Annotated in this window: 47 protein-coding genes (1 of these 47 running past the window's edge); 19 read left to right on the forward strand and 28 right to left on the reverse strand. The window is 67.0% G+C overall.

All coding sequences use genetic code 11. The features are described 5' to 3' along the window. The 5 genes from ACK4FB_RS02885 to ACK4FB_RS02905 form a co-directional block, all read right to left on the reverse strand. A partial coding sequence (locus ACK4FB_RS02885; protein WP_409747656.1) for a hypothetical protein occupies positions 1–719 on the reverse strand: 719 nt, incomplete at its 3' end. A gap of 70 nt (positions 720–789) precedes the next feature. Then, on the reverse strand, positions 790–1,563 hold the full coding sequence (locus ACK4FB_RS02890; RefSeq protein ID WP_409747658.1) for a hypothetical protein: 774 nt from the start codon (positions 1,561–1,563) through the stop codon (positions 790–792). Positions 1,564–1,774: 211 nt separating this feature from the next. After that, positions 1,775–2,350, reverse strand: a complete 576-nt coding sequence (locus ACK4FB_RS02895; RefSeq protein ID WP_409747660.1) for a hypothetical protein — start codon at positions 2,348–2,350, stop codon at positions 1,775–1,777. 262 nt (positions 2,351–2,612) lie between these two features. After that, positions 2,613–3,131, reverse strand: a complete 519-nt coding sequence (locus tag ACK4FB_RS02900) for a helix-turn-helix transcriptional regulator (RefSeq protein WP_409747662.1) — start codon at positions 3,129–3,131, stop codon at positions 2,613–2,615. 501 nt (positions 3,132–3,632) lie between these two features. Further along, entirely contained in the window at positions 3,633–4,691 is a 1,059-nt protein-coding gene (locus tag ACK4FB_RS02905) for a helix-turn-helix domain-containing protein (RefSeq protein ID WP_409747664.1), read from the reverse strand. 261 nt (positions 4,692–4,952) lie between these two features. Between ACK4FB_RS02905 and ACK4FB_RS02910 the strand changes: the two genes are divergently transcribed. The 3 genes from ACK4FB_RS02910 to ACK4FB_RS02920 all read left to right on the forward strand — a co-directional run bounded on the left by ACK4FB_RS02910 (position 4,953) and on the right by ACK4FB_RS02920 (position 7,740). Beyond that, complete coding sequence (locus ACK4FB_RS02910; protein ID WP_409747666.1) at positions 4,953–5,888, forward strand: Gfo/Idh/MocA family oxidoreductase; 936 nt, start codon at positions 4,953–4,955, stop codon at positions 5,886–5,888. Between the two features lie 4 nt (positions 5,889–5,892). Then, positions 5,893–6,726, forward strand: a complete 834-nt coding sequence (locus ACK4FB_RS02915) for a sulfotransferase (RefSeq protein ID WP_409747668.1) — start codon at positions 5,893–5,895, stop codon at positions 6,724–6,726. Between the two features lie 69 nt (positions 6,727–6,795). Continuing rightward, positions 6,796–7,740 carry a hypothetical protein gene (locus ACK4FB_RS02920; RefSeq protein WP_409747670.1) on the forward strand — a complete coding sequence of 315 codons (945 nt, stop codon included), beginning with the start codon at positions 6,796–6,798 and terminating at the stop codon, positions 7,738–7,740. A 39-nt stretch (positions 7,741–7,779) separates the two neighbouring features. Here the strand turns inward: ACK4FB_RS02920 and ACK4FB_RS02925 are convergent, their stop codons facing one another. From ACK4FB_RS02925 to ACK4FB_RS02940, 4 genes are all read right to left on the reverse strand, one after another. After that, entirely contained in the window at positions 7,780–10,431 is a 2,652-nt protein-coding gene (locus ACK4FB_RS02925) for a hypothetical protein (RefSeq protein WP_409747672.1), read from the reverse strand. A gap of 72 nt (positions 10,432–10,503) precedes the next feature. Next, on the reverse strand, positions 10,504–11,556 hold the full coding sequence (gene neuB, locus ACK4FB_RS02930) for an N-acetylneuraminate synthase (protein ID WP_409747674.1): 1,053 nt from the start codon (positions 11,554–11,556) through the stop codon (positions 10,504–10,506). Continuing rightward, positions 11,516–12,664, reverse strand: coding sequence for a UDP-N-acetylglucosamine 2-epimerase (neuC, locus tag ACK4FB_RS02935; protein ID WP_409747676.1), 1,149 nt, complete (start codon positions 12,662–12,664; stop codon positions 11,516–11,518). The genes neuB and neuC overlap by 41 nt, the downstream gene beginning before the upstream one ends. Continuing rightward, positions 12,661–13,317: an acetyltransferase gene (locus ACK4FB_RS02940; protein WP_409747678.1), complete on the reverse strand. Its 657-nt coding sequence runs from the start codon at positions 13,315–13,317 to the stop codon at positions 12,661–12,663. Before ACK4FB_RS02940 ends, neuC begins: the two co-directional genes overlap by 4 nt. Before the next feature lie 168 nt (positions 13,318–13,485). On the opposite strand from ACK4FB_RS02940, the gene ACK4FB_RS02945 reads away from it, so the two are divergent. Then, positions 13,486–15,645, forward strand: coding sequence for a hypothetical protein (locus tag ACK4FB_RS02945; protein WP_409747680.1), 2,160 nt, complete (start codon positions 13,486–13,488; stop codon positions 15,643–15,645). On the opposite strand, the gene ACK4FB_RS02950 is transcribed toward ACK4FB_RS02945, so the two are convergent. Both ACK4FB_RS02950 and ACK4FB_RS02955 read right to left on the reverse strand, forming a co-directional pair. Beyond that, positions 15,642–16,526: an SDR family NAD(P)-dependent oxidoreductase gene (locus ACK4FB_RS02950; RefSeq protein WP_409747682.1), complete on the reverse strand. Its 885-nt coding sequence runs from the start codon at positions 16,524–16,526 to the stop codon at positions 15,642–15,644. The genes ACK4FB_RS02945 and ACK4FB_RS02950 overlap by 4 nt on opposite strands. After that, positions 16,523–17,518, reverse strand: a complete 996-nt coding sequence (locus ACK4FB_RS02955; RefSeq protein ID WP_409747684.1) for a DUF1295 domain-containing protein — start codon at positions 17,516–17,518, stop codon at positions 16,523–16,525. Before ACK4FB_RS02955 ends, ACK4FB_RS02950 begins: the two co-directional genes overlap by 4 nt. A 110-nt stretch (positions 17,519–17,628) precedes the next feature. Here ACK4FB_RS02955 and ACK4FB_RS02960 point away from each other — a divergent pair, with 110 nt between their 5' ends. After that, the gene (locus ACK4FB_RS02960; protein ID WP_409747686.1) at positions 17,629–19,863 is read left to right on the forward strand and encodes a TonB-dependent receptor; all 2,235 of its coding nucleotides are present in this window, start codon (positions 17,629–17,631) and stop codon (positions 19,861–19,863) included. 60 nt (positions 19,864–19,923) lie between these two features. On the opposite strand, the gene ACK4FB_RS02965 is transcribed toward ACK4FB_RS02960, so the two are convergent. Next, positions 19,924–20,901: a winged helix-turn-helix transcriptional regulator gene (locus tag ACK4FB_RS02965; protein WP_409747687.1), complete on the reverse strand. Its 978-nt coding sequence runs from the start codon at positions 20,899–20,901 to the stop codon at positions 19,924–19,926. A gap of 108 nt (positions 20,902–21,009) precedes the next feature. On the opposite strand from ACK4FB_RS02965, the gene ACK4FB_RS02970 reads away from it, so the two are divergent. The 8 genes from ACK4FB_RS02970 to ACK4FB_RS03005 are packed head-to-tail and all read left to right on the forward strand — an operon-like array spanning position 21,010 to position 31,157. Further along, the gene (locus ACK4FB_RS02970; RefSeq protein ID WP_409747689.1) at positions 21,010–22,479 is read left to right on the forward strand and encodes a carotenoid oxygenase family protein; all 1,470 of its coding nucleotides are present in this window, start codon (positions 21,010–21,012) and stop codon (positions 22,477–22,479) included. A 3-nt stretch (positions 22,480–22,482) separates the two neighbouring features. Then, positions 22,483–23,628 (forward strand): thiolase family protein, encoded by a 1,146-nt coding sequence (locus ACK4FB_RS02975; RefSeq protein ID WP_409747691.1) that lies wholly within the window; start codon positions 22,483–22,485, stop codon positions 23,626–23,628. Beyond that, a complete protein-coding gene (locus ACK4FB_RS02980; protein WP_409747693.1) occupies positions 23,628–25,304 on the forward strand; it encodes an aldehyde dehydrogenase family protein in 1,677 nt (558 codons plus the stop codon). The genes ACK4FB_RS02975 and ACK4FB_RS02980 overlap by 1 nt, the downstream gene beginning before the upstream one ends. Further along, positions 25,301–26,527 (forward strand): thiolase family protein, encoded by a 1,227-nt coding sequence (locus ACK4FB_RS02985; RefSeq protein WP_409747695.1) that lies wholly within the window; start codon positions 25,301–25,303, stop codon positions 26,525–26,527. Before ACK4FB_RS02980 ends, ACK4FB_RS02985 begins: the two co-directional genes overlap by 4 nt. Continuing rightward, positions 26,524–27,993 (forward strand): class I adenylate-forming enzyme family protein, encoded by a 1,470-nt coding sequence (locus ACK4FB_RS02990; RefSeq protein ID WP_409747697.1) that lies wholly within the window; start codon positions 26,524–26,526, stop codon positions 27,991–27,993. Before ACK4FB_RS02985 ends, ACK4FB_RS02990 begins: the two co-directional genes overlap by 4 nt. Before the next feature lie 34 nt (positions 27,994–28,027). After that, positions 28,028–29,743: an AMP-binding protein gene (locus ACK4FB_RS02995; RefSeq protein WP_409747699.1), complete on the forward strand. Its 1,716-nt coding sequence runs from the start codon at positions 28,028–28,030 to the stop codon at positions 29,741–29,743. Beyond that, complete coding sequence (locus ACK4FB_RS03000) at positions 29,740–30,684, forward strand: NAD(P)H-dependent flavin oxidoreductase (RefSeq protein WP_409747701.1); 945 nt, start codon at positions 29,740–29,742, stop codon at positions 30,682–30,684. Before ACK4FB_RS02995 ends, ACK4FB_RS03000 begins: the two co-directional genes overlap by 4 nt. Beyond that, on the forward strand, positions 30,681–31,157 hold the full coding sequence (locus tag ACK4FB_RS03005) for a PaaI family thioesterase (RefSeq protein ID WP_409747702.1): 477 nt from the start codon (positions 30,681–30,683) through the stop codon (positions 31,155–31,157). Before ACK4FB_RS03000 ends, ACK4FB_RS03005 begins: the two co-directional genes overlap by 4 nt. 121 nt (positions 31,158–31,278) lie before the next feature. Here ACK4FB_RS03005 and ACK4FB_RS03010 read toward each other — a convergent pair whose 3' ends face one another. Both ACK4FB_RS03010 and ACK4FB_RS03015 read right to left on the reverse strand, forming a co-directional pair. After that, positions 31,279–32,496 carry an acetyl-CoA acetyltransferase gene (locus tag ACK4FB_RS03010; RefSeq protein ID WP_409747704.1) on the reverse strand — a complete coding sequence of 406 codons (1,218 nt, stop codon included), beginning with the start codon at positions 32,494–32,496 and terminating at the stop codon, positions 31,279–31,281. Between the two features lie 4 nt (positions 32,497–32,500). Continuing rightward, a complete protein-coding gene (locus ACK4FB_RS03015; RefSeq protein WP_409747706.1) occupies positions 32,501–34,375 on the reverse strand; it encodes an AMP-binding protein in 1,875 nt (624 codons plus the stop codon). Positions 34,376–34,549: 174 nt separating this feature from the next. Between ACK4FB_RS03015 and ACK4FB_RS03020 the strand changes: the two genes are divergently transcribed. Beyond that, a complete protein-coding gene (locus tag ACK4FB_RS03020; RefSeq protein ID WP_409747708.1) occupies positions 34,550–36,031 on the forward strand; it encodes a carotenoid oxygenase family protein in 1,482 nt (493 codons plus the stop codon). Between the two features lie 50 nt (positions 36,032–36,081). On the opposite strand, the gene ACK4FB_RS03025 is transcribed toward ACK4FB_RS03020, so the two are convergent. The 6 genes from ACK4FB_RS03025 to ACK4FB_RS03050 all read right to left on the reverse strand — a co-directional run bounded on the left by ACK4FB_RS03025 (position 36,082) and on the right by ACK4FB_RS03050 (position 40,121). Continuing rightward, on the reverse strand, positions 36,082–36,474 hold the full coding sequence (locus tag ACK4FB_RS03025; RefSeq protein ID WP_409747710.1) for a hypothetical protein: 393 nt from the start codon (positions 36,472–36,474) through the stop codon (positions 36,082–36,084). Then, positions 36,471–36,596 carry a hypothetical protein gene (locus ACK4FB_RS03030; protein ID WP_409747711.1) on the reverse strand — a complete coding sequence of 42 codons (126 nt, stop codon included), beginning with the start codon at positions 36,594–36,596 and terminating at the stop codon, positions 36,471–36,473. Before ACK4FB_RS03030 ends, ACK4FB_RS03025 begins: the two co-directional genes overlap by 4 nt. Before the next feature lie 79 nt (positions 36,597–36,675). Then, positions 36,676–37,272, reverse strand: a complete 597-nt coding sequence (locus ACK4FB_RS03035; RefSeq protein ID WP_409747713.1) for an NAD(P)H-dependent oxidoreductase — start codon at positions 37,270–37,272, stop codon at positions 36,676–36,678. 69 nt (positions 37,273–37,341) lie between these two features. Beyond that, on the reverse strand, positions 37,342–37,932 hold the full coding sequence (locus ACK4FB_RS03040; RefSeq protein ID WP_409747715.1) for a response regulator transcription factor: 591 nt from the start codon (positions 37,930–37,932) through the stop codon (positions 37,342–37,344). Continuing rightward, positions 37,932–39,386, reverse strand: coding sequence for a PAS domain S-box protein (locus ACK4FB_RS03045; protein WP_409747717.1), 1,455 nt, complete (start codon positions 39,384–39,386; stop codon positions 37,932–37,934). The genes ACK4FB_RS03040 and ACK4FB_RS03045 overlap by 1 nt, the downstream gene beginning before the upstream one ends. 99 nt (positions 39,387–39,485) lie before the next feature. Then, complete coding sequence (locus ACK4FB_RS03050; RefSeq protein ID WP_409747718.1) at positions 39,486–40,121, reverse strand: helix-turn-helix domain-containing protein; 636 nt, start codon at positions 40,119–40,121, stop codon at positions 39,486–39,488. A 235-nt stretch (positions 40,122–40,356) separates the two neighbouring features. Here ACK4FB_RS03050 and ACK4FB_RS03055 point away from each other — a divergent pair, with 235 nt between their 5' ends. From ACK4FB_RS03055 to ACK4FB_RS03065, 3 genes are all read left to right on the forward strand, one after another. After that, positions 40,357–40,731: a c-type cytochrome gene (locus ACK4FB_RS03055; protein ID WP_409747720.1), complete on the forward strand. Its 375-nt coding sequence runs from the start codon at positions 40,357–40,359 to the stop codon at positions 40,729–40,731. Between the two features lie 79 nt (positions 40,732–40,810). Then, positions 40,811–41,674 carry a universal stress protein gene (locus tag ACK4FB_RS03060; RefSeq protein WP_409747722.1) on the forward strand — a complete coding sequence of 288 codons (864 nt, stop codon included), beginning with the start codon at positions 40,811–40,813 and terminating at the stop codon, positions 41,672–41,674. Continuing rightward, positions 41,674–42,306, forward strand: a complete 633-nt coding sequence (locus ACK4FB_RS03065; protein ID WP_409747724.1) for a hypothetical protein — start codon at positions 41,674–41,676, stop codon at positions 42,304–42,306. Before ACK4FB_RS03060 ends, ACK4FB_RS03065 begins: the two co-directional genes overlap by 1 nt. A gap of 77 nt (positions 42,307–42,383) precedes the next feature. On the opposite strand, the gene ACK4FB_RS03070 is transcribed toward ACK4FB_RS03065, so the two are convergent. The 5 genes from ACK4FB_RS03070 to ACK4FB_RS03090 all read right to left on the reverse strand — a co-directional run bounded on the left by ACK4FB_RS03070 (position 42,384) and on the right by ACK4FB_RS03090 (position 47,543). Beyond that, positions 42,384–43,040 (reverse strand): OmpW/AlkL family protein, encoded by a 657-nt coding sequence (locus ACK4FB_RS03070; RefSeq protein ID WP_409747726.1) that lies wholly within the window; start codon positions 43,038–43,040, stop codon positions 42,384–42,386. 118 nt (positions 43,041–43,158) lie between these two features. Next, a complete protein-coding gene (gene hemN / locus ACK4FB_RS03075) occupies positions 43,159–44,553 on the reverse strand; it encodes an oxygen-independent coproporphyrinogen III oxidase (RefSeq protein WP_409747728.1) in 1,395 nt (464 codons plus the stop codon). A 65-nt stretch (positions 44,554–44,618) separates the two neighbouring features. Then, on the reverse strand, positions 44,619–44,765 hold the full coding sequence (cydX, locus tag ACK4FB_RS03080; protein ID WP_409747730.1) for a cytochrome bd-I oxidase subunit CydX: 147 nt from the start codon (positions 44,763–44,765) through the stop codon (positions 44,619–44,621). Positions 44,766–44,784: 19 nt separating this feature from the next. Next, the gene (gene cydB, locus ACK4FB_RS03085) at positions 44,785–45,933 is read right to left on the reverse strand and encodes a cytochrome d ubiquinol oxidase subunit II (RefSeq protein WP_409747732.1); all 1,149 of its coding nucleotides are present in this window, start codon (positions 45,931–45,933) and stop codon (positions 44,785–44,787) included. A gap of 26 nt (positions 45,934–45,959) precedes the next feature. Then, the gene (locus ACK4FB_RS03090) at positions 45,960–47,543 is read right to left on the reverse strand and encodes a cytochrome ubiquinol oxidase subunit I (protein WP_409748129.1); all 1,584 of its coding nucleotides are present in this window, start codon (positions 47,541–47,543) and stop codon (positions 45,960–45,962) included. Positions 47,544–47,694: 151 nt separating this feature from the next. Between ACK4FB_RS03090 and cydD the strand changes: the two genes are divergently transcribed. Both cydD and ACK4FB_RS03100 read left to right on the forward strand, forming a co-directional pair. Then, positions 47,695–49,299: a thiol reductant ABC exporter subunit CydD gene (cydD, locus tag ACK4FB_RS03095; RefSeq protein ID WP_409747734.1), complete on the forward strand. Its 1,605-nt coding sequence runs from the start codon at positions 47,695–47,697 to the stop codon at positions 49,297–49,299. Beyond that, positions 49,296–50,978 carry an amino acid ABC transporter ATP-binding/permease protein gene (locus ACK4FB_RS03100; RefSeq protein WP_409747736.1) on the forward strand — a complete coding sequence of 561 codons (1,683 nt, stop codon included), beginning with the start codon at positions 49,296–49,298 and terminating at the stop codon, positions 50,976–50,978. Before cydD ends, ACK4FB_RS03100 begins: the two co-directional genes overlap by 4 nt. A 34-nt stretch (positions 50,979–51,012) precedes the next feature. Here the strand turns inward: ACK4FB_RS03100 and ACK4FB_RS03105 are convergent, their stop codons facing one another. From ACK4FB_RS03105 to ACK4FB_RS03115, 3 genes are all read right to left on the reverse strand, one after another. Then, a complete protein-coding gene (locus ACK4FB_RS03105) occupies positions 51,013–53,742 on the reverse strand; it encodes a M16 family metallopeptidase (protein WP_409747738.1) in 2,730 nt (909 codons plus the stop codon). A gap of 94 nt (positions 53,743–53,836) precedes the next feature. After that, entirely contained in the window at positions 53,837–57,301 is a 3,465-nt protein-coding gene (locus ACK4FB_RS03110) for a TonB-dependent receptor (protein ID WP_409747740.1), read from the reverse strand. A 98-nt stretch (positions 57,302–57,399) separates the two neighbouring features. Further along, on the reverse strand, positions 57,400–57,671 hold the 3' end of the coding sequence (locus ACK4FB_RS03115) for a FecR family protein (RefSeq protein ID WP_409747741.1). The gene runs 679 nt beyond the window's last position; 272 of the gene's 951 nt are visible here — the last part of the coding sequence; its start codon lies beyond the right edge, outside the window; the stop codon is at positions 57,400–57,402.

A 57,671-nucleotide genomic window follows, 5' to 3' on the forward strand; every position in this document is an offset into this window, starting at 1 on the left:
AGGGCCCTGGCGGGGGTGGGGACGACGATGTCGAGCGACATGGCCGACTTCCAGGCGCCGTGCTGACGCGAGGCCTGGTCGGCGTTCTCGGCGACGGTCAGGGTCTGGGCCGAGCCGGCCGCGGGAGCGCCCGTGCCGGAGGCGGTGTAGCTGGCCGCGATGGAGTACGGCAGGTTCGCCTGGAAGACGTCCGTGTCGTAGCCCGAGCCGCTGTTGTTCACCATGCCCCGCACGTCGGTCTTCTGGATGCGCACGGTGTTGGCGGTGTTGCAGCCGGCCAGGTTGGTGTCGATGCTCAGCACAGCCGGGGCGACCATGGTGAAGGCCGCGGCCGGGCCGGTGTTGTCAGAGGCGTAGATGCCGATCTGGCCGAAATCCAGCGTCTCGGTGTTGTTGTTGCCCGAGTAGTAGGCGCAGTCGGTGGACACCGAACCGGTCAGGGTGAAGGTGGCGCCGTCCGAGGTCTCGGCCGTGCCGTTGTTGTCTGCGGCGTTGCCCAGGGCATGCCACGAAGCGCCGCCTGCGCGAAGCCCGGCCGCACGCTCGATGTTCCGGCCATGATCAACTTGGCCGGTGGTGCCGGGATTGAAGTTGTACGTATAGGTGCCGTTGGCGCCGCCGACTCGCTGGGTCTGGCCGACATTGATGTCTTGGGCGGAAGCGGCCCCGGCGGTGAGCGCGACGGCGGCGACGCCGGCGAGAAGCGAAACGATCTTCATGAACTTGCCTCGTGGGTTGTCGGAAAGGAAGCGGCGGGGGCGGTGATCCGCCCCCGCCTCCTCGTTCAGCTTACAGGCCGGCGGAGATGGTCACGCCGAAGGTGCCGGCGTAGGTGCCGGCGAGCAGGGCCCTGGCGGGGGTGGGGACGACGATGTCGAGCGACATGGCCGACTTCCAGGCGCCGTGCTGGCGCGAGGCCTGGTCGGCGTTCTCGGCGACGGTCAGGGTCTGGGCCGAGCCGGCCGCGGGAGCGCCCGTGCCGGAGGCGGTGTAGCTGGCCGCGATGGAGTACGGCAGGTTCGCCTGGAAGACGTCCGTGTCGTAGCCCGAGCCGCTGTTGTTCACCATGCCGCGCACGTCGGTCTTCTGGATGCGCACGGTGTTGGCGGTGTTGCAGCCGGCCAGGTTGGTGTCGATGCTCAGCACGGCCGGGGCGACCATGGTGAAGGCCGCGGCCGGGCCGGTGTTGTCCGAGGCGTAGATGCCGATCTGGCCGAAGTCGAGCGTCTCGGTGTTGTTGTTGCCCGAGTAGTAGGCGCAGTCGGTGGACACCGAACCGGTCAGGGTGAAGGTGGCGCCGTCCGAGGTCTCGGCCGTGCCGAGGTTGTTAACGGCGTTGCCCACAGCGTGCCACGAGGACACCGACGAGCCGCTGTTCTGGGCGTTGATCAGATTGGCGTTGGCCGGAGCGTTCGCGATCGGAGCCAGGAAGCCGGTGTTGTTGCCGTACAGGGTCGTGGAGCCGGTCAGCGAAGACTGGCCCTGATGAATGTCCTGGGCGGAAACGGCCCCGGCGGTGAGCGCGACGGCGGCGACGCCGGCGAGAAGCGAAACGAGTTTCATGATGGTCTCCATAGGTTTGGTTACAGTGGTACGCGGAAAACGATTGGATATTCCCCCGATCGTTCGGAACCTTTAGAATTTATTAATTGTATTGGTCAAGTAAAATTTGACACTTGATCTCTATTTACAAGAATTACTGCTTAACTGAGACAATTTATAGTTAAGCTATACTTGACCAACGAGCCCAATATTATGATTCACCAAGCCTCCGTCACAGACGCGACGCGACGGTTATGGTAAGGGTCTCCGAGTACTGGCCCGCAAGAAGACCCGCCCCCAGGGGAGCCCCGGTCCGGATCTCGATCTGCGCGTGGCCGGCGGCGATGGCGTCGCCGCTTCCGAGGGTCTTGCGCGACATGAGCGACCGGCTTTCGTACCGTCCATGCAGGGTCGATCTGCGTGGCCCGATCACCGGCACACTGACGTCCAGGGTGTAATCGAGGGTTCCTGCGTAGGGGCCTTCCCCTGCGGGCAGCGCCGTATGAGCAAGACCTCCCCGGGCCGACTGAAAACTGAGATCGAAGGGAACGTTGCAGTCCAGGGCCACCCGGGCGCGCGCGGTCTGGTTCCCCACCAGTTCGCCGAAGTCGATGTCACCTCCGCCGGATACGTCGCAGCGCGCGCTGATGCTCCCGGCAAGGATGACATCCACGCGCGAAAAGGATGATGCATCGGGCGTGATGGGCTCAGCCGCGACAGCGGCAGTGGCGCACATCATGATTCCCAAGCTTGCGGCGAACGCAGCCGGAAGCCTTGGCCGAACGCCAATTTTATTCAGTGATTTCATGTTGCCCGCCACCCTCACGCCCGGGTTCTCTGGCAACGGCTGAAGTCCCGTGCCCCCGGAATTCGAAAGCTTAATACTTTCTTAACGCGAACTTAGTTCTCCGCAGAAAGCTGGGCGTCCCCATTTTTGGGTAGTGGCGATATATTCAATCCACAGGCGAACGAGCATGGTTAATTTGACGCAGAAGAAGCGAGATTTTTTCCCTTCAACTATGATTTTTCTATAGAATTTATTTTTCAGGCGCAGGGGACGCCCTGGTGGATCAGCCGATCCGGAAGGAGGCGACCGCAGCGAAGAGCTGTTCCCGGCTGCTCACGCCCATCTTGTTGTAAATCCGACGGATGTGCGTTCTCACGGTCTCGATCGACAAGCCAAGCTCCACTGCCGCCGCGGCAGGTGTTTGCCCGTCGACAAGTCTCCTGACGATCGCAGCTTCGGATCGGGTCAAATCGAAATATGGAGCGAAATCAGCCCATACATATCGCTCGGTCGGATCCGCCGGTTGAAAAGTGAGTGCAACCGCATTGCCCCCCGCCTCGACGGAAAACGAACGCATCCACTCGACGTGGATGATCGCGATACTCCCGCAGCCCCGCCTGTAGGACCAACCGGCGGCTCCCAGGCTTTCATTCGCGAGAAACGCCTGCAACGCGCCGGTACGCGTCTTGTCCGAGAATCCGAACCGCCCTCCCCCGAGCTGGATGTCGGGGTCAGATTTGACGAGCGCATCACCCGCCAGATTCAAATCAAGAAGCTTGAGGTCCGGCGTGACGATGAACAAGGCATGCGCACGCGCCAGCCCCCACCTAAGAAGAGGACTCTCTAAATCTTCCCGCCAATTTCGCAAACCTGACCGGATATGGTCAGGCGAGGAAAGTTTTTTGCTTTCCTCCGTAAGCGATATGTACACCACCTGGATTGAACTTTTAATTATGGTTAATTCAATCTAACGGTGCGCCTTCGTGCGGAAATCCCCATTTTTGGGTATAGCCGGAGCTATTATCGCGCCTTCCGGGAACTGACGGCGGAAACAACCATAGAATGGTGTGCCCATCGACATGCCCAAGAGGCGACGACGCCTTGCGCTCTCATTCCGGAGCCATGGCGGGAGAATGCCCGCCATGCTGCGGCTGACCGCTGACCGTCTCGTCATGATGCCCCCGTACGCAACTGCAGACTGGCGGTTTAGGCCAGCCGATCGCCGCCCCATTGAACAGTGCGACAACAAGCATCTGGAATAGCATCGAAATCTGCACGCGACCGGGCCGGTCGTCTCAAATACCTAGCCCTGTGTCGCGCGCCCGGAGTGCAGGGTTCGCATCCAATAAGCAAAGCCCTGGCCGCTGATTTCGGCGGCGCCGTCATCCTGCGCGGGGGCCAGGAAATCCAGCTTACGGTCGCGGGCGGCCCGGGGCGCAATGCCGAACGCCTGCCGAAAAGCGCGGGCGAAGCTGGCGTCGTTTTCGAAGCCCCAGCGTCTTGCAACCTCCCCGACCCTCACCCGCCCGGTGGGGTTCGAAAGCTCAAGCGCGGCGCCGGTCAAGCGGCGGCGGCGAATATAACGGGCAACGCCGCCTGCATTCGCAAAGAGACGGTACAGGCTGGCTCGGGAAATGCCCAGGACCTGCGCGATCTGGTCCGCATCCAGCGCTGGATCCTGAATATGCTGGTCGATGTAGGCGCAGACTTGCCGCAGCGGCGAGCGACGGTCACCCGCCGAACGCTGTCCGGCCCTGCGATGCGCTTCGCCAGCCAGGACCGTGCTGGTCAGGGCTGCGGTGGCCTGCGCCGCCAGCAGCGCTTCGCGCGCATCCAGAGTCGGCACGCGCCGGGACAGCGAAATGATATACTCCGCCAATATCCCCGCCAGCGGCGTGGCGGACGGCACGACCATGCCGTGCAGAGGCGACAGATCATCAAGCGCCGAGTGGAGGGCCTCACGAGGGATCAGCAAGCTGTAATTGCAGAAGCTTGTGGAACGCGTACTGATCGTGTCCGTGAGGTCGAACACGCAGATGTCGCCCGCCACGACCGAGACCGGCCTGCTTCCCGCCATCCCCGAAAAGCTGCCTTCCGTGTAGAGTTGGACGAGGATGTGATCCAGGCCGCTGCGTGCGACCAGCGCCGGAGAACGGTCGAAATACAGGGACGGACCGGAGAACACGCCGAGCATGATCGTCCCGAGATGCCAGGCGACCACGTCAATCGGCCGTCCGGGCGCAGAGGGGTTGACCAGCTCAACCCCGAAAACATCCTGTACCGCTCCGCCAAAAGCCTGGAGCGCAGCAGGCATGTCCACCTCCCGCCCGTCGATCAAGAAATTCGGCACCTCCCCCGGCATTGCGTATTCCTTTTATTTTACCGAGCGATAACGGCTTCAGGGCTGGTGAGCAACGCTCATGGGGCTCACGTGGTCCGATCAGCCGGCAAGAGCGGCAGTCAGATGGGCCCTGCGGCATGATCCCGAATGAACTGCCCCCCCTTCTCAACGGCGACCGCCGGGATTTGGCAATGTGGGGGCGGTGGTTTCAGGCTGTCAGAAACCCTATGCTGGCCGCCAGGCATAACGCTCCAGGGCCGGCGGTTGCCGAGGGAAGTATCAATGCTGATTGTTGGAGCAGGTCCGATGGCGGTCGAGCATGGCCGCGCCGCCCGGGCCCTTGGATGGTCGCCGACGCTGCTCGCGCGATCCGGTGACAAGGCGCGCAAGACAGCCGAAGAAAGCGGGCTTCAGGTTGAGTTCGGGGACGTCCAGACCTGGCTCGAAATGCAGTCCCCGCAGGACCACGCGGTGGTCGCCGTAAGTGTCGACGCCCTCGCCCCGGTCACCATGGCGCTCATTGCCGGAGGGGTTGGCAAGATCCTGGTCGAAAAGCCGGGCGGCGTCGGCGCGGCGGAATTGGCGCGCCTGGATGCGGCGGCGGAAGCCAGCGGAGCCGAGGTCTACATTGCCTATAATCGCCGCTTCTTCGCGTCGGTCCGCGCCGCCAGGACGCGCCTGCTCGAGGCGGGCGGGGCCACTTCGCTGCGTTTCGATTTCACCGAACTGGCCTGGAAGGTCGCCACGCTGAAGACGCCCGCAGCGGTCAAGGCCGCGTGGCTCTACGCCAATTCCACCCATGTGATCGACACAGCCTTCTTCCTGACGTCCGAACCGGAAAGACTCAGGACCGAAATCGCGGGAGGGCTGAGCTGGCACCCTGTCGCCAGCCGGTTTTCGGGCTCAGGCCGCACCGATCAGGGGTGCCTGTTCAGCTATGTGGCCGACTGGGAGTCTCCGGGGCGCTGGTCGGTTGATGTGCGGTCCCACAAGGAGCGGCTGCTGCTGGAGCCGATGGAATCCCTTCAGGTCCAGGCCGCCGGCGGATTTTCATGGGAGAGCGTGCCGCTGGACAATCTCGACGGAGGTCTGAAGCCCGGCATACTGGCGCAGATGCGGGCGTTTCTTGATGGGCATGGGGGCGAGCATCTGATGCCGCTGGCCCTGCAGGCCCGGCGTGCGGCGGCGGTTTACGACCGGATTTTGACGACGAGCTAGCGTCGTGAGCAAGATTACAACCGGGCAGACGCTCAGCTTCAGTGAATTTGTCATGCTTTCTGACGAGCGGCCATTCATTCTTGTCACGGGAGCAATGCGCTCGGGAACGACGCTTACGGGAGAACTTCTTTATTCGAGAGCCTACAGGGAGCAGCGCCATCCAGGGCTCTGCTTTGACAACGATGAAGGCACGACAACGCGCCGTCTGGTCCATCGCGCAACGCCGCCGGGCAAGGACCTGCCTGACGCCACCCGGGTCGCGCAGGAGATTATCAGCCTGGCCCCCGGATCCGGTGAACCCCAGGTCCTCGGGGCCAAGGTTACGCATGTTTTTGGGGGACTCGACCTGTTACGCCGCCGGTTTCCCAATCTTACGCTGGTCGTCTGCGTTCGAGAGCCAGCCGAGATCTATGCATCACATCTCGCCCGTACGGGCAGGACCCAAGCCGAGTGCTTGTCCATCTGCAAAGCCATAAACGCGACAGAGAGGCTTCTGGAAAAAGAAGCCGGCGCCATTGTCGTCCGTTACGATCACCTCGTCACGAACCCGAAAGCCTTCATCCTGACAATTCTCGAGGCCGTCGACCTGAAACCTCCCGAATATGACTGGTCATCGCTCGAGGCCGGTCGCGTCGCGTCCAACTCATCTTTTGGCCCCGGCCAGGGACGACGATTCGTGGAGGGAACCGGAATCGCAACCTTTGCGCCCGACCGCAGTTTATCGTCGGTGGAACGCGCGATCATCGAGGCGTCCTGTGAGCGCGCGTATCTGCGGCATGGTTTTACCTTGCAAACGACCGACCAAGAGCGTGCCTGCGTACGAGGGTTGTTGCCCTGATTATTCGAGACGAGGCGATCGATCCTCTCCTGATGAAACCCGGCGACGATCGCCTCGGGAAGAACAGCGATGAGTATCGTAACCATTGGCGTTTATGGCCTTGGCTCTATCGGATTCAGGCACCTTCAGGGACTTGGCAGGCTTGCGGATGACGTCCGCGTCGTAGGTGTGGATCCTTCGCCCGAAGCCCGTCTGCGCGCCCGGCAGGAATGGGTCGGCGAAGGTCGCTTTTTTGATTCCCCAGACGCTCCCCGCGAGGATATGGACCTTGTGATTCTCGCGACACTCGCCAAAGACCGGGTCAAGCTTCTGGGCGAGGTGCTTGAGCGGCACTCACCGCATCAGGTGATCATCGAGAAGGTGGCGTTCCAGTCGTCTGATGCATTTGGTGAGGCCGAGCGGCTTCTGGAAAAATTCGGCGCCGATGCCTCGGTGAACTGCCCTCGACGACAATGGCCCTTGCATCAAAAATTGCGGCGGCTTTTGCCTCAGGAAGGGCAATTCGAGATTTCGCTCGACGGAGGGGGCTGGGGGTTGGCTTGCAACTCCGTGCACTTCATCGACCTGCTCCAGTTCTATTCGGACCAATCCCAAGTCTCTCTTGTCGAAAGTGACATTCACCGCTTGCTCGCGTCAAAACGCTCAGGGTTTGACGAAGCGGAAGGCTCCCTGATCTTTTGCAGCGGTCGTGGTTCACTGAAGATCACCTGTCTCCCGAACGGGGCCGCCCGGCCAATCATGTACATATCCGGAGACGGCTGGCGGTGGCGGGTCGACGAGGCGAGCGGCGTCGTGCGGGATGAAGCCAGCAGCCACACCATTCTCGACGTCGGACGCCCGCCCTATCAAAGCGAGCTTACGGCCGAAGCAATCTCGCCACTGCTTGAAGGGCGGGATTGTCCCCTTGCCAGCCTCTCGGAAAGCCGTGCGGCCCACGAGCCGCTTCTGGATGGTCTGGCGCCAGCGTTCACCCTCGCCGGGAGCGACACCAGCAAGGGCCTGCCCATAACCTAGACGCGGAGCCTTCGGCCTGCGACGCCAGCCCCGGGAGGCTCACCCTGGCGTCCTGATCCAGAATCCTGGCCCGAACATACGCTGCGCAACCCTTGTCATCACAGAGATTGCGACGCCCCTCCTGGTCGATGACCTGTCACCCTGCAGACGCGGCGCACGGGCGGCCTTTCCCATGAATTCAACCAGCCTCACGGCGCCTTTTCCATCACTCAAGGAAGGGTTCAGAGCCAGATAGCGACTTGCCTCGGCCGTCGCTTTCTTCCGGCGCCTCGGGTCGCCCAGCAGCGCCAGGACTTTCGAAACGGCGTCTTCAATATCGAGCGCGTTCTCCGCGTACGGCGCAGGCCTGGCCATGACGTTGCCGGCGTTTTCAAGGAAGCCGCAGCGAACAACCGGAATGCCTGCAATCGCAGCCTCCAGCCCCATATTGCTGCTTCGAGTCACCACTACAGAAGCCCGGGAAAGAGAGTCGGCGGGGCCGACCTCCGGGGCCGTGACAAAGACATTGGGGCGCCCGCTTGCAAACTGATGGTAAATCTCCCCGGCGCCGGTCTTCAAATCCGCCGGATGGACGCGCAGTTCGAGCGCTGTCCGGGGGAGAGCCTCGGCGATCCCGGCGGCAACTTGCAGAAGCCCTTCGCTTTGATCCTGGCTCCCCGGCTGGATGGCGAACAGGACATGCTTCGCCTTGCGCAGGGGAACCGGGCAAATTGATTGCCCCAGATAGCCGACGGGGATGACGTCCTCCCTGGCCATCCCCCACATCCGGGCGCACAGGGCGGTTTGCTCCGTGTCGATGACCACGACCTTTTTCGCGAGCGTCCTTATCTGGCGGGCGGAGTTACCCAGAAAGACAGTATTGACGTCCACGGTCTCGACGCCGAATGCGTTGAAGGCCGATACCATCCCCCCAATGGCGCCGGAGCGGGCGCCACGCGCAATCACGAAGGCGGGATCCATATCCCGGGCCAGGCGTGTGGCGAGATCAGCCAGCACGCGGATGTCGCAACAGGCGTTGAGAAACCCCTTATGCCTGCCCACCACATCCTGGTAGAATATCTCGATCGAGGCCGCCGCCAGACCATCGATTTCCGGAGCCCGGAGACCTTGCAGCGCTTCCGCGACCTGCACCCCGACGAGGCTCCGGTCGAGACGGGCCCGCTCGGTCAGATCGTCCGTGAAAATCGGGGTCAGGCGATGGCTATGGCGAAGCCTGGAGAGCCTGTCGGTGAAAGCCCTGTCCCGCGCGCCTGACCTTTTCAGCAGCACAGCAACGACGGGATAGGATTCCAGGGCGGCTGCGAGCACCTCAAAAAGCGCCTCGGTGTCCTTGTCGTCTGCAATCCTCCACACCACAACGACCGGCCTGCCCTCTGCGCGAGACACGTTTCCGCGCGCCTGGGCGACGAGGCTGGCTGTATTTTTCCGCCCGAGGTTCCGTTCTGTATGAACGTCTCTCCGGATGGCAGGTCCACCCGGGTAGTATGGCAATTTCTCTTTGTCCGGCGAGGCCAGGACAGGAGGGGTCCGGAACTCCGACCACACCGCCGCGTCGGTATCCGCGGCCATCAGGACGGCGAAACCAGGCAATCTGGTCAGAACGAGCACCCGTCCGACCTCGGGGCCCAGTCGGCCCAACCGGTACTTCGCCCAGAGAATGTGCCGGAACACATCCGCCGCATGGATCGTCAATGCCTCTGAAAGACTGGGCGTCCCCCAGGTCGCTGCAATAGATCTCCCGACTTCCGAACAGACCTGCATTAGCACGTCATGAAATTCGGCGCCCTCCTGCGAATACCAGAACGCCGTATCAGGCCGCTCCACGACCGCGTCTGCACCGGGCCGGAATTTTGTCGCCGCCACGAGCCACCTGGCGCCGTGCACAAGATCCGGCGGAAGTTCGGCGATCAACTCTTCGGGCGTGCCTGTGTCCACTACAACCACATCAGCGGCTCCGGCCGGTCGATCCCTTTTCACCGCTGGATGCTCGAGCGACCTGTGAGACCAGTCCAGCAAAAGGCGTCCCACGATAGCGATGTGGGCGGCCGGATTGTCGTCGATCAGCAACCGAAGGTGGCGAACGGCCTCGTCCCGCTGGTGCAGGGCGATCGCCGCCAAGGCCTTGGTGAAACGTTCTTGGCCTACCTTGTCGAGAGCGGCCGACCGTACGCCCAGACGCCACAGCCGTCTGACGTTGGCGTCCGGGATTGAAGCGGCCTCCAAAAGCGCCTGTTCCCAGTTCCACGACGACCACCCTCTGGGTCTGGCCCGGGTGCGGAGGCTTCGACCAAGGTCCAGCGACGTCCAGCGTTCGCTGAAGGGTGCGCCTCGTGCACGGCGGGCGGCGTCTCGCGCCGCCGGGCTCAGTTCAGCCGCCGGGCCGCCACCGCCGGAAAGCTCGGGCGCAGGGGGAGGGCGGAGATCTGCGGCGCCTCCTCTCGACACGCGTCGTTTCAGGCTGCCGGCTATGGCGACTGGCTGAGCAGATCCGACCCTGAACGGCCTGCCCGCCTGGCCAGCTGAAGGAAACGCAGGATCGATTTGAAATCCGCGATCTTTCTTGCGCTTCCCTACTCGCCCCGCCGCCTTGGCGGCAAGTCGTCGCGTTATGCGGGCTGTCGTGGTGGCGCGTCTGGCGAGGCCCTTCACCAGCGCCTGCAACACAGGGATGCCGGGTGTCTTCAGCGACACGGAACCCCGCCATGATCAGCGATCATAATTCGCTCCCTGCAGGCCGGCCCCTCACGACAGCGCCGCCTGCATTCAGTGGAAATCCCCCAGATCAAGCTTGGCGCCGGCTGGAAGGTCACGGGTCGCCCGACGGCCCACCAATTCCTTGATCCGGCCTGGCGGCAAGCCGTCCCCAGGTCGAAGCAGCTGAAGATCAGGTTCTCGCAACGTCTGGCCGGCGGCGATGTCCACGCGAGCGAACAGGCTTCGCCTTGCGACCAGCCTGGTTTCCTCTTCCGCCGGCGCGGGTCGCTTCCGCCCGTCGCCCAGACTGACCTCGACCTCGCGAATCCGGCTGACCATGTGGCGCAACTCGGCGGGGTCCAGCGACATGGCGTGATCGGGGCCTGGCATGGACTTGTCCAGGGTGAAATGCTTCTCGATCACCCGCGCGCCGCGAGCGACAGCCGCCAGTGCAATTGCGTCGCCCAGGGTGTGGTCCGACCAGCCGACCGGCCACCCGAACGCCGCCGCCAGGGTGTCCATGGCCCGCAGGTTGGCTGTTTCCGGCGGCGCGGGATAGTTGGACACGCAGTGCAGGATGACGATGTCCTGCACACACTCTTCCTCGATCCATCCCACGGCAGCCTCAACCTCGGCGAGCGTGGACATGCCGGTCGAGAGGATCACCTGGTCGGCAAGCCGGGCGAGCCGCCGAACCAGGGGCTCGTTGGTGATCTCGCCGGACGGGATCTTGAACCGGCTCATACCCAGGCTCTTGAGGAAACGAGCACTGTCCACGTCAAAGGCCGTGCTGAGAAACTGTATCCCCAAAGGTTCGCAAAAACGCGCCAGTTCCGAAAAATGATCAAAACTCAGCTCAAGGGGCCGGATCATGTCCAGAGCCGTTTCAGCTCGGGCCCCTGCCTTTTGATAGTCCGCAAGGATGGCTGATGATGACAGGACCTGATCGGTCCTGAACGTCTGGAACTTTACAGCATCCGCGCCAGCCTCGGCGGCGACTTCTATCAGACGTCGGGCAAGCGCCATGTCTCCGTTATGGTTGACGCCAGCCTCAGCGATAATGAAGGTTTTTTCTGTCATTTCAGGTGTCATGAAATCGTTTTGGACCCGGGGGCGGGGCATCGATCAGATCAATCAGCTTTTCGAAAATCCTGGCGCTGGAATCGCCATTTCCATAAAGTGATCCGGCGCTGCGGGCCGATTCCCGAAAATCGGGATCCAGCGCCTGGCCGATTGCATCTCTTATACTCTCGATGGTCGAGCTGCAGTTTATGATGGAGGATGCGCATGGCCGCCCCTCCTGGCGTGTGCCGATGTTCACAGTCGGCTTACCCAGAAACGGCGCTTCCACAATCCCGGACGAGGAGTTGCCGACAACGGCGAGGGCGTGATGCATCGCTGACAGGTAGCGATGCCGGCCAAGGGACGAGCGAATGCGTACGCGCGTGTCGTGGCTGCGGGCAAAGCTGGCCAGAGCCTGGTTGACGGCATGTCCGCCCGCGTCGGCATTGGACCCCGTGACCACGACCCTGAAGGGCAATTCCTCCAGCACCGCCAGAAGCGCCCGAATGCCGTGATCCGTTTCCCCGGGCAGGTTCGTTACGGGGTGATAGGTCACCAGAAGGAAGGGCGCGGGGGCATCCCAGCCCAGATCGGACGCCAGGGCCTGAAGGGACAAGGGCTGTAGCGACCGCAGGTCGTCCAGGCCCGGTGCGCCGGACACAAAGACGGCGCCGGGCTCCTCCCCCATTCTGATCAGGCGATCCCGCGCCTGTGCATTCGAAACAAAGTGCCAACGAGCGAGCTTGGAGATCGCATGCCTTGTGCTGTCGTCCAGAGAGCCGACCGTGACCTCGCCGCCATGAATATGGGCGACCGGAATATTCAGAAAGAATGCAGCCTGAGCCGCCGCCAAGGCCTCAAATCTGTCGCCCAGGATCACCGCGACGCCCGGTTTCAGGTTGTTCAACACCTCGGCGATGGCGCCGACTCCAAACCCGACGGCCCGGGCGGTTTCCAGATCGCCGTAGCCGGTGGGGGGGAGAGGGACGCGAGAGTCGATCACGAAACCGTCGGACAGTATCTCGCCCTCAGTCGGATTCGCCTCATCCAGATGTGCGCCCGTGACCAGAAGCTGAAGCCTGCCAGCCGACGCCAATTGGCGCATCATTCGGCTCATGAGGCCATAGTCGGCCCGACTTCCGGTTATGACGCAAGCCTTGCCGGTCACTGCAGGGGGCGCGCAGGATTACCGACCACGGTGGAGCCCGGCGCCACGTCCCTGGTCACCACAGCGCCCATGCCGACGATTGATCCTCGTCCAATCGTAATTGGCCTGGACGGGGTCCCTTGCCGTATGATTGCACCGGTGCCGATATAGACATTGTCCTCCACGACAACACCGCCGTTGATAGAAGCCCGAGGAGCGCAGGTTACGTAGTCTCCGATTATGCAGTCGTGAGCGACATAGGTGTACAGGTTCGCGTGAAATCCGGCGCCGATACGGCAATCACTTGTGACGACCGTGTAAGCCGAAAAGATGGAGCCTTCGCCAATTTCCGCGTCCGGCGAGATCACGGAGGAAGGGTGAACGATACTCATGGGACGCGCGCCCCGGCTGATGGCCCTTTCCGTGATTTTCCGCCGGAGGTCTGCGTCAGCGACAGGCACGCAAAAGGCCGGCTTGCCTGGCTGGGCGAAGAAGCGCTCTTCCGTGATGACGGCCCGGCCGAACAGGACCTGACCGTCAGACGCCAGGGGCTCCACATATACAGGGCTGCCCTGGCCCTCGGCCGCCCACCTGTCCTCATGATACCGCGCGATCTGCATCGTTTCGCGCGCGAAACCTCCGCTGCCGAAAAACCCGAAATATTCGAGCGCCATTGTTGATCACTCCGCGCTTCTTCAGACCTTGCATCATAGCCGCCACATCCGGATGTGGCCATGGAGCGGCCTCCGGTCTGCGGGCCGCGGTGGGTCGGCGGGAAACTCAAAGCAAGGGAAAGCTTGGCGCCTTGATAATCTGTTGGCTGGGGATGCGGCCGCCCCGCTATGACAGATCAAGCGCGTTCTGTAGGCAGACAGCAGTGTCCCGCTTATGTTGAAAGGCTTGGGGGCCTGAATCAGGCCAACACCACGCTACTGGTGCGTGGGGCCCGGGATGAAGGCCCTGTCTCTACCGATTTTGCGGAGATGAGGACGCTCAGCAGTATGTTTACACCTCTCACGTCTGCGCTCGCGGGGCGTTCAGGTCAGGTCGACGAGCTTGCACGATGCAGGCACCGACTGATCGCAACGGACGTGCCTTTTTCCATCGCCGAGAGACCGGAGATTCTGCAAAATTGCGATGTGGCGACGCTGTTTCGCTGGGGCGACCTGATTGGAGACTTCTCGGGCTTCGACCTCGAGAACGCGACGCAGCTGAGGCTGGAGCACGGGGGGTCGCGGTTGAGTGCTTACTCGTTGAGGCATCGTGAAATTCATGATCGTTGCTCAATTCTGGCGGAGGAGATGATACGGAGGATCGGGCTGGAGGGCTGGCTGGAGGCGGGGAAGATCGCGCCGCTGGCCTATTGCGCCGATGAACTGTTCAAGTTCATGGCGAAGGTCGCCGCGGTCCAGGCCATTATGGCGGATCCCGTTTTCGACCAGATCGTCCTTGTCCAGGGCCGTTCATGCCGGGTTCTGGACGTGGTCCTGCGGCTGCAGGCGGCGGAGGGGAAAAGCGTCTGGCTGACGTGGGCCGACACGCGACCGGCCGGGCAGGACGCCAACCAGCGGGGTCTGGTCGCATTGCTCCGCAATCATGCCGGACACACGTCGGATTTTCGAAAGAGATTGAGAAGAACAGGCGAGCCTTCCGCGCATCACTCCGCAAAGTCCGCCCCGCAATTATGGGACCGTCTTGCGTCCACCGCCCGAGCCCGGGAAACCGAAACGCCATGCTCGCAGCCAGGGGAAGACGGGGTTCTGGTGCTTGCGCCCGCCTCCCGATCGGTGAGAGCCCTTATCGATCCCATTGTTCAGCGGCTCTCCCAGGACTGGTCCGTGGACGCCGGCCTGCAGACCTCGCCTCCACGTCGCTGGTCAGGCTCGCTGCGGACGCACGTCTTTTCATCGCCCGGCAAGCGTGAGCTTTCGGACTATTCGGAGTTCCACCACAGCCTTCTCGGAGCCCGGGCGGCCGAGATTTCCAGCCTGTTTCAACTGGCGGAAAATCCGCTTGAGACGGCGGCTCTCGATCTCAGAATTCCGACGCTCATAAAGCGGGACCTGCCTCACCTGATCGCCCAGGCGGGTCGTATTGAGGGCATACTCGCTGCGGGCCGGCACAAGGCCCTGATCGCCCTCGGCGCCCGCTCACCCTGGGTTATCTCCGGGATAGAGGCGGCCCGGCGTCTCGGTATTCCCAGCGTCACAGTCGAACTGAACGCCATCACATCGGAGTATCCGAGGTACACCCGCACCCGCAGCGACTACGTCGCGCTCAGCTCCGACTTCGCGGCCGACGACCACGTGCGCCATTTCAGTCTGGACCGTTCCCGCCTTCGGGTCGTGGGCTTGCCGGGACTGGTGAAGGCGCCGCCCCGTCAGCCCGGCGGCGCCTGGCGTGTGATGTTCATCGCCCAGCCGCTCACCGCAGACCTGCTCTGGGCGTCCTGGCGTATGGTCTTGAAGGCGGTCGAGGCCATCGGGCCCGTCCAGCTCATTTTCCGCCGCCACCCGCTGCAGGACCTCTCGGTGGAGAGGCGCGCCGGGCAAATCGCGGAGGAACACGGGATGCCTGTCGCCTTCTCGGATCCGGCGGAGGCGATCACCGGGGTTCTGGAGTCTGTGGATGTGGTTACGGCCTGTTTCAGCACGGTCGCCCTCCAGTCGATCTGGTCCGGCGTGCCCACCGTTATCATCGCCCCTGACGGAGTGCGGCTGCCCCGAATTTTCGACAGTGCAATCGGCATCCCCCAGATGACCTCGGCCGATGAGCTCCACAGTATGCTGCTCAGCCTGCGGGCCCGTGAGGGAGAGGGCTGGCGGCGGGGGCGGCTTTCCCAGGAGCGGGTCAGACAGGCGCTGCGGCCCCTGAACCTCGATGACATCGCCAGTCTGGTGGAAGCGGCGGTGTCCAGAGGTCGCGCGGGCATTCGGGATATTGAAGACCTGAAACGGGTGCCCGTCTATGTCGCCTCGGACGCTGAAGGCCTTCAGGGTTAGGCGTCGCCGCCCGCCATCAGGTGCGCGAAGGCGGCCATGCCCTCGGGGTAGTCGCGCCAGCCGTCGCGGGCCCTGAGGGCGTCCACCCGTTCGGTCAGGTCGTCGGGGCGGAAGCCGTCCGGGAACCACTGGGCCTCACCTTCCACCCGGGCGGCGAGGCGCACGGCGCCGGCGCCGGCGGTGACCGTCTCGCCGGTCAGGGGACAGTCGGGCGCCATGAGCCAGCTGGCCACGGGGGCGACCTTGTCGGGCGACAGGCGCGCGGCCTGTTCGGGCGACAGATATTCGCCGGTCATGCCGGTATCGGCGAAGGGGGCGATGGCGTTGGCGGCGACATTCCGGCCGGCTCCCTCCAGGGCTATGACCCGCATCAGGCCGATCAGACCCGCCTTCGATGCCGAATAGGCGGCCATGCCGTGCACGCCGTGCAGCCCGGCGGTGGAGGTGGAGACCAGGATCCGGCCGCCGCCGTTCTCGCGCATGTGCCGGTAGATGGGCAGGGTGGGCGTCAGGGTTCCGAAGAAATTGACCTCGAAATTGGCGCGGAATTCCTCGGCGGTCTGTTTGTGCAGGGTGGAGGCCTCCGGCGCGCCGGCGTTGTTCAGCAGGCCGTCGATGCGGCCGAAGGCGTCAAGGGCCGCCGCGAGCAGACGCTCGCCGGAATCGGCGTCTTCCACCGCCACGGGCGCGGCCACGGCGCGGCCGCCCATGGCCTCGATCTCCGCCACCACGGCCTCGGCCGAGCCCGGAGCATCTGCGGGACGGGGCCGGGTGTTGACCACCACCCGGGCGCCGCGCGCGGCCAGATCCAGGGCATAGGCGCGGCCAAGGCCCCTGCCCGCCCCGGTGACGACGACGACGCGATCTTTCAGGGCGCTCATGAGGGTGTCCTCTCAGTGTCAGCGGCGCGCGGGCGCGGCCAGGGCAGGAAGCGCGGCGTACGCGCGCAGTAGGCGCTCCACGCCTCGCCCCGGGTACGGGCCATGTGCGCTTCCTTGAACGGGGCGGCCGAAGCGTAGCCCATGAACCAGCCGGTGAAGAGCGGGGCGAAGAGGGTGACCCAGCCCCACGGATGGGCCAGGGCGAAGACGAACCACGCGCTCCACATCACGGTCTCGCCCAGATAGTTGGGATGCCGGACCCAGCCCCAGACGCCGGTGTCCAGCAGACGGCCCCGGTTGGCCGGGTCCGTCTTGAAGGCCGCGAGCTGCCGGTCGGCCAGGGTCTGGAGCGTGAAGCCGACGAGCCAGACGGCGAGGCCCGCGACGGCGAAGCCCCAGCGGACCGGTCCGGACACGCTCGCTGGAACGGTCAGGGCGAAGACGATGGGCGCGGACCACAGCCAGAGGGTCACGCCCTGCAGCAGATGCACCTGAAAGGCGCTCCACCACAGCCAGCGTGGACCATTGCGGGCGCGCCAGTGGGCGTAGGGCTGACGCTCGGCGGCGATGTTGTGGCCCCAGGTCTGGAGGATCAGTCGACCGGCGCCGACCACCAGAAGTCCCATGAGCAGCCATTCCGGCCCGCCTGGCGTGCGGCCTGAAACGGCCAGGGTGAGGACCGCAACGACGACCGCCGCCGCCGGATAGCAGATATCCATGACGCCATGATTCCGCGCCAGGGTTCCCCACAGCCACGCCACGGCCATGACGGCCAGCACGCCGGGTCCGCCCCAGAGAATCCAGGTCTGCAGGCTGATCCGCAGGGCCCCTTCGGACGCCGCAAACGTCAGGGCGATGAAGGCCAGGGGCGCCAGAGCCAGACCGTAATGCCAGGCCCGGCCGCGCGTGCCTGACGGGATCAGCGCCAGCCACAGAACGGCCGTCGCAACCCACACCGCCCCGGCCAAAACGATAGGTGAAACGCCTGACATGCCCGCCTCCAAATCACGCTTGCGTAAAAAGACTTGCAAAACTGGTTCATTAGCGCAAGCTACTCCTGCAACGAGCCCGCAAAGGGCCGCACACATTCGGAGGGAATGTCTTGACCAGCATCATCACGCGCGGTCCGTCATGGCGTCGGCGCCTCGCCGGCGTCTCGACCGCGGCCCTGGCCGTCACGGCCGGACTGGCGGGCCCGGCGCTCGCGCAACAGACGGCGCAGGCTCAGCCAGGCGCCGTCACGCTCGACGAGATCATCATCACGGCCCAACGCCGCGAACAGGGCCTGCAGGAAGTGCCGATCGCCGTCACCGCCTTCAGCCAGGAGATGCTGGAGCGCACCGCGGCCACCGGCCTTCAGGACGTGGCGGGCAAGGCGCCGGGCGTCACCATGACCCAGTTCAACGTGGGCGAGCCGCAGATCTTCGTGCGGGGCGTCGGCACCACCAGCGACTCCGCCGCCAGCGACCCGTCCATCGGCGTGTCCATCGACGAGGTGTCCATCGGCCGTGCGGGCGCCAGCGCCCTGGCCTTCATGGATGTGCAGCGGGTGGAGATCCTGCGCGGACCCCAGGGCACCCTGTACGGCCGCAACGCCTCCGGCGGCGCGCTGAACGTCTATACGAACCGGCCGGATTTTGCGCCCTATGGCCAGCTGACGGCCCGGTACGGCAGCTTCAACGAGATGGGTCTGGAAGGCGTGTTCAACGGCGAGATCGCCGAAGACATGGCCGGGCGGGTCGCCTTCCGCTTCAGCACCAATGACGGCTACGCCGAGAACGTGCTCACCGGCGCGGACCTGCATGGGGGAACGTCCTTCGGCCTGCGGGGACAGATCCTGCGCAACGCCGGAGACTGGACCTTCCTCGCCGGCTTCGACGGCAGCATGGAGGAGATGGACGGTCAGGCGCGCATTCCCGTCACCGTGGCCACCACCCCGGCCCCGTTCGTGGCTGTCATCAACAACCTGCGGGCCGGCCTGAACGTTCGTGAGACCCTGAACCCGGACGCCACCTACCAGAACCGCACCAACTGGGGCCTCACGGGCCGCGCGGAATGGCAGGGCGACAATTTCGGCTTTGTCTCCCTGACGTCCTATCGAGACAACGACTACGACTGGCGTGACAATCTGGGAGGCCTGACCTATCCGGCCTTCCCGCTGCGGGTGGACAACCGGGCCGAAGAGCAGGCCGACCAGTTCAGCCAGGAGTTCCGTTTTGTCTCCGGGCCGGACGCCAACATCAACTGGGTGGCGGGCGCCTACTTCTTCCGTGAGAACGTGACGCGCACCGAGCGCTTCCTGGTGCAGACCGCCCTGCCCATCGCCCCGCCCAATTTCGGCGGCGACACCACCTTCTTCCAGGACGCCACCAACACCAGCTATGCGGTTTTCGGCCAGGCGGCGATCCCGTTCGCCGACATCTGGGAACTGACGCTCGGCGCCCGCTGGACCCGTGACGAGCGCGAGGTGCACCAGGTGGCCATCGACAACGAAGGCGGGCTGAACGCGCCGCCGGGCATCCCGCTGGGTCCGACCGGCTCGCCCTATGACGTCACCGCCAGCACCAGCTTCGACGAGCCCACATGGCGGATCGCCCTGTCGGTGGAGCCCCTGCCGGACGTGCGCTTCTATGCGAGCTATGATCGCGGCTACAAGGCCGGCGCCTACATCAGCGCGGCCCAGACCGGGGCCCAGGCTGTGCAGCCCCTGAACTCAGAGTTGCTGGACAACTACGAGATCGGCGCCAAGACCACGGTGTTCAACGGACGGCTGCGCTTCAACGCCGCGGCGTTCCGGCTGGACTACACCGACTTGCAGGTCAACGAACTGGCCGGGCTGAACCTTGTGGCCTCCAACGCCCAGGCCGAGGTCGAGGGCTTCGAGATCGAGACCGCACTGGCCGTCACGTCCGCCATCACCATCGGGGGGTCGTACACCAGCCTGGACGCCCGGTTCACCTCGGATGCGACCTCGGCGGGGGGCACCCTGCCCTATGAAGGCAATATCCTGCCCCGGTCGCCGGACAGCCAGTACACCCTCTACGCGGACGGCGAGTGGCGGGTGGGGCAAGGCACCCTGGCCACCCGGGTCGATTACCAGTGGACGGACGACTACTTCTTCGACCCCTCCAACAACCCGGAGGTGTTGATCCCGTCCTATGGCCTGCTGAGCGCCTTCGCGTCCTGGGAGTCGGACAGCGGCTACAAGGTCTCGGTCTACGGCAAGAACCTGACCGACGAGGAGTACCGCAATCACGTCATCAAGAACGTGGGCGTCGGCTTCAGCGTGTTCGGGCCGCCGCGCTCGTTCGGGGTCGCCCTGACGCGCACCTTCTGAGCCACGCTCGAGACTGGACAGGGCCGTCGTCGCATCCTGCGACGACGGCCTCGCCTTTTCTCAGGATCCGCCCTCCGGGCCGGATTCCCGCTCCACTTCCCAGCGCACCTGTCGCGGATCGATGGCCCGCCCGGTCGCCCGGTCACAGACCACCGGCGCGAGGATGTCGCCCGTCGCCCTGTCCTTGAGCCGCAGGGGGGGCGCTTCGCCCGGATAAAGCCAGCGTTCACTCCAGCCGTGCATGGCCAGAACGATGGGATACATGTCGCGCCCGGCCTCGGTCAGGCGGTACTCGTAGCGCACCGGCGCATCCTGATAGGGCTTGCGCTCCAGCACGCCGTGCAGGACCAGCCGCGACAGCCGGTCCGCCAGAATGTTGGTGGCGACGCCCAGGGCGGCGTGGATTTCATCAAAGCGGCGCAGACGGAAATAGGCGGCCGACAGCACCGCCCAGCTCCAGTAGTCGCCCATGATGTCGGTGGAGCGGTCGATGATGGGGCGGTCTGTCTCGATGGGCTGCGAGCGGCGGCGGCGCGAGGTCGGCGGCGCGATGGGCGTCATGGGGGCCGTGACCGCCCAGACCACATTGTCGATCCCCGCCGGGGTCCCGTGCTCCCGACCCAGCACCACCGGCTCCAGGCGGTCCCCGCTGTGGCGGTCATAGAAGCGCAGGGCGTAGCGCTCCTGCAGGGGCGAGCGGGCCCATTTGCGCTCCCACTGGCCCTGCATCACGGCGACGCCGAACATGTCCCGTCCCATGGCGGTGAGGCGGTACTCCAGCCTCGCGCCGCCTTCGGCCACAGGCTTCGTCTCGAGCATGCCTGCGGTCGTCAGCCGTTGCAGGCGGTCGGCCAGAACGCTGCGCGGCGCGCCCAGCTGGTCCCGCCAGGCGCTGAAGCGGCGCACGCCGTAGAATGCCTCGCGCAGGATCAGCTGGGTCCAGGCGTCGCCGGTGATGGCGAAGGCCCGCGCCACCGGATTGCCCATGATCAGGGCCCGCATGTCCGGCTCGCCCGCACGCTCTTCGCTGGTCGTCATATCTTCCTCTACCCCAATTCGCGGGCGGGTCGAGGTGGACGCCAACGCTTGCGTTAAGCGACCAAATGTCCGAAGGTCTGTTCTGAAAAGTTTCTGGAGGCAATTGCCATGGCCGATGACGCCACCGCCGCGCGCCGTATCGAAACCGGGCCGTTGAGCCCGCTGAACACGCTCAACCCCTATCTGCAGGGCGTTTATGAGCCGGTCTCGAAGGAGACCACGGCCATCGATCTGCCGGTGATCGGGGAAATCCCGCAGGACCTGCACGGCGCCTTCTACCGGAACGGGCCCAATCCGGCCCAGGCGCCGCAGGGCATGCACCACTGGTTCGACGGCGACGGCATGGTCCACGCGGTCTGGTTCGAGAACGGCAAGGCCGAGTATCGCAACCGCTACGTCCGCTCGGCGGACCATGTGGCGGACCTGAACGGCGGGTGCGGCGCGGGCGGGGTGATGGAGCCCTCCACGCGCGCCGATCCGTCGTCCCCAAGGGGCGACAAGGTCTACAAGGACACGGGCAACACCGATCTGGTGCTGCACAACGGCTCGCTGATGGCCCTGTGGTACATCTCGGGCCATCCGGTGCGCATCGACGCCCGGACCCTGGAGACGATCGGGACCGAGACCTTCGGCGGCGCCCTGTCGCGCCACGTGTCGGCCCACTCAAAGGTGGATCCGAAGACCGGCGAGTTCGTGTTCTTCGACTATTCGCTCTACGAGCCCTGGATGACCTTCGGCGTGGTCAGCCCGACCAATGAACTGACCCATTTCGCCCGCATCGAGCTGCCGGGACCGCGCCTGCCCCACGACATGGGGCTGACCGAGAACTACGTCATCCTGCACGACCTGCCGGTGGTGTTCACCGACGGCGGGCTGAAGCGCAGCACCTGGAACATTCATTTCGCCGACCAGCCGGCCCGCTTCGGCGTCGTGCCGCGCAAATGCTCGGGCGATCAGGTCCGCTGGTTCGAGACCGACAGCTGCTACATCTATCACGTGGTCAATGCCTGGGAAGACGGCGACGAGGTGGTCATGACCGCCTGCATGATGACGCCAAACGGCTTTGCGCCAAACCCGGAATACGGCCCCTACGCCGCCATGGTGAACGTGCTGGCCCTGCACGCCGTGCCGGTGGAATGGCGCATGAACATGAAGACCGGCGAGGTGAAGAAGCGCCAGCTGGACGACCGCATCGGCGAGTTCCCGGTGGTCAATCTGGACTACGCCTCGCGGCCCACGAAATGGTCCTATCACGTGGCCATGGCGCCCACCGAGCTGCAGCGGTTCAAGGGCCTGATCAAGTACGATCTGGAGACCGGCGCCGCGCGCACCTGGGACTACCAGCCCTCGCAGTTCGGCTCCGAGCCCGCCTTCGCCCCGCGCGTCGGCGCCACCGGGGAGGACGACGGCTATGTCATCGCCTTCGTGACCGACGAGGCGACCGGCAAGTCCGAGGTGCAGGTGATCGATGCGCAGAACATGGAGGCCGGGCCGGTGGCGCGGGTGATCCTGCCGGTGCGGGTGCCCGCGGGCTTCCACGGCACCTGGGCGCGCGGCGACCAGCTGAAGGCCGCCTGATCCATGAGCGCCTATATCCACGACGCCCTCCGCACGCCCCGCGCAAAGGCCCGCCCCGACGGCGGGCTGGCGGCGCTGAAGCCCCACGAGCTGATCGGCGGACTGATCGACGCCATCGAGACCCGCGGCCATGAGGCGCGCGCCGCCGAGGCCCTGATCGTCGGCTGCGTCGGGCAGGTGGGCGCCCAGGGGGCCAATGTGGCGCTGGTGGCCAAGCTGCACGCCGGCCTGCCGGACGAAACAGCCGCGTGGAGCGTCAATAATTACTGCGTCTCGGGCCTGACCGCCATCGGCCAGGCCGCCGATATGGTCCAGTTGGGCCGCGCCCGCTCGGTGCTGGCGGGCGGGGTCGAGATGATGTCGCGCGTGCCCTTCATGGGCGACCGGGCCGACTATTACGCCGACGCGTCCTTCCCGGCCCGCACCCGCTACCTGCCGGTGGCGGTCGCCGCCGACCGGCTGGCGGAGGACGCGGGCGTGTCTCGCGCCGAGATGGATCAGGCGGCGTTGGTCTCCCAGTCCCGCACGGCGGAGGCCGAGGGCGGCCCGCTGGTCGCGTCGCGCATTTCGCTCAACGGGCTGGACGGCGACGAATGCGCCCGGCCCACGACTCTGGAGAAACTGGCCAGGCTGCCCGCCGCTTTCGCCGAAATGGCCGCGCCCTATGCCGAGGCTCTGGAAGGACGGGCCATCGATCATCGCCACACCGTGGCCCACGCCCCGCCCATGTCCGACGGCGCGGGGCTGGCGCTGGTGTCGTCCGAGGCCGCAGGCGCCAGGGCGCGCATCGTGGCCCATGTGGAGGTCGGGGGCGATCCGGCCGCCTCCCTGACCGCAGGCTTCACCGCCATGGACCGGGTGCTGGAGCGGGCGGGGCTGACCCTGTCGGACATGGACCGCATCGAGTTCATGGAGGCCTTCGCCGTGACCATCGTCACCTTCCTGCGCGAGCGGGACGTGGACCCGGACAAGGTCAATGTGGGCGGCGGCCATCTGGCCAAGGGACACCCCATGGGGGCCACAGGCGCCATCCTGCTGTCCTCGCTGCTGGACGCGCTGGACGCGTGCGAGGGCCGCTATGGTCTGGTGGTCGCGGCGGGCGCGCAAGGGGTGGGCTCGGCCATGATCGTCGAGCGGATGGTCCGCTGATGGACGCCCGTTCGCCCTCCCCGCGCGACGGCGTCGTCGCCCGTCACGCCGAGCTGATCGAAAGCGCGCTGGACGCCATTCGCACCCGCCGCGCCTGGTCACCGTTCAAGGACTCGCCGTCGACGAAGATTCACGGACCGGACAAGCCGGTCGCGGGCAAGGCCGCGTTCGAGGCGCAACTGGGCAAGGCGTTCAAACTCGACCTGCCGGGCGTCATCGACCGGGTCGGGGCCGAGGTCTCGCCCTATACGCAGAAGCCGCTGGGGATCACCTATCCGGTCAGCACGCCAGAGGCGCTGATCGCGGCGGCGCAGGCCGCCATGCCGGAATGGGCCGCCGCCTCGCCGGACCTGCGCGCGGCCCTGTGCGTCGAGATGGCGGTGCGGCTGTACGACGCCAATTTCGAGATGGCGCACAGCGTCATGCACGTGGCGGGGCAAAGCTACACCCAGGCGTTCAGCGGCTCCGGCCCCAATGCGCTGGACCGGGGCATCGAAGCGCTGGCCTATGCGGTCAAGGCCATGCGCGACGTGGCCCCCACCGGCCGCTACGAGCGGGATTTCGCGGGCGAGCGGGTGGTTCTGGACAAGACCTACGCCATCGTCCCCCGCGGCGTCGGTCTGGTCATCTGCTGCGCCAGCTTCCCCACCTGGAACGCCTATCCGGCCATGTTCGCCAGCCTGGCGACGGGCAATCCGGTGATCGTCAAGCCGCACCCCATCGCGGTTCTGCCCATGGCCATCGTGGTGCGCGAATGCCGCCAGGTGCTGGCCGACCACGGCTTTGATCCGAACCTTGTGACCCTGGCTGTGGACACGCTCGAGGCGCCGGTGGCCCAGCATCTGGTGTTCCATCCGGCGGTGCAGATCGTCGACTTCACCGGCAGCCCCCGCTACGGCGGCCATCTGGAGCGCACGGTAACCGGCAAGCTGCTGTTCACCGAAACGGCAGGGGTCAACACCGTGGTGGTGGAGTCCGCTGAGGACATGGACGCGGGCGCCAGCGCCATAGCCCGCGCCTCATGCCTGTTCTCGGCCCAGATGTGCACCAGCCCGCAGGTAATCTATGTACGCCCGGATCTGGCCGATGCGTTTGGACAGGCGCTGGTGGAGCAGATCGACGCGATCGCGGGCGACCCGGCGCTGGCCGCCGGCATCATGGGCGCCATTCAGGGGGAGGTGAGCCTGAAGGCCGTGGCCGATGTGCGCGGCGCCCTCGATCAGCATCCCAGCGCCCGCGTGCTGCGCGAGGCCGCGCCCTACGCTCATCCGCAGTTCCCCGAGGCCCGCACCCTGACGCCGCTGGTGGCAGCCGTGGACGGGTCGGACCCCGCCCTCTACGCCGAGGAGCATTTCGGGCCGGTGTTGTTCGTGGTCCGCATGGACGGCGACGCGGCGGTGGCCGAGGCGACCCGGCTGGCTCGCGAGCACGGCTCCATCTCGTCGTATCTGTATTCCACCGACGAGGCGTTCATCGATCGCGCGGCGCCGCTGTACGAGCAGGCAGGCGCCAATCTGACCGTCAACCTGACCGGCGCCATGTGGATCAATTTCGCGGCGGCCTACAGCGACTATCACGTCTCGGGCCTGAACCCGGCGGGCAACGCCTGCCTGGCCGATCTGGCCTTCGTCGCGTCGCGGTTCCGCATCGTGCAGCGGCGCCGACCGGCGGCATGACCGCAGACGTCTTCATCGCCGGGGTCGGCATGACGGCGCTGGGCAAGCGGCTGGACCAGAGCGTCAAGTCGCTGACCGCCGAGGCCGTGCGCACGGCGCTGGCCGACGCGGGGGCGGACATCGCCCATATCCAGGCCGCCTGGTTCGCCAACACGCGCCAGCCCATGCTGGAGGGCCAGAACACCGTGCGGGGCCAGATCGCCCTGCGTCCGCTGGGCCTGACCGGCATTCCCGTGATCAATGTCGAGAACGCCTGCGCCTCGGGCTCAACCGCCCTGTGGCTGGCCATGCAGTGGCTGCGGGCGGGCGGCGGCGACATCGCGCTGGTGGCGGGGGCCGAAAAGATGGTCTGGCCCGACCGGCCCGAGCGGGTGGCGGCGGCCTTCGCGGGAGGGACCGACATCCACGACCGCGACGGCGTGCTGGCCTACATCCGCGAGATGGGCGGCGAGGAACCGGGCGAAGGCCGAAGCCTGTTCATGGATCTGTACGCCGCCCAGGCCCGCGCCCACATGGCCCGGCATGTCACGACCCAGGCCGACTTCGCCCATGCGGCGGCCAAGAACCACACGGCGGGCGCCCTGAACCCGCTGGCCCAGTACGGCGCCCCCATGACCGTGGATCAGGTGCTGGCCGACAAGCCCATCGTCTTTCCCTTCACCCGCGCCATGTGCGCCCCTGTCAGCGACGGGGCGGCGGCCATGGTGGTGTGCAGCGCGGCGGGGCTGAAGCGGCTGGGCGCCGCCGCCCGGGCCGTGCGGGTTCGGGGCTGCGCCCTCGTCAGCGCGTCCGCGCGCGAGGCGGCGGACATGGACAACCACATCGGCCGCCGCGCGGCGCTCGCGGCGTATGAGCAGGCGGGCGCAGGGCCGGCCGACATCGATACGGTGGAGGTCCACGACGCCACCAGCTACGCCGAAATCCAGCAGATCGAGAACCTTGGCCTGGCCGAGCCGGGGACCGTGGGCGAGCGACTGCGGCGGGGCGACTTCGCCCTGGGCGGACGCACGCCGGTCAACGCCTCGGGCGGTCTGGTGGCCAAGGGCCATCCGGTGGGCGCCACGGGGGTCATCCAGCTTCACGACCTGACCCGCCAGCTGCGCGGCGAGGCCGGGGCCGCCCAGATCGAGGGCGCGCGCATGGCGGCGGCGGAGAACGGCGGCGGCTTTCTGGGCGTCGAGGAGGCGGCCACCGTGGTCACCGTTCTGGAGCGCGCCGCATGAACCCGGTCGGCGTGATCTATGAGCGCGCGCGCGAGCGGGCCGACCGCCCTGCCCTGATCGACGGCGACCGGATCGTCACCCATGGCGAGCTGATCGCGCGGGTGGACGCCCTGGCCGCCGACCTGCATCGCCGGGGGCTGGACCGGGGTCGCCGCATCGGTCTGTGCGCGGCCAACAACTGGCGTCATGTGGTCGCCTATCTGGCCATCCTGCGGGCGGGCGCCGTCTGGATTCCGCTGAACCCCCGCAACGGCCCAGGGCTCAACGCCGATCTGCAGCGCCGCGCCGAGCTGGACATGCTGTTCGTCGATCAGACTTCGCGGGAGCAGATCGCGCCCTGCGCCCGCCGTCTGGAGCTGGAAAGCTGGGTCGACGCGGTGGAGCCGGGGGGCACGCCGCCCGCCATCGACCACGATCCGGACGGCGTCTTCGCCATCAAATTCACCGGCGGCTCCACCGGCAAGCCCAAGGGCGTGGTGCAGAGCCGGCGCAGCGCCATGGCGGCCCTGCGGTCCATGCAGGCCTATTACGGCTTCATCGCCGACGACGTGAACCTGGCGGTCGCGCCCCTGACCCACGGCTCGTCCCACTATGTGCTGCCCGTGCTGGCGGCGGGCGGGGCCCATGTGCTGATGGCCCAGCCGGACCGGGCGGCCATGCTGGACGAGCTGAAGCGCCGGGTGACGGTGGCCTTCATGCCGCCGACCCTGATCTATCTGCTGATGGAGGCGGCCGCCTTCGGGCCGGACGACTTCAAGGCCCTGCGCCACCTGACCTGGTCCGCCGCCCCCATGCCGCCCGCACGCATCGAGCAGGCGATCGCGCGCTTCGGCCCCGTACTGGGCGCCCTGTTCGGCCAGACCGAGGCGCCCATGACCATCGCCGCCCTGACGCCCGAGCAGGTGGCGCGGCCCGAGCTGCGCGGGGCCGCCGGCTATCCCTTCCCCGGCACGCCGGTGCGCGTCCTGACCGCCGACGGCGCGGTGGCGGAACAGGGCGAGGGCGAAATTCTGGTGGGGGGCGATCTGGCCGACACCGCCTATCTGGATGACCCGGACGCCACGGACGAGGCGCGGCTCGACGGCTGGCTCAGGACCGGCGATCTGGGGCGGCTGGAAGCGGACGGCTTGCTGACCATTCTGGGCCGGTCGCGCGAGATGATCATCTCGGGCGGCTACAACATCTACCCCGCCGAGGTGGAGGCCGCCCTGGGCGCCCATCCGGCGGTGCGCGAGGCCTGCGCCTTCGGCGTGGAGGACCCGGTGTGGGGCGAACGGCTGGAGGCCGCCGTGGCCTGGGACCCCGCCCTCGGCGACGAAGCCGCCCTCATCGACCATGTACGCCGGACCATCGGCCCGGTGCGCACCCCCAAGACGCTGCATCCGCTGGCCGCCCTGCCCCGCAATCCGGTGGGCAAGGTGGTGCGGGCGGATGTGAGAACCCTGATCTACCCGGCGCCGCAATGACCGGGAGACAAAACGAGAGACGGAGGAAAACGCCATGATCGTCGTGCCGCAGGACCGCATACGCGCCTATAGGGCCAAGGGCTGGTGGGGAGACGACACGCTCGACGACCTGTTCCGTCGCCATCTGAAAGCCCACCCGGACGCGGAGGCCCTGATCGATCCGTTCAACGCCGCCGACATCATGGGCGGCCAGCCGGAGCGCCTGACCTGGGCCGAGGCGGACGCGGCCATCGACCGGCTGGCGGCGGTGTTTCACGCCCACGGCCTGAAGAAGGACGACGTGCTGGTCGTCCAGCTGCCCAACATCAACGACCTGAGCCTGACCTATCTGGCCGCGGCGCGGCTGGGGGTCATCGTCTCGCCCGCCCCGGTGCAGTACCGCGAGAGCGAGCTGGGCTACATCGTCGGCAAGACCGACGCCGTCGCCGCCCTGACCACCGACCGCATCGGCAAGCACGCTCACGGCGACATGCTGATGACCGTGGCCGGCCGCTCGCCCGGCCTGAAGCATGTGTTCGTCATGGGTGAAACCTGCCCCGCCGGCGCCATCGACCTGGAGCCCCTGCTGGATGCGGTGACGCCGAAGCAGATGAAGGCCGCCCGCGACGCCATGAAGGCGGCGAAGGTCAGCGCCGACGACGTCTTCACCATCTGCTGGACCTCCGGCACCGAGGCCCTGCCCAAGGGCGTGCCGCGCAGCCACAACGAGTGGATTATCATGGGCGCGGGGGTGGTGGACGCCGCCGACCTGGGCCATGGGGCGCGCATCCTGAACCCGTTCCCCATGGTCAATATGGCGGGAATCTCCACCGGCTTCGTCAGCTGGCTGGTGACCGGCGGGGTGCTGATCCAGCACCACCCGTTCGACCTGCAGGTGCTGCTGAAGCAGATGCGCGACGAGACCATCGACTACACGGTCGCCCCGCCCGCCGTGCTGAACCTGCTGCTGCAGAACGAGGCCCTGCTGGCGGGCATCGACTTCGGGCGGCTGAAGGCCATCGGCTCGGGCTCGGCGCCCCTGTCGCCGTGGATGGTCAAGACTTTTCACGAGAAGTACGGCGTCCAGATCGTCAACTATTTCGGCTCCAACGAGGGCTGTTCCTTCCCCAGCGCCTGGCAGGACGTGCCGGACCCGGCCGAGCGCGCGGCCCTGTTCCCGCGCTTCGGCGAGGGCCTGCGCTGGAAGGCGATGCTGCATGACCGCATCTCCACCCGTCTGGTGGACCCGGAGACCGAGGAGGAGATCCGCGAGCCCGGCCGTCCCGGCGAGCTGCGCATGAAGGGGCCGACGGTGTTCTCGGGCTACTGGCGCGCGCCCGAGGTCAACGAGCGGGCGTTCGACGCCGACGGCTGGTTCCGCTCCGGCGACTTGTTCGAGCTGGCGGGCGAGGACAACCGTTTCATCCGCTTCGTGGGCCGGCTGAAGGACATCATCATCCGCGGCGGCATGAACATCTCGTCCGAGGAGATCGAGGGCCATCTGATGGGCCACCCCGCCATCGCCGAGGCCGCGGTGGTCGGCGCGCCCGACGAGCGGCTGGGCGAGCGCCTGTGCGCCTTCGTGGTGTTCCGCCCGGACCAGAGCGCCGACATGGCTGACATCAACCGATACCTGACCGAAGAGAAACAGGTGGCCGTCTACAAACAGATCGAGCGGCTGGAGGTCATCGACGCCCTGCCGCGCAACCCGGTCGGCAAGGTCCTGAAGCGGGACCTGCGCGACCGTCTTGGAGAAACAGCTCAAGCATGAGTTCCGCCTTCCCCCAGTCCATGCGGCTGCCCGTCATCGCCGCGCCCATGTTTCTGGTCTCCGGGCCCGAGCTGGTCATCGCCGCCTGCAAGGCGGGGATCGGCGGCGCGTTCCCGACGCCCAACTGCCGGACGCCCGAGGATCTGGACCGCTGGATGGACCAGATCACAAGCGCCCTTCAGCCCGGCGACGGGCCGTGGATCGCCAATCTGATCACCCACTCCACCAACCCCCGGCTGGCCGACGATCTGGCCATGGTGGCGCGCTACAAGCCGCCCATCGTCATCACCGCCCTGGGGTCGCCCAAGCCGGTGATGGAGACGGTCAAGGGCTACGGCGGGCTGGTCTTCGCCGACGTGGTCAACATGAAGCTGGCGCGAAAGGCCGCCGAGGCGGGCGTGGACGGTCTGGCCTGCATCAGCGCGGGCGCGGGCGGGCACACCGGCCATCTGTCGCCGTTCGCCTTCGTCTCGGCGGTGCGCGAGTTCTTCGACGGCTATCTGACCATCGGCGGCGGCATCGCCGACGGCGCGGGGGTGGCGGGCGCCATCGCGGCGGGGGCGGACATGGTCTACATGGGCACCCGGTTCCTGGCCACGCGCGAGAGCCTGGCCCAGGACGCCTACAAGCAGATGGTCGTGGACTGCGACGCCGACGACCTGATCGTCTCGCCCGCCGTCACCGGCACCGACGCCTCCTGGCTCAAGCCCAGCCTCAAGGCCGCGGGCCTCGACCCTGACGCCATGGGCGGCGCGATCCAGCGCGACTATTCGGGCGGCCAGAGCACCAAGCGCTGGAAGGACATCTGGGCCGCCGGCCAGGGCGTGGGCCGCATCAACGCTGTGGAGTCCACCGCCGAGGTGGTGGCGCGGCTGGAGCGGGAGTACCGCGCGGCGGCCGACCGCTTCATCGGGCTGAACAGCCGGGCGGCGGCGGCGTGAGCGAGCAACCGCCGTCCCTCGCCTCGCGCTTCCAGCTGGACCCGGCCGCCGACGGCCTGGAGCTGGCGCGGCGCTGGGCCGAGGCGCGGTTCGCGGGCGGCTTCGCCGAGCGGCTCCGCGCCTGGCCGGTCGAGGTGGAGCGGGGCCGCATGGTGATCCGCTGCGATCTGGATCCCGGCCACGCCAATTTCGTCGGACTGGTCCACGGCGGGGTGACGGCGGCGCTGGTGGACATCGCCGGAGGCGGGGTGGCCATGACCCTGCTGAAGCCGGGCGAGCACCTGCTGTCCACCGACCTGAGTCTGCGCTTCCTGAACGCCGCCCCCATCGACGCGGATCACCTGATCGCCGAGGCGCGCGCCGCCTATGCCGATCCGCGAAAGGTGGTGGCCGAGGTGACGGTGGCCCTGCCAGACGGTCGCGTGGTGGCCCACGGAACCGCCGCCATCGCGATCCGGCGGCGCGAAACCTAGGGCTGATCGGTTGAGGTGGAATCGCTTCGCGATTCCGCCGATGCCGTGAATCAGGCTCTCGCATTATGCTGGACCGAAATCTGAGCCCAGTTGGACTGCGTCCAACTGGGCCGATTTCGGTCTAGGTCCCGATCACCAGGCTGACGGTGGTGGTGGTGGAGCCGCCGATGTTCAGGGTCTGGACCGTGCGGGCGCCCTCCACCTGATAGGCCCCCGCCGTGCCGGTCGTCTGCCTGAACGCGTCCAGCGCCATGCGCACGCCCGTCGCGCCCACAGGGTGGCCGCAGCCGATCAGGCCGCCGGAAGGATTGATGGGCAGCCGCCCGCCGATCTCGATATCGCCCGCCTCGATGGCCTTCCACGCCTCGCCCGGCGCGGTCAGGCCCAGATGGTCGATGGCCATGTACTCGGTCATGGAAAAGCAATCGTGGGTCTCCACGGCGTCGATGTCGTCCAGCGAGACCCCCGCGCGCGTGCGGGCCTCGTCTATGGCGCGCTTCACCTGCGGGAAGACATAGGCCTCGTCGGCGCTGGCGGCGATCTTGCGGGCGTAGCTGATGGGGGCGTTGCGATGGCCCCAGCCCTTGATGCGCGGAATGGACTCCAGCGCGACGCCGCGACGCCGCGCATAGTCCGCCGCCCGCTCGGCCGAGGCCAGGACGACCATGGCGCCGCCGTCGGTGACCTGGCCGCAGTCGGTCTTGCGCACCCGGCCCTCGATGACCGGATTGGCCTCGTCGTCATCGGCGAAGGCCGCGTCGGGGAACACATACTCCCGTGTCTGGGCGTTGGGGTTCAGTCGGGCGTTGGCGAAATTGATCCGGGCGATGCGCCGCAGGTGCGCGTCGTCGATGCCGTAGCGGCGGTCGTACTCCTCGGTCAGGTCCGAGAAGGCGCGCGGCCAGACATAGCGCGCGTCCTGATATTCGTGCCCCGCCCAGGCCGCCGCGCCCAGATGCTGGGCCGCCGTCTGCCCGGGCACATTGCGCATCAGCTCCAGCCCCAGCACGGCGGCCGTTCCGTAGCGGCCGGACTCGATGTCCGCCATGGCCGCCAGGATCGCCAGCGAGCCGGAAGCGCACGCCCCCTCGTGACGCGAGGCCGGCATGCCGTAGAACCGGTCGTCGGACAGGGCGAAGAAGCCGCCCAGCATGCCCTGACCGGCGAACAGGTCGCCGACGAAATTGCCCACATGGCCCACGTCGATGTCGCCGGGCTCCAGCTCCGTGGCCTCCAGCCCGCCGGTCAGGGTTTCGGCGAACCCGTCGGCGATCTCCATGCCCTCGCGGGCCCAGTTGCGCTTGAAGTCAGACTGCCAGCCGCCGAGAATATAGACCATCGGATCAGTCTCCTGCCGCAACGACGATGACGCCCGCATCGGGCTGGTCGGCGTAGAGGCGCGCCACGTCCCGGCTGCGGTTGTCGATCACCCCGCGCCGGTTGATGCTGCCCTTGTCCGACACCTCGTGGGCGTTGGGGTTCGGCGGCGCGGTGAGGATCACAGCCCGCTCGATACGCATGGAGGCCATGGGGTGGGCCCGGTTGTGCGCCGCCAGCCGCTCGCGCACGGCCTCGCCCAGCCGCCCGGAGGTGATCGCCTCGCCGATCTCCAGCCCCAGCTCGCGCTTGACGCCCTCCGCCGAGGGCCAGGCGAGAATGCCCAGATACGGCCGGTTCTCCTCGCACAGCACCAGTTCGGTGATCAGGGGCGACAGGGCGGTCAGCACCGCCTCGCGCGCCGGGCCGCCATAGACCCAGGTCCCGGTGGACAGCTTGAACTCTTCCGCCAGCCGTCCGGCGAAGGCCAGGCCGCCGGTCACATCGCCCGGGGTGATGAAGGTGGCCAGATCGCCCATGCAGTAGAAGCCCTCGTCGTCGAAGGCCTGGGCGCTGCGCTCCGGGTCGTCCAGATAGCCGCGCGTCACATTGGGCCCCTTGACCCGAACCTCCCAGCGCGTGTCGTCGTGCGGCACCAGCTTGAGGGTCACCGCCGGCAGGGGCAGGCCCAGCCCGACCTTGTCCGTATAGGCGTAGCCCGCCAGAAACCCGGCCGTGGTTTCGGTGGAGCCGTAGGCCGAGGTCATCATGATGCGCTGGCCGGTCTCCTCGACCGCCATCTTCTGGATGCGGTCATAGACGGGCTGGGCCAGGGCCGCGCCGCCGAACAGCATCAGCCGCAGCTCGGAGAAGAAGGTGCGGCGCAGGTCCGCGTCCGCCTCGAGCGCGTCGGCCAGCAGGGCGAACCCCAGCGGCACATTGGCGTAATACTCGACCGGGATTTCCCTGAGGTTGCGCAGGGAGATGTCCAGCAGGCCCGGCAGGGGCTTGCCGTCGTCCACATAGAAGACGCCGCCCGCCAGCAGGGTGGCGCGCAGGACGCTGGCCCCGGCGGTGTGGTGCCAGGGCAGCCAGTTCAGGATGCGCCCGTCCCAGCGCAGGCTCTCGCCCGTAGCCTGGATGCCCTGGGCCGTGTTGGCGGCGAGATTGGCGTAGGACACGGCCACCACCTTGGGCAGGCCGGTGGAGCCGGACGTCAGCAGATAGTTGGCATGGTCATCGGGCCTGAGCGCCTCGAGGCTGGCTTCGACCGCCGGGGTCGCGGGCATGGCGAAGACCTCGGCCATGTCCGCCACATGGGGCGCATCGACTGCTTCAGGCGTCGCGGTGACCACCGTCACCCCGTCCAGATCCAGCGAGGCCAGGGCGGCGGCGACGGGCCGGGCGTCCTCGATCACCAGAACGGCGGGCCGGATGCGGTCCATCACATGGCGCAGCCGTCCCAGATCGCCGCCCAGCATGGCGTAGAGCAGGCTGACCGGAGCAGCCGGAGCCCCCGCCGCCATGGCCCCCAGAGACGCCGCGGCGAAGGCCGGCGAGTTGCCGCCCATGATCATCACCGCGGCGCCGGACGGCAGCTTGCGATCCAGCAGCCACTGGGCGAAGCCGTCGATCTGGTCGGCCAGTTGGCCATAGGTGGTATAGCGCCAGTCCCCGGTCCCGCCTTCCCGCCGCGCCAGGGCGGGCGCCTCGGGCCGCGAGCGCGCCGTCGCACGGATGGCGCGCGGCACGTTCCAGTCGTGATCGGCCAGAGGAATGCGCGAGCGCACCAGCAGCGCGCCGTCCGGGCGCCCGGTCACCTCAAGATCAACCGTCATGAGGCCCGCGTCACGGAAGGGCGGGGCGTCCGTGGTCGGCGACTGGGCGGCCTGTGCGGTCATGGACGTTTCCCTTTTTTATTGGTCTGCTTATGCAACCAAGCTAGCACAGGGGCCCGTGGGCGCAACAATCTGTCGCGCCCGTTCGCCGGGCGATCCCCGCCCCATCACTTGCGTAAGCAGACTATTGAGTCCTATCATCCCCGCACGTCGCGTTCGCGCCCGAGGAGCCGCCCCATGACCGTTCATCAGCTGCCGCCGATCAAGTCGTCGCTGAAGCCGTCCAATCATCCCTATCTGACCGGAGCCTGGACGCCGATCCTGGCTGAGGTGGACGCGGTGGACCTGACGGTGCTCGAGGGCCGCATCCCGGATGACATCGACGGGATCTATGTACGCAACACCGAAAACCAGATCCACCAGCCGCTGGGCCGCTATCACCCCTTCGATGGCGACGGCATGGTCCACGCCATCAGCTTTCACGGCGGCAAGGCGGACTACCGCAACCGCTTCGTGCGCACCCGCTGCTTCCAGGCGGAGCAGGAGGCGGAAGGCTCGCTATGGGGCGGGCTGATGGACCCGCCGGGCACGTCCCTGCGCCCCGGCTTCGGGGCCCACGGGGCCATCAAGGATTCCTCCAGCACCGATGTGGTGGTCCACGCCGGACAGATCCTGTCCACCTTCTATCAGTGCGGCGAGGCTTACCGCCTCGATCCCGAAACCCTGGAGCAATCGGGCGTCGCGCCTTGGGGTCCGCTGGACGGCGTCTCGGCGCACCCCAAGGTGGACGAGGCCACCGGCGAGATGCTGTTCTTCAACTACGGCGTCCATGCGCCCTACATGCACTACGGGGTCGTGGACCGGACCGGGACCCTGGTCCACTACGTGCCCATCGACCTGCCCGGGCCGCGCCTGCCCCACGACATGGCGTTCACCACCAACTACTCGATCCTCAACGACTTCCCGCTGTTCTGGGATCAGGACCTGCTGAAGAAGGGGGTGCACGCCTCGCGCATGCACGAAGGCCTGAAGTCGCGCTTCGGCATCATTCCCCGATATGGCCAGCCGGAGGATATCCGCTGGTTCGAGGCCGATCCCACCTATGTGCTGCACTTCCTGAACGCCTATGAGGACGGCGACGAGATCATTCTGGACGGCTATTTCCAGGAGACGCCCTGCCCCGCGCCGCTGGAGGGCTATCCGAAGGGCATGGGCCACATGATGGCGTTCCTGGACGAGCACAGCTTCCGCCCCCGGCTGCACCGCTGGCGCTTCAACCTGAAGACCGGCGAGACCCGGGAGCATCATCTGGATGACCGGATTGTGGAATTCGGCACGATCAACCAGCGCCGTGGCGGCGTGCCCTACCGGTACGCCTACAGCACCGTGACGAAGCCCGGCTGGTTCCTGTTCACCGGCTTCGTGAAGCACGACCTGGAGACCGGCCGGTCGTGGGAAATCAACCTGCCCGAGGGCGTCTACGCCAGCGAGGCGCCCTTCGTCCCGCGCATTGACGCGAAGGACGAGGACGACGGCTATCTGGTCAGCTTCCTTATCGACGAAAACACCCAGACCTCCCAGTGCGTGCTGATCGACTGCAAGGACTTCGAGGCCGGACCGGTGGTCCGCATCGCCCTGCCCCACAAGATCTCCAGCGGCACCCACTCGGTCTGGGCCGACCGGCGCTTCATCAGGGATGGCCTGCTGCCGCGGTCCTGAGCAGAGACAATCGCCCGGCCCGTGCGGGCCTTCAGGTCATCCGCGACGCGTCAGGAAGACCCGGTTCGCACTGGAGAGGATGTCGCCACCCGGAAAGTGTGGGGAGAGCCGTCAGCAGCCTGGATCGAGAGATACTCGCCCGGCACGAAGCGTTCGTCCGCCAGCCGAAATCCGAACTCGTCGTCCGCCTCTCCGGGAGCGAAATCGAAGAACCATCGACCATCGTCCGCCATGGCGAGGCGGCCGACGGATTCGGTCGCATCGTTGCGGAAACGACGAACCCGGCAGAGGTCGGCCTTTGCCCGCCACGTCGCCTCGTCCAGTTTTTGATCGCCATCCAGCGGAACCACCAGATCATAGCCGAAGCCGGGATCTCCTGCTGGATGGTCGGGTTCACGAGCCAGTTCCAGACGAACATGGTGAAAGACGGCGGAAGCGCTCATTCCCCGGCTCCCGGATCGCGCGGAGAAAGGGCGGACCAGACGGCGACGCCGCCGACTGTCACCATGAAAGCAGCGAAGGCGGCGATAACGGCGCCGACCACGAGGAGGGATTGAAGGGGCATGCAGATCTCCTTTTTCTTCATCGTGCCCCCAGGATCGGTCGGCCGTCCTTGATCCGCATCAAGGACAACAGCGCTTCGCCTACAGGCCAAGGCGGCCCAGGCGGGTCATCTCGTCCAGCCAAGCGCGGCGACGCGCCAGGGACGCCCCCTCGACCATGCCCAGAACCGTTGTTCTCACGGGCCGGAAGCCCACAAACCGGAAGACATTGCGCCTGAGCATTCTAAGACTGTGGGCCCCGAACCAGCCGATGTAGAACCAGCCGGGCATCCCCATGGTGACCACCAGTCGGGCCGACCGGCCCTTCAGCAGCCCGCCGGAGGATTTGCGCCGGGGGTCGAAAGCAAACCCCGGACGTAACACCTGCTCAAGAAAGGCTTTCAGTACGGCCGGCACGTCGCCCAGCCACAAGGGATAGAAGACCACGACGTGTTGGGCCCAGAGCAGATCCTGCTGACAGGCCTGGACGATCTCCGGAGGCAAGGCCTCCCAGTCAGACCGGCTGCCCAGGGGCGGGATGCCGAGATCGCCGAGGATCAGGGTTCGCAGGGTATGGCCGGCCTCGCGCGCGCCCTCCCGGTAAGCCTCGGCCAGGCCATGGCACAAGCGCTGCGGCGAGGGATCGGGATGACCTTCGATGATGAGGATGCGCCGGGGCGGCTTGCGGTGCGTGTCCATGCGGCATGATTGTCGCCCGCCACGCAACCGGCCTTGATCCAGATCAAAGGGACTTGCGGCCGGGCCGGATCAGTATCCCGCCGCCAGGGCCAGCCGCATCAGATCGGACAGGGTGCGCACGCCCGCTTTGGTCATCAGATTGGCCCGGTAGACCTCCACCGTGCGCGCGCTGATCTGCAGGTCGCGCGCGATCTCCTTGTTGGACTGGCCCGCCGCCACGCCCGCCAGCACGTCCCGTTCCCGGGGGCTGAGACGGCCCAGCCATTCGGGCGCGCCCGCTGACGCCGCCGGCGCCGAAACGGCCAGGGCGGCCTCCACGAGCCGGAGAAACGCCTTGTCGTCGAAGGGCTTCTCCAGAAAGTCCCACGCCCCCGCCTTCATGGCCTCCACCGCCATGGACACGTCGGCATGGCCCGTGATGATGATGACCGGATGGGGTAGCTCCAGCGTCCGGATGCGCCGCAGCAAGTCGAGCCCCGACAGACCCGGCATGCGCACGTCCGTGACGATGCACCCCGGTTCGAGATCGCTTCCCCGGTCCAGCAAGGCCTGGGCCTGCGGATAGGTGCGGTGCGCGTGGCCGCCCACGTCCAGCAGAAAGGACAGGGACTCGCGCATGGCGTCGTCGTCGTCCACCACATGAACCAGACGATCGCTCATCAGGCTTCCTTTCCAGCCAAGGGAACGGTGAAGGCGAACATGGTCCCGCCGCCCTCGTTCGGCTCGCACCAGATCGACCCGCCGTGGGCCTCCACGATGGTGCGACAGATCGAAAGGCCCACGCCCATGCCGTCCGCCTTGGTGGTGACGAAAGGTTGGAACAGTCTGGCCTGAACCTCGGGCGCCAGACCCTTGCCGGTATCGCTGACCCAGATCCGGGCGAAGCCTTCGTCATGAGCCGTCACGCCGATGACCAGATCGCGCCGGGGCGCTCCTGCCATGGCCTCAATGGCGTTGCGGATCAGGTTCAGCGCCACCTGCTGGATCTGGATCGAATCCGCCAGCACCGGGCCCACGTTCCGATCGAACTGATAAGACACCCGCAGGTCCAGGGGGCGGGCGCCGATCAGGCCCAGGGCGCTGGCCTCCTCCATGATCTTGACCGGATCCTGCGGCGTGCGCTCGGTGCCGCCCTGGGCCACGAACTCCCGCAGGTGGCTGATCACATCGCCGGCCCGTATCGCCTGGTCTCCCGCTTTCCTGAGCGCCGCCCGCACCTTTTCGAGGTCGGGGTCGGCCTGCTCCAGCAGGGTGGCGGAGCCCTTCATGTAGTTGTTGATGGCGGCCAGGGGCTGATTGAGTTCATGGGCCAGCGACGACGCCATCTCGCCCATGATGCTCAGGCGGGAAACGTGCACCAGCTCGGCCTGTAGTTCCTGCAACCGACGTTCCTGCTCGCGCCGGTCGGTCAGGTCGCGCACAAAGCCGGTGAAGAAACGGTCCCCGTGAAACTTCGCCTCGCCGACCGCCAGTTCCATGGGGAAGGTGGATCCATCACGCCTCTGGGCGACGACGATGCGGCCTATCCCGATGATGCGACGTTCGCCGGTGGTCCGATACCGCTCCATGAAGGCATCGTGATCCTCCCGGTACGGAGACGGCATCAGCACCTTTACGTTCCGCCCCTCCACCTCGGCGGCCCGCCATCCGAACAACCGCTCGGCCGTGGCGCTGAACGACTGGATGACGCCTTTCTCGTCGATCACGATCATGGCCTCTGGCACCGTATCCAGGATCGACTGAAGTTGGGCCTGACGTGCGACGGCCTGTCGTCTGCGGATCAGGTTCGCCTGGCCCATCTGCGCGATGAGGGGGCCGACGACCAGAAACAGGATCGCATCGAGAATGTTGGCGCCATTGAGCCAGAGCGCGTCGCCGAGAAACAGGACAGACAGGATCAGGCACAGGCCCGTGGCGGCCAGGGCGGGCGTGCGCCCGCCAACCGCCGCCGACAGCAGCACGACCGGAAGATAGAGCAGGAAGAAACTGCGGTCGCTGAAAGTCTCGTCCAGGCCGAAGCGCAGCATGAGCACGACGGCGAGGCCCGCGACCACCGCCAGGACGCCCCGGACGAGGTCATCCCTCTTGACTGCCGTCAGGTTGCCTAGCCGCATGCCCACCGCCGCAAAGGAGAGGCCACGGGACCTATCACGCGCGCGCCTGACGCCGCCACTTCTTTCCGGAAATGCCTCGGCCGGGATCCCGACGCACCCTCAGGTGTCGGCCCAGGCCCGGAGCCGTTCGGGCCGCAACAGCCGGTAGTGGCGGGCGCCGAAGAACTCGACCACGCCCTCGACCTGGAGCTGGGACAGCATGCGCGAGACCGTCTCGATGGTCAGGCCCAGATAGTCCGCCATGTCTTGGCGCCCCATGGCCAGCTCGCCACGACCCATACGGCGGCTGAGCGACAGCAGAAAAACGCCGACCCGCTCCAGCGCCGTATGGCGCCCCAGCAGCATGAGATGCTCACGCGACCGCTCCAGTTCCTGGGTGGTCGCCTCCCAAAGGGCGGCCTGGATGCGCGTATCTCCGGCGTGTCCCGGCAGCGCGGCGCCGGGCTTGAATACCAGCACCTCGCAGGTGGTCAGGGCCTCTGCCGCGAACCGGTGGGTCGTCCCGCACTCAAGGCCGAACATATCGTTGCTGAAATAGAAATCGCCGATCTGGCGCCGGCCGTCGCTCATGATCCGTGTGGTGCGCACGGCGCCCGAGATCACGCGGTACAGCAGGTCCGCACTCTCGTCCTGGGCGTATATGTCCTCGCCCCGGGCGAACACCATCCTTACGCCAAGCCCATCCAGGGGCTCCTGGCTGCGGGGGGCTTGAACGCCGAAATCCAGAACAGTCATGGGCTCTCTCCTCGGTCCCAACCTTAGAGAGGCGTCGGAACGACCGAAATTCCGGAGCGGCCCCTAAGGGATTCTACGGAGGGCGTGCGTGCCCTTGATCTGGATCATGGCGGGGGGCAGCCGGGTGCGACAATCTCCGCGACACATTCGGGCCCGGTGGGGCGCAGGCTTCCCTACTGCGCCCCAAGGGACTGCCTGCGCAGCCAGGCGCTTCGGCGCTTCAAGGAGTGACGTCATGCGTAACCTTTTCATCGCCGGCCTGGCTTTGTCAGCCGCCGCCTGCGCCCCGTCGCCCGAGCTGCCTGCGACAGGTGACGCCCGTCTCGACTCCACCGGAATGGAAGCCGCGGCCGCCGAGCGCGCGGAGTTGATCGTGCGCTCGAACTGTTCAGGCTGCCATGCGGTGGGACTGACCGGGGTCAGCCCGCTGCCGTCCGCGCCGACGTTCCGCGAGGTCGCGACCAGGCGTGATCTCTTTCTCCTGGAAGAGGACTTCGGCCGAGGCCTGGTGAGCTCCCATCCCGACATGCCGCCCTACCGGTACCGGGCCAGCGAGATTGACGATCTGATGGCCTATTTTCGCAGGCTGGAGCGCGAGGGCCGGCTGTAACCGGACCACGCCCTCAGCCGGTCAGCCGGCCCGTTGATCATCCATTGACCTGCACCCTGTCGCTCAGCCCGAGGCCGCCATGCCGTACAAAGATATTCTGCTGCCCCTCTTCACCTACCCGACCCCGATTCCGGAGTCGGCCATGGGCAACGCTGCGGCCATGGCCATGCGGCTGGGCTGCGGACCGGGTGGTGGCGAACTCGCCGCCCTGGTCTTCAGGGTCCAGATCCCGCCGACGCGAAACCGTCTGGCGAATTTCCTGGCCCAGACCGACGATCTGATCCGGGACGAAAACCGGCGATGCGCAGCCGTGGCCGAAAAGACCGTCGCGGCGTGGTCGGAAATCGCCGCCGGGCGCGGACTGAAAAACCGGACTGTCATCCGCGACGTGGACATGTTCGGCGAAGCCGAGGCGCTGTCAGGCGCGGCGCGGACCTCCGACATGTGCATGGTCTCGATCGGCCCCGAGCAGGAAATCGACAGGGCGGCGGCGGAATCGATGCTGTTCTCGTCAGGCCGGCCGCTCCTGATCTTCCCGGAGGCGGCTCCGCTGGGGGACAGCGCGACGTTCGAGCGGATCGTCGTGGCCTGGGATGCCAGCCGCTCGGCGGCGCGCGCGCTCGGGGACGCCCTGCCCCTGCTTGTCGCCGCCCGCGATGTCCGCATTCTGACGGTGGTCGGTGAAAAGGCCTCGGTCAGGTCCGGCCAGGGTGAAGAGGTTGTCCGCCATCTGGCGCTGCACGGCGTACAGGCGACGGTTGACGAGGTGGACGCCGCCGGCCGGCCCATAGGCCAGGTGCTGGAGACCTACATGAACCAGCAGGACGCAGACCTGCTGGTGATGGGCGGCTTCGGTCATTCCCGGGTGCGCGACTTCCTGCTCGGCGGCGCGACCGGCGCCCTGCTGAAGGATCCAAAATTCCCGGTCCTGCTCGCCCACTGATGCCCCGCCGGCTGAGGCCGCGACGGCGGGGCCGCAGCTCTGCGGCTCTCGCCGGGCTCGGTGCGGTCTATCTGGTGGTCCTCGTGATCGGTCTGGCGACAGCCCCGCAGGGCGCTCCGATCCCGGATCCGTGGTTCACCCTGATGGAGGGCCTGATCCTTCTGATCGCGCCGCTGATGGTGGCGATGATGGCGGACATCCATGCAGAGGCGGCGCCCGTCGCAAGAACCGGAGCGCTACTCGCGGTCGCCTTCATGACGGTGGCTGCGGCGCTGACCTCGGCGGTTCATTTCTCGATCCTCGCCCTCAGCCGGACACCGCCCTTCACGGACGCTGCGTGGTCAAGCGTCTTCGCCTTCGAGTGGCCGTCGGTGGTCTACGCCATCGACATCCTGGCATGGGACGGGTTCTTTCCCCTGGCCCTGCTCTGCGCGGCCCCGGCCGTTCGCAGCAGGCTGATCCGCCGCCTTCTGCTGCTGGCGGCCGCCCTCGCCCTCATCGGGCTGCTGGGGCCTGTCCTCGGGCGGATGGATATCCGCAACATCGGCATCCTTGGATACGCCGTAGTCTTTCCGGTCGCGGCCGCCCTGTACGCCTTCCGGTCCCCGGGCTCGGCGTCGACCGGCGCCTGAGCCGGGACCCGGCTGTGGCCTGAAAGAGAAGCGGCCCCGCATCGGGGGCCGCTTCATGCCGTCTTGCGCAACCGGCTCTAGAACCGACGCGACACGCCCAGCGAGAGCACCCAGGGATCCAGGCTGACCTCGCTGGTCAGGGCGCCGCCGTTGATCGCGGCGTCCGTGTCGAACCAGATCTTCTTCACATCCACATTCAGGCTCCACGGCCCCTGCAGACCGATGTCGGCGCCGGCCTGCAGCGCCAGGCCGAAGCCGTCGTCCAGGTCCACCGAGAAACCGTTCAGGTCATCCCCGCTGTAGAACACCATGTAGTTCACGCCCGCGCCCACATAGGGGCTGAACCGTCCCTCGGTCAGCGGCCGGTATTGCAGGGTCACCACCGGGGGCAGCACCCAGGTTTCATGCACGGCCACATCGGTCGCCCCGCCCCGGGCGCGGATTTCGTGCCTGGTCGTGCCCAGGATGGCCTCGACGGCGAAGTGGTCGGTCAGGAAGTAGGTGAAGCCCAGGGTGGGCATGGTGCTGTCGCCCACGTCCACGCTCAGTCCGGTGTCTACGCCGGCGGCGGTCAGGATCGCGTCGTCGGCGCCCGACGACACATTGCTGACCCGCGCAGAGATCAGCCATTCGCCGGCGCGCGGCGCCCGCCAGGCGTCCTCCGTCTGCGCCAGAACAGGCGCTGCGCAGGCCGCCGCGGCCAGGGCGGTGAGGATAAAAGTCGTCGCTTTCATGATGTCATCCCCGACGCCAGGCCGCCTCATGCAGCCTCTTCGGCGTCTTGTGCAGAGGATGATCTAGGGCCTGAGCCTGCGCCTTGATTTAGCGCAAGTCCTTGCTGCAAAAGACGTTTCAGATCACCCGTGCATGACGATCGGCGGGCACGGCGTGGGCGTCGAACACCGCGCAGACGGCGCGCACAAAGGGGCGGCCCAGCGGCGTCACCGTCACCTGCGCGCCCCTGATCTCGATGAGGCCGTCCGCCGCGAAGGGCTCCAAACGGCTCCAGACCTCCCGCAGGCTGTCGGGATCAAGGCCGTGCAGCCGTGTGCACGCCTCCACGTCCACGACGAAGTCGCACATCAGCCGTTCGATGAGCGCGCCGATCAGGATGTCCTGATCGCTGAGGCCGACGCCGCGCGCCACGGGAAGCTGCCCCTCCTGAACCGCCTGGCGCCAGTCGCGCTCCTGGACGATGTTCTGCGCGTAGCCCTGCGGCGTCCGGCTGATCGCCGAGGCGCCCAGGCCGATCAGCGTCGGGGCCGTGTCGGTGGTGTAGCCCTGGAAATTGCGGCGCAGGCGTCCCGCCCGCTGGGCCGCGGCCATGGAGTCGTGAGGCAGGGCGAAATGGTCAAGGCCGATGGCGGTCCAGCCCTTGGCCTGAAGGTATCGTGTCGCCGCCTGGCTCTGGAGGAAACGGGCGCGGGCGTCCGGCAAATCCTCGGTGCGGATGAGCTTCTGGTGGGGCTTCATCCACGGCACGTGGGCGTAGCCGAACAGGGCGATGCGGTCGGGCTTCAGATCGGTGATCTGGCCCAGGGTCGTCACCACATTGACCTCGGTCTGCAGCGGCAGGCCGTACATCAGGTCCAGGTTCAGCGAGGTCACCCCTTGCGCCCGCAGGCCCTCGACGGCGCGGCGGATGGACTCGAAGGACTCCGGCCGGTTGACCGCCGCCTGCACCTTGGGAGACAGGTCCTGAACGCCGAGGCTGGCGCGGCTCAGGCCGATCCGTCCGGCCGCCCGCATCCAGTCGTCTGTCAGAACTTCGGGGTCCAGCTCGGCGGCGATGTCATAGCAGTCGGACGGGTCGAACCGGGCGGCCAGGCCCGCCATGAGCCGTTCCAGTTCCTCGGGCGGCAGCATGTTGGGCGTGCCGCCGCCCAGATGGATCGACCCCACCCGGACGCGCCGCCCGATGTGGGCCAGCACCAGATCCGCCTCGGCCAGCAGCAGGTCCACATAGCTGCTCATCACCGCCACGCGGTTCATCGCCCGGGTGTTGCAGCCGCAGTACCAGCACAGGCGCTTGCAGAACGGGATGTGCAGATACAGCGAAATCGGGGTGTCGACCGGCGCCGTCGACAGCCACTGGCCCCACCGCGCTCCGTCCACGTCCGCCGTGAACCGGGCGGCGGTGGGATAGGACGTGTAGCGCGGCGCGTGGGCGTCATAGCGCGCGATCAGATCCTTCACGGTCTCCCGAGACAGGGCTGCGGAGCGGTCAGGCAGGCGGTGGCTGAGCATGTGAGGCGCGCTCTAAAGAAAAAGGTCGCGGCGTCCCCGAAGGGAAGCGCCGCGACAGTGGAGGGTCAGTGACCGGCTTCGGCGTCGTCGGGCTCGGGCGTTGAGAGCCCGTGGTCCCCTTCGTCGAACAGACGGAATTCATGCCAGAGGCCGTTCAGCACGCCGAAGGCGACCGCCAGACCCAGGCCCAGAATCCAGGCGAAGTACCACATGGGATAAGAGCTCCTCGGCTCAGTAGAGGTCAGGGTTGGTCTTCAACTCGGCGGTGGAGGTGCGGCCCCACAGCACCCGGTAAACCCAGGCCGTGTAGATCAGGATCAGCGGCAGGAAGATGATCGTGCACACCAGCATGATGAACAGGGTCAGGTGGCTGGAGGACGCGTTCCAGACCGTCAGGCTGGAGGCCGGATCGATCGAACTGGGCAGGATGAACGGGAACATCGACAGACCGACCGTGGCGATGATGCCGACCGTCGAGACGGACGAGCCGCCGAAGGCCAGAACCGCCGACCGCCGCCATATGCCGGCCAGGGCCGCCAGGGCGCCGAGGAAGCCCAGAACCGGCGCCGCCATCATCCAGGACCAGGTCTGGTAGTTGGTCAGCCAGGCGCCCGGGACCGCTTCGGTCAGGGCGCGCAGCGGGTTGGACGGGCCCTGGACGTCCAGCACGCCGGTAACCGCATAGCCGACGCCGCCGTACGCCACATAGAAGCCGCCGGCCGCGAAAAGGATCAGCGACAGGATGGCGGCGATGGTGCCGTACGTTCTGGCCCGGTCCAGCACCGGTCCCCGTTCGGCCTTGATGCTCAGCCAGGCCGCGCCGTGCACCACCAGCATGGCGACGGAAAGGAGGCCCGCCAGCAGGCTGAAGGGGGTGAACAGGCCCAGCAGGGTGCCGTCATAGAAGATCCGCAGTTCGCTGGTCAGGCGGAACGGCGCGCCCAGCAGCACATTGCCCACCGCCACACCGAACACCAGGGCCGGCACGAAGCCGCTGACGAACAGGCTCCAGTCCCAGAACGCCCGCCACTTCGGCGACGTCCGTTTCGACCGGTACTTGAACGCCACCGGTCTCAGGATCAGGGCTGACAACACCAGGAACATGGCCAGGTAGAAGCCCGAGAAGCTGACCGCATAGACGAGGGGCCAGGCGGCGAAGATCGCGCCGCCACCGAGGACAAACCACACCTGATTGCCCTCCCAGGTCGCGCCCACGGTGTTGATCACCATGCGGCGTTCTTCATCGGTCCGGGCGACGAAGGGCAGCAGCGCCCCCACGCCCAGATCGAACCCGTCGGTGAGGGCGAAGGCGATCAGCAACACCCCCAGCAAGCCCCACCACAAGACGCGTAGCGTCGCAAAATCGATCGGCAGATCCATGATCGGATATCCTTTGAAAGACGAGGTCAGGCCACGGTCGGCGCGGGTTCCCGCGCGGCTTCGGCGGGCTGGGGGTCGGAGTCCCCGAACAGGCTGTGTTCGTGGAAAGGCCCCTTCTTGATGGTGTGCAGGATCAGTCCCACCTCCACGACGGCCAGGGCGCCGTAGAACAGGGTGAAGCCGATGATCGTGGTCCACAGCTGCGGAACGGTCAGGCTGGACGCGCCCAGGAAGGTGGGCAGAACCCCCTCGACCGCCCAGGGCTGGCGACCCACTTCCGCGACGATCCACCCCAGTTCGGCGGCGATCCACGGCAGGGGCATGGCCAGCAGGGCCGTCCACAGAAACCATCGTGTCTCATGCTTGCGCAGGGTGCACAGGATGAAGGCGGTGGCGAACAGGGCGATCATCAGGAAGCCGATCCCCGCCATGATCCGGAAGGTCCAGAACATCAGCGGCACATTGGGCACGGTGTCCCAGGCGGTGATCATGATCTGCTCCGGCGTGGCGTCGCGGGGATCCTCCACATAGCGCCGCAGCATCAGGCCGTAGCCCAGATCGTTGCGGTGTATTTCGAAGTCCGCACGGGCCTGCACGTCGGTGGTGTCGGCCTTGATCCGCTCAAGGGCGTCATAGGCCAGCACCCCCCGCTCGATGCGGTCCTCGGCGATGGCGACCAGTTCGAAGATGCCGTCGACGGTGCCATCCAGACTGCGGGTGGCGATGATGCCAAGGGCCCACGGAATCTGGATCTCGTAGCGGGTCTCGCGCGTGGCCATGTTGGGCATGCCGACGATGCTCAGCCCGGCCGGGGCTTCGTGGGTGTGCCACATGCCCTCGATGGCCGCGAGTTTCATCTTCTGGTTGTCGGTCAGGGCGTAGCCGCTCTCATCGCCCAGCACCACCACCGACAGGGACGCCGCCAGGCCGAAGGCCGCGGCCACGGTCATGGACCGCTTGGCGAAGCCCACATGGCGCCGCCGCAGCAGGTAGAAGGCCGACACGGCGAGCACGAAGGCCGCCGCGATCACATAGCCGGCGGAGACCGTGTGGACGAACTTGGCCTGGGCCACCGGATTGAACAGCACGGCCATGAAGTCCGTCACCTCCATCCGCATGGTTTCCGGGTTGAAGGCCGAACCCACCGGGTTCTGCATCCAGCCGTTGGCGATCAGGATCCACAGGGCGGACAGGTTGGTGCCCAGCGCCACCAGGAAGGTGACGAACAGGTGCGTCACCGGCTTCAGCTTGTCCCAGCCGAAGAACATGAGGCCCACGAAGGTGGCTTCGAGGAAGAAGGCCATGAGCCCCTCGATCGCCAGCGGCGCCCCGAAGATGTCCCCGACGTAGTGGCTGTAATAGCTCCAGTTCATGCCGAACTGGAACTCCATGGTGATCCCGGTTGCGACGCCGAGCGCGAAATTGATGCCGAACAGGAGACCCCAGAACCGGGTGATCGTCCGCCAGATCGGCCGGCGGGTCATCACATAGATCGACTCCATGATGACCAGCATGAACGAGAGCCCCAGCGTCAGGGGCACAAAGAGGAAGTGGTAGAGGGCTGTCAGCGCAAACTGCAGCCTGGAGAGGTCGACGACCGCAAGGTCGATCATGGCTGAGGACTCCTGGAATCGGCCCCGACGACCGATGTCTCACGGCCCTTAGCCGGGACCAGGCTTCCCCGACTTTGATCCTGATCAAAGTGCGCATTCGCCGCAGGACCTAGAGCAATCCGGTGAGTTTCCGGGACGACATCTGATCATGACCATGACCGCAGCGCGCGACCTCGCACCCGCCGCCTGGCTGAAGGCCACGGCGCGACCCTGGAAGCGAAAGGTCGCGGTCACGACGCTGCTGACCGTCGCCGACGTGGCGCCGGCCATCGGCTTCGCGGGCGGTCTGGCCATGACCGTCGCCCGGTTCGGAGACGGACTCGCGGCGGCGGCCCCCTGGCTCGCCCTGGCGGTGTTCAGCCTGATCCTGCGCGGGCTCGTCAGCCAGGGCATGCTGACCATGGGCGCGACGGTGGCCAGGGACGTGAAGGCCGACGTGCGCGCCCGGCTGCTGGCGGATCTTTTCCGGCGGGGTCGTCGTTCGGCCGACCGTCTGGCCGCGCCGGTCGAGGGTGTTGCAGCGCTGGACGGCTACTACGCCCGCTTCCTGCCGCTGCGCATCGCCGCAGGGGTCTCGCCGCTGATCATCATCGCGGCGGCGGCCATGGCCAGCCCGGTCACGGCGGGTCTGCTGGTCTTCACCCTGTTGCCCTTCATCGTCGGCATGGCCCTGGCCGGGTCCGCCGCCGCCGCTGAAAGCCGCCGCCAGTTCTCGGCCCTCGAGCGGCTGTCCGGCCTGTTCATCGACCGCATCCGCGCCCTGCCCGCCGTGCTGGCCTTCGGCGCCGAAGCCCGGGTGAGCGAGGAGATCGCCGACGCCTCGCGCGAGCTGGAGACCCGCTCGGCCCGGGTCATGCGGGTGGCCTTCCTGTCCTCGGCGGTGCTGGAGTTCTTCTCCGCCCTGTCGGTGGCGCTGGTGGCCGTCTACTGCGGCTTCAACCTGCTCGGCCTGCTGCCGTTTCCCGTGCCTGAGGCTCTGACCCTGGCCCAGGCGTTCTTCGTCCTCGCCCTGGCCCCGGAGGTCTATCATCCGCTGCGCCGCCTCGCTGCGGCCTATCATGACCGGCAGGCCGCCGAGGCCGCCGTCCCTTCGCTGATGGTCGAGGCGGCCGTGCCTGAGCGTCAGGTCGACCTGCCGATGACCGCGCCCCGCGTCCGGTTCAACGAGGTGCGCATCGCCTACGGCGGTCGCGCGCCGGTGATCGACCGCTTCACCCTGGATGTGCGCCCCGGCCAGATCGTGGCCCTGACCGGCGCCAGCGGGGTGGGCAAGTCCAGCCTCCTGCACCTGCTGCTCGGCCTCGCGCCTCTGTCCGGCGGCCAGGTGGAGGTCGGCGGCGCGTCCCTCGGCGAGGCGGGCCATTTCGCCGGTCAGATCGCCTGGGCGGGTCAGAACCCCGTGATCATTCCTGGAACCCTGGCGGACAACATCCGGGTCGCCGACCAGACCGCCTCGCTGGAGCAGGTGTCCGAAGCCGCCCGCGCCGCGGGGCTCGACCTGTCGCTGGATCGGGTTCTGGACGAGCGCGGCGGCGGTCTGTCCGGCGGCGAACGCCGCAGGCTCGGCATGGCCCGCGCCATGCTCAAACGCGCGCCCCTCATGTTGCTGGACGAACCCGCGGCCAATCTGGATTCCGCGAGCGAGACCGCCATGCTCGACGTCATCCGAAAGGCTGCGAAGGGGCGCACCACCCTGATCGCCACCCACTCCACGGCCGTGGCGGCCATGGCCGACCGCGTGGTGCGGCTGTGAGCCGGGGCGTCGCGGGCGCGCGCATCCGCGCCATGGTCGCCGGGCAGCGCCGCCTGGAGCGCGGCCGGCTCAGGCTGGCGGCCGCGGGCGGGGCCGCGGTCTCGGTGGCGGCGGTCTGTCTGCTGGGCCTGTCCGGCTGGTTCATCACCGGCGCGGCCCTGGCTGGCGTGGCGGGCCTGCTGGCCGCCCAGACCTTCAACTATCTGATGCCCAGCGCGATCATCCGCCTGCTGGCCATCATCCGCACCGGGGCGCGCTATGTGGAGCGGGTGGCGGGCCACGAAGCCGCCCTGCGGGCCCTGTCCCGGCTGCGGCCACAGTTGTTCAGGGCGCTGGCCGCCGCCCCGCCGGAACGGGCCCTCGGCCTGTCCTCGGGCGAGGCGTCCGCGCGCCTGATCCAGGACGTGGATGCGATCCAGACCGTGTTCGTGCGCCTTTCGACGCCGTGGGCTCTCGGCGCCGGGGCCATGTCCGCGATCATCCTGACCAGCATGGCGACGCCCACGGCGGGGCTGCTTCTTGCCCTTACCCTCGGCGTCGGGGCCGTCGGGTCCGTGGTTCTGGCGCGGCGGCTGGCCGATCCGGCCGGGCGGGAACTGCAGGTCGCGATCGGCGCGCTCAAGAACCGCATCGGCGCGCTGGAGGCCGCTGCGCCCGAAATGAAGGCCTACGGGCTGCAGGACTGGGCCGCCGACAGCGTCGCCTCGGTGGCCGCCCGGCACGACGCCATCCAGACCCGCCTGACCCTGGCGGCGGGATGGATCGCGCTATGGCAATCGGGCGTGACCGCCCTGGCGGTGGTGCTGGTTGTGCCCGCCACCGTCGGCGCCTCCCTGCCCATGACCGCCCTGGCGGCGCTGGCGGCGGTGATGGGCGTGGAGGCCGCATCGGGGCTCGCCGGCGCGCTGCATCAGAACGGCGCCGCGGCGCAGGCCATGACCCGTCTGGACGACCTGACATCCGCGCCGTCTGTCGACCTGCAGGTCGCAGCCACATCACAAGATCTGGAACTGCCCGGCCATAATATCGCGCTGAGGCCGGACATGCGGCTGGCGATCTCGGGGCCTTCGGGCGCGGGCAAGACCAGCCTGATCGAGCGGCTGGCCGGCCTGCGCCCCGCCCTGCCCGGCGAGTGGTTCATGGGCGAGACGGACGCTGCGCACATCGGTCCGGAGGGGCGGCGCGCGCTGTTCGCCTACGCCGCCCAGGACGTTCGCCTGCTCGACGGCACGGTGCGCCAGAACCTGCTTCTGGCGGGCCCGGCCGATGACGCCGCCCTGTGGCGCGCTCTTGAGGACGCGGCGCTGGCGGACCGCATCCAGACCGACCCGCGCGGCCTCGACGCACCGGTGGGCGCGGGGGGCGAGTTTCTCTCCGGCGGGGAACGCCGCAGGCTGGGCCTGGCGCGCGCCTATCTGCGCCGCGCGCCCTGGCTCCTGCTGGACGAGCCGACCGAGGGTCTCGACGCCGCCCTGGAGACCCGGGTGCTCGCGGCGCTGGAACGCCGACTGGCGCACACCGGTCAGGGACTCATTATAGTCAGCCACCGGCCCGCGCCGCTCGGTCTCTGCCCGTACCGGCTCGACATCCAGCACCATCAGCCCCGAGACGGGGCTGAACATCGGCGAACATATCCGCCGGTCCAGCCCTTTGAAATCGACGCCGGGTTTATGTGGTAGCCCCGCCTGCGGGTCGGCCGTTCGGCCACCCTGATCAGCGCAGGCGAACGCCTTCCGCGTCCCATATCTCCACATCGCCGAGCCCCAGGGCGCGCACGTCCGCCTCAATGATGGAGAGATCGCCCACGATCACCCAGGTCATGGCGTCAGGATTGAGCATGGACGCCGCCGCCGTCACGGTTTCGGGCGTCAGGGCGGCGTAGCGATCCGGAAGGGTCGTGATCCATTCATAGGGACGACCAAAGCGCGTGACATGCCGCAGATACCCGACCATGGCGTTGTTGGTCTCGAAACGGTCCGACAGCGTCAGAACCTGACCCCGGCGATACAGCTCCAGTTCCTCCGGCGTTGTGGGTCGTGAGCCGCTGATGTCGTTGAGCTCCCGGGCGATCTCCCCGAGCGCGTCAGCGGTGCGGTCGGTCTGAACGCTGGTGGACACGACGAACGCCTGGGGACCGATCGCCTCGCTCACATAGCTCCCGGCCCCGTAGGTCCAGCCCTTTTCCTCACGCAGGTTCATGTTGAGCCGTGACGTGAAGCCGCCGCCCAGCACGCCGTTCAGCACGCCGAGATCGAAAAGACGCTCGTCCAGACCGCCGGGCGCCACATGGCCGACCCGGATCACCGACTGAACCGAGCCGGGACGATCGACCATGACGACCCGCGGCGCCGTCTGGTCGGCGACGGGGTCCACACGGGTTTCGCCCCGTGGGGCGGCCGGCGCCGTCCAGTCCCCGAAGCGGTCCTCCAGCGTGGCCCTCAACTCGTCGAACGGCGCGTCGCCGGCGGCGAAGATGATCGCATTATCCGGACGGATGAAGCGCTCATGGAACGCGACCAGATCCTCCCGGCTGTAGGACCTGATCACATCCGCCCGACCCGCGAGCGCGCCTCCATAGCTGTGGTGGTCGCCGTATATCAGGTTGTTGAATACCCGCCCTGCGATGCTGGTGGGATCAGCGAGCGATTGTTGCAGGCCCGACAGAGCCAGGGCGCGTTCGCGCTCCAGATCGCTCGGCGGAAAGGTCGGGGCGCGGATGTATTGCGCCCAGAGCGCCAGGGTCTCGTCCAGCGAGCGGGTGAGGGCCGAGAGCGCAAAAATCGTGGTGTCGGAGTCGCTGTGGGCGTAGATGCGCGCGCCAAGCATCTCTTGCGCCTGGGCGAATTCCTGGCCGGTCATGCCGGCCGTGCCGTCATCCATAAGGCCGACCGTGAAGCCCTGGAGGCCGGGCTTCATGCCCAGATCAGCGGAGCCGCCGGCCTCAAACGCCATGACCATGTCCACTGTGGGCGTGCCGTCGCGCTGGACATGGATGACGCGGATGCCGTTGGAGAGCAGCCCCTCCCGCACCGGCGGCAGCGCCAGTTCGGACGCCGGTCCCATGGGCGGAAGGCGGCTACGGTCCGCACCATCCGGTCCGGCCGCGTACTGCGTCTGGGGCATGACGGTCAGCCGGTAGTTGGGTCGCCCGAGCCACTGGCGTGCGGCCGCCCGTACCTCATCGGCCTGAACCGCGTCGAACGCCGCCTGGTCAAGCTCGAACTGGCCGGGATTGCCCTGCCCGATCGTGCCCCCCGCCAGCATCATGGCGCGCAGATACAGGGACTCCAGCATGCGGACGGTGTCGCCGTAGGTCGTGATCTTGACCCGTTCCAGCTCTTCGTCCGTGGGGCCTTCCGCCAGAAACTGGTCCAGCACCGCTTGCAGGGCCGCCTCGGCCTCGGCCCGGTCCACGCCAGGCTGCAGCCGGATCTCGATGTTGAACAGGCCCGAGATGGCCGCGCCCTCGTAATTGGCGGAAACGCTGTTGGCCAGTTGCCGATCGAGGACCAACGCCTGGTTCAGGCGGGACAGCCGCCCGCGCCCCAGAATCGACGAAGCCATGCGCAGGGCCTGCCGGTCCTCGGCGTCGTTGCCGGGCACAGGCCAACTCCACGATATGGCCGTCTGCGGCACATTGTCGGCGACAATCGCAGTCCTGACTCGCTCCAGCATGGGCGTCCATTCGGTCATGCGTCCGATGGGCGGGCCCGGCGGCACGCTGGCGAAATAGCGGGTCATCAGTTCGCGCGCCTGCTCCACAGTCACGTCGCCGGCGAGGGCCACCACGGCGTTGGAGGCGCCGTAGTACCGGTGGAACCAGGCGTGCACGTCCTCCAGCGAGGCGGCGTCCAGATCCTCCATCGAGCCGATGATGGGATGGTGGTAGGGGTGGTCGGACGGAAAGATCGCCTCGGCCCGCAGTTCCGGCATCATCGAATAGGGCTGGTTGTCGCGGGTGCGCTTCTCGTTCTGGACGACGCCCCGTTGCTCATCCAGCTTCTCCTGCGTCACGGCGCCGAGCAGGTAGCCCATGCGGTCGGACTCCAGCCACAGCACCCGTTCCAGTCCGCCTGTCGGAACCACGGCGTAGTAGTAGGTCTGGTCCAGGGTGGTGGCGCCGTTGACCGCCGAGGCGCCGATTTCCTGAAGCGGGGGCATGTACTCGTGGTCATGGTTCTCCGATCCGTTGAACATCAGATGCTCGAACAGGTGAGCGAAGCCGGTCTGGCCCGCCGGTTCGTTCATGGACCCCACATGATACCACACGGCCACGGCGACCTTGGGCGCGGCGTGGTCCTCGTGCACCACAACCCTCAGGCCGTTGGGCAGGGTGAACTGCTCGTAGGGCAGCAGCGCCTGTTCCCCGGAGGGGGTGGCGGATACGGGCGAACTGAGCGCCACCGCAGCCGATGCGAACAGCACCAGCATCATCGTCTTCATGGTGTTTCCTGACGTGTGAGGGGTGCGGCCGGCGCGTGAGGGGGGTGCGGCTGGTGTTGGGGGGGGGTCCCCCGCCCCCGAGACAGACTGCAGATCAGAACGTGGCCGACAGGCCGATCCTGAAGCTGCGGCCCCCCAGATAGGTGGCGCGGGTGTAGATGGTGGGCGCCCCCGCCTCCCCGCCGAAGGTCTGCTCCAGGTTCGGGTCGGACCTGCCGTTCAGCAGGTCGTTCGCCTCTGCGAAGATGCGGAAGCTGCCGAAGCTGGGACGCAGATAGTATTCCCCCCGGAAATCCAGTGTTTCCACGCCCTCGGTGTAGACGCTGAGACCGCGCGGCTGAAACAGGGACAGGCCCCGCGACTGGTAGCCATAGGCCAGGGTCGCATCGATGTCGTACTTGTTATAGGTCAGCGCCGCCGTTCCGGAGTGTGCGGGCTGTTGCACAAACGGCAGGCCTGTGAAGGTGTAGACGTCGTCGGGCGGCGTCCCGTAGTTCCAGTTGTAACGGTCGGCCCGCGAGCTTTCCGTCCAGGTGTGGTTCAGGAAAATCCCGAAGCCCCCCCAGACGCCGGGCAGGAAGTCGAACCGGCGCTCGGCCTGGAATTCCAGCCCCCAGATCTCGGCGACCTCGTCGCTGTTCACCGGGCTTCCGCCGGTGATGAAGACGCTGGAGGGATTGTTCGGATCGAAATAGGGCGCCCCGTTGAAATAGGGGTGGTCCGGCAGGGTCACGTTGGCCAGGGTGGCCGGACCATTGGTGATGTTGGTCTGCAGCAGATTGTCGATGCGCTTGTAGAAGGCGCTCAGCTTGAAGATGCCGATGCCGGAATAATACTCAGCGCTGAGGTCGAAATTGTCCGTCGTCGCCGGCTGCAGGTTGGGATTGCCGCTGTTGATCTGCAGAATCGGCTTGACGCCTTCGGGTCCCGGAATCGGGAAGTTGATGAAGGCCACGCGGGTCTCGCTGGACAGCTGGCCGATCGCCGGTCTGGCCACGGACAGGAAATAGCCGCCGCGGAAGATCAGGTCGTCGCTGTGGCGATAGTTGAACAGCACGCGCGGCAGCCAGTCCTCAGCCACCGTCTCCTCCGTGACCAGCTGGGTGAACTCGTTCTGGAAGATCATGTCCACGCCGACCCCGCCCCCGTTCTCGGGCAGGATCGGACCTGTGTAGACGGGAAAGCTGAGATTGGTCGCCTCAAGCCGGGTGTGATTGAAGCGCACGCCGCCGATCACCTCCAGCTTGCCGATATCGATACGCGCCTGAAGGTAACCGGCGAAATTGCTCTCCAGCGTGTTCTGGTTGCCCTCGTCAGGATGGGGCACGATCGGGGTGAGCGTCAGGCCCGAAGGGCCGCCTGCAAGGCTGCCCAGGTTGTCCACGAACCCGCGAAGGGTCGCTTCGCTGAGCGTCGAGAAGCCGGGCTCCCGAAGGCCGATGCGGGTCAGGTCCGAAGGCGTGAATTGCAGACCCAGGGCCGACACCGGAATGCCGCCGCCGATCTGGCTCCGGATATTGCCGCTCTGGAACTCGGCCCGTTCGTAGAAGCCGCCCGCCTCCACGTAGTTCAGCCAGCCGCCGACGCCGGAAGTCCAGCGGGCGCTGCCGCTGGCGGTGTAGCGGTCGTTGCTGCCCTCGAACCGGTCAAGCTGGCCGCTGGCGTTCTCGATCACGAAGGCGGAAGGATCGTTGACCACCGCCCAGCCCGCGTCGCTGAGCAGGGGCAAAGGAATGCCGCTGCCCTGTCGCGGACCGAACCCGGTGACGATCCGGCCGGTCTGCGGGTCCGTCGCCTCGGGCAGGAACAGGTCGGCGGTCGCATCGGTGTCGGGCATCCGCAACTGGGTTGTGAAACTGGCCGGATGCCGTTCCGTGCCGTGGGCGTAGCCGGCCAGATAGTTGAACTCGAAAGCGCCCATGCTGGTGCGCCCGCTGAGGCTGAAGGTGTCCGTGATCTTCCGCACGTCGCGATTGTAGGTGTACGACTGCGACCGCGAGATGCCGGCGTTGCCCGGCGACAGATCCAGAACCAGCTGGGGGTTTGTTTCGCCGGGCAGGATCACATACTCCGCCCCGGTGGAGAACGTGTCCGACAGGGCGAAGAAGTCGCTCCTGGACTCCGCGTGCTGCACATCCAGCTTCAGATTCGTGTGGCCGCCAATCCGCCACTCGGCGGACAGGGTGGCGGCCAGGGTATCGGTCTCGTCATGGTAGAAGCTGGTCACCAGCCCATTGGGATAGGCCTGGTCTTCGCCCGCGATGAACGGGAAGTTCAGGAGGGGATCGAGGGCGTTGACGTTGAGGACCGGATTTCCGCCGGCATCCCGTGCAAGGGCGTCAAGCGGCAGGTAACGGCCGAAGTTCATGCGGCCGCCGTTGCTGCCCGCATCATACGCTATCGAACGGGTGTCCTGACTCCGGTACTGGACCGAGGCGCTCAGGCCGAAATTGTCGCCGAAGGAGCGGGCGACCGTTCCCGAGACCAGAAAGTCCTGGCTGAAGTCATCGGGCACGCGTCCGCCTTCCACAAGGAAATTGGCGTAACGAGCGGGCCGGTCCAGCGGCGACATGGTCTCGATCTCGATCAGCCCCCCGGTGCCGGAACTGTCATGGCTGGGCAGCAGCGACTTGTTGATCGTGATGCGGCTCACCGAGTCGGCCAGCAGGTTCGACAGGTCGGCGGAGCGTCCCACGCCGTTGCCCACCGGCAGGTTCAACCCGTTCAGTTTCACCGCGTTCATGTCGGGCTCCAGGCCCCGCACGATCACATTGGTCCCGTCACCGGTCACGGAGTTGCGCTGAAACGCGACGCCTGGCGCGCGCCGCAGGGCCTCCGAGAACGTGGTGCCGGTGAAATTGCCCAGATCATCGGCCGAGATCACGTCGGCGCTGTTCTCGGCCGTGCGCTGAAGATTGAGCGCATTGGCGCGGGCGCTGCGGGACCCGAAAATGACCAGATCCTCCACGGTCGTGGCCGGCCCCTGGCTCAGGGTGAAGTTCTGGGTGCGGGTCGCGCCCGCGGGAATGGCGACCTGCTCCCGGAGGGTCTCATACCCAAGGAACGAGACCTCGACGGTGTAGTCACCCGCGGGCAGGGCTGGAAACCGGAAGCTGCCGAACTCGTCCACCCGGGTCGTCTGCCCGGTCTCGACAATGCGCACGAGCGCGCCGTCGGACCCCCGGACGCCGCCCGCGACGGAGACGTTGCCGATCAGGCCGCCCTGCCCCTGCCGCGCCTCCCGCGCGGCCGCAGAACCGCTGACCACAAACGAGCCGCCGTCCGTGACCGCAAGCCTCAGGGCGGAGCCCTGCAGCATGGCGCGATAAGCCGCCTCCGCCGAGAAACTGCCGCGCAGCGCGGGCGCGGTCAGCCCGCGCACCTCGTCGCCCGAGAACACCACATTGGTATTGGTCTGTGACGCAACGGCGCGGAGCGAGGTTTCAAGCGGCTGGGCCGGCAGATCGAAGGAATAAAGAGCCTGCGCCTGGGCATGCGTCCCAGTCAGGACCAGTGCGCTGGCGCTGACAGCCAGCGCCGCGAAGTTGCGTGAATACATATGTCCCCCTTTGGGGAGCGAGATGTCATGCTCCCATCAGGATAGACGATGGTGCGCCGCAAACCCGACACGAATGCGACACAAAAAAATCACGAGGGTTACCGTCCGAGGTGCAGGGCGTTCTCCCGTCTCTCGACCGACAGGCCGTGCAGTTCCGCCACCGCCTCGGCGAAGTCAGGGGCGTTGGTTGTGAAGACGCCCGAGATCGGAAGGGCCGCCACGCGAGGGTCCTGAATCACGATCGCGGGCCCGCCATAGCGATTGAGCTCGGTGACGGCCGCGCCCAGGGGTGTGTCCTCGAACACGGTCTGGCCACGGCGCCACGCGGTGGCGGCTTCCACGGACGCCGCCTCGATGCGCGCCGGCCCCG

The sequence above is a fragment of the Brevundimonas sp. genome, from assembly GCF_046299535.1.
Lineage (GTDB): Bacteria > Pseudomonadota > Alphaproteobacteria > Caulobacterales > Caulobacteraceae > Brevundimonas.

Coding starts and splice junctions, on each gene's coding strand:
- ACK4FB_RS03015 (WP_409747706.1), bottom strand. CDS start 34,375: ATGACCGCACAGGCCGCCCAGTCGCCGACCACGGACGCCCCGCCCTTC.
- ACK4FB_RS03055 (WP_409747720.1), top strand. CDS start 40,357: ATGCGTAACCTTTTCATCGCCGGCCTGGCTTTGTCAGCCGCCGCCTGC.
- ACK4FB_RS02980 (WP_409747693.1), top strand. CDS start 23,628: ATGGACGCCCGTTCGCCCTCCCCGCGCGACGGCGTCGTCGCCCGTCAC.
- ACK4FB_RS02940 (WP_409747678.1), bottom strand. CDS start 13,317: ATGGCGCTCGAATATTTCGGGTTTTTCGGCAGCGGAGGTTTCGCGCGC.
- ACK4FB_RS03020 (WP_409747708.1), top strand. CDS start 34,550: ATGACCGTTCATCAGCTGCCGCCGATCAAGTCGTCGCTGAAGCCGTCC.
- ACK4FB_RS03025 (WP_409747710.1), bottom strand. CDS start 36,474: ATGAGCGCTTCCGCCGTCTTTCACCATGTTCGTCTGGAACTGGCTCGT.
- ACK4FB_RS03105 (WP_409747738.1), bottom strand. CDS start 53,742: ATGAAGACGATGATGCTGGTGCTGTTCGCATCGGCTGCGGTGGCGCTC.
- ACK4FB_RS02985 (WP_409747695.1), top strand. CDS start 25,301: ATGACCGCAGACGTCTTCATCGCCGGGGTCGGCATGACGGCGCTGGGC.
- neuB (WP_409747674.1), bottom strand. CDS start 11,556: ATGCCCCGCCCCCGGGTCCAAAACGATTTCATGACACCTGAAATGACA.
- ACK4FB_RS02920 (WP_409747670.1), top strand. CDS start 6,796: ATGAGTATCGTAACCATTGGCGTTTATGGCCTTGGCTCTATCGGATTC.
- ACK4FB_RS02965 (WP_409747687.1), bottom strand. CDS start 20,901: ATGACGACCAGCGAAGAGCGTGCGGGCGAGCCGGACATGCGGGCCCTG.
- ACK4FB_RS02895 (WP_409747660.1), bottom strand. CDS start 2,350: ATGAAATCACTGAATAAAATTGGCGTTCGGCCAAGGCTTCCGGCTGCG.
- ACK4FB_RS03010 (WP_409747704.1), bottom strand. CDS start 32,496: ATGGTCTATATTCTCGGCGGCTGGCAGTCTGACTTCAAGCGCAACTGG.
- cydX (WP_409747730.1), bottom strand. CDS start 44,765: ATGTGGTACTTCGCCTGGATTCTGGGCCTGGGTCTGGCGGTCGCCTTC.
- ACK4FB_RS02970 (WP_409747689.1), top strand. CDS start 21,010: ATGGCCGATGACGCCACCGCCGCGCGCCGTATCGAAACCGGGCCGTTG.
- ACK4FB_RS02890 (WP_409747658.1), bottom strand. CDS start 1,563: ATGAAACTCGTTTCGCTTCTCGCCGGCGTCGCCGCCGTCGCGCTCACC.
- ACK4FB_RS03030 (WP_409747711.1), bottom strand. CDS start 36,596: ATGCCCCTTCAATCCCTCCTCGTGGTCGGCGCCGTTATCGCCGCCTTC.
- ACK4FB_RS03060 (WP_409747722.1), top strand. CDS start 40,811: ATGCCGTACAAAGATATTCTGCTGCCCCTCTTCACCTACCCGACCCCG.
- hemN (WP_409747728.1), bottom strand. CDS start 44,553: ATGCTCAGCCACCGCCTGCCTGACCGCTCCGCAGCCCTGTCTCGGGAG.
- ACK4FB_RS03000 (WP_409747701.1), top strand. CDS start 29,740: ATGAGTTCCGCCTTCCCCCAGTCCATGCGGCTGCCCGTCATCGCCGCG.
- ACK4FB_RS03040 (WP_409747715.1), bottom strand. CDS start 37,932: ATGAGCGATCGTCTGGTTCATGTGGTGGACGACGACGACGCCATGCGC.
- ACK4FB_RS02990 (WP_409747697.1), top strand. CDS start 26,524: ATGAACCCGGTCGGCGTGATCTATGAGCGCGCGCGCGAGCGGGCCGAC.
- cydD (WP_409747734.1), top strand. CDS start 47,695: ATGACCATGACCGCAGCGCGCGACCTCGCACCCGCCGCCTGGCTGAAG.
- ACK4FB_RS03070 (WP_409747726.1), bottom strand. CDS start 43,040: ATGAAAGCGACGACTTTTATCCTCACCGCCCTGGCCGCGGCGGCCTGC.
- ACK4FB_RS02955 (WP_409747684.1), bottom strand. CDS start 17,518: ATGTCAGGCGTTTCACCTATCGTTTTGGCCGGGGCGGTGTGGGTTGCG.
- ACK4FB_RS03110 (WP_409747740.1), bottom strand. CDS start 57,301: ATGTATTCACGCAACTTCGCGGCGCTGGCTGTCAGCGCCAGCGCACTG.
- ACK4FB_RS02905 (WP_409747664.1), bottom strand. CDS start 4,691: ATGCCGGGGGAGGTGCCGAATTTCTTGATCGACGGGCGGGAGGTGGAC.
- ACK4FB_RS02950 (WP_409747682.1), bottom strand. CDS start 16,526: ATGAGCGCCCTGAAAGATCGCGTCGTCGTCGTCACCGGGGCGGGCAGG.
- ACK4FB_RS02975 (WP_409747691.1), top strand. CDS start 22,483: ATGAGCGCCTATATCCACGACGCCCTCCGCACGCCCCGCGCAAAGGCC.
- ACK4FB_RS03065 (WP_409747724.1), top strand. CDS start 41,674: ATGCCCCGCCGGCTGAGGCCGCGACGGCGGGGCCGCAGCTCTGCGGCT.
- ACK4FB_RS03050 (WP_409747718.1), bottom strand. CDS start 40,121: ATGACTGTTCTGGATTTCGGCGTTCAAGCCCCCCGCAGCCAGGAGCCC.
- ACK4FB_RS03045 (WP_409747717.1), bottom strand. CDS start 39,386: ATGCGGCTAGGCAACCTGACGGCAGTCAAGAGGGATGACCTCGTCCGG.
- ACK4FB_RS02995 (WP_409747699.1), top strand. CDS start 28,028: ATGATCGTCGTGCCGCAGGACCGCATACGCGCCTATAGGGCCAAGGGC.
- cydB (WP_409747732.1), bottom strand. CDS start 45,933: ATGGATCTGCCGATCGATTTTGCGACGCTACGCGTCTTGTGGTGGGGC.
- ACK4FB_RS02910 (WP_409747666.1), top strand. CDS start 4,953: ATGCTGATTGTTGGAGCAGGTCCGATGGCGGTCGAGCATGGCCGCGCC.
- ACK4FB_RS02945 (WP_409747680.1), top strand. CDS start 13,486: ATGACAGATCAAGCGCGTTCTGTAGGCAGACAGCAGTGTCCCGCTTAT.
- ACK4FB_RS03035 (WP_409747713.1), bottom strand. CDS start 37,272: ATGGACACGCACCGCAAGCCGCCCCGGCGCATCCTCATCATCGAAGGT.